Genomic DNA, 52,639 nt, shown 5'->3' with positions numbered 1-52,639 from the left:
GCCGCAACGGACCCCCGCTCCCTCGAGGAGCGGGCCTATCAGAGCCTTCGCCGGGCGCTGGTCGAGGGGTCCTTCGCCCCTGGCCAGAAGCTCTCCATCCGCAAGATCGCCTCGGCGCTGGGGACCAGCCCCATGCCGGCCCGCACCGCGCTGCGCCGGCTGACCGCCGAGCAGGCGATCGACCTGCTGCCTTCCGGCACCGCCATCGTCCCGCGCCTGACCCGCGCCGCCTTCGCCGAGCTGGGCGCCATCCGGGCCGAGCTGGAGCCGCTCGCGGTGCGGCTGGCGACGCCCCGCCTGGATGCGGCGATGCGGCAGCGCCTGGGGCGCATCTATGCGGATGGGATGGTGGCGCGCCGAGCCAACCAGGCGGATGTGGTGTTGCAGGCGGACCGCGAATTCCTCTTCACCCTCTACCGCGCCGCCGCTGCGCCCATGCTGCTCGGCCTGATCGAGGCGCTGTGGCTGCGCCGCGGTCCGCTGTTCCGGGAGGCCCGCTGGGTGATCCTCGGCCGCGTCCCCATGGCGAACCGCCATGCGCAGATCCTGGAGGCGCTGGATGCCGGCGATGCGCGCCGCGCCGCGGAGGCGCTGTGCGAGGAGATCGAGAGCACCACCGCCTATCTCCTGGAGACCATGCGCTTCGTGGACGATCCCGGCGCCGAGGATGGGCTCGGCGCCCTCAGGCCGCTGACCCGGGTGCGGCGCCGCCCGGCACGGGCCGAGGCCCCGGCGCCTGAGGGCCTGCCGGAACGACGCGCCGGGGCTATCATCGGTGAAACACCAGGCGGGGGACGGCGATGAGCGATGTGTCATGGGGGAAGATGCGGCGCCGGGCGATCGGGGCGCTGGCCGCCCTGCTGCTGTCCGGCGTGGCGGCCACCGCGCAGGAGGCCTATCCCGCCCGCCCCGTCCAGCTCATTGTGCCCTATCCGCCGGGCGGCAATACCGATCTGATGGCGCGCGCCCTGCAACCGGCCCTCGCCAAGGCGCTGGGCCAGACCGTGGTGATCGTCAATCGCGGCGGCGCCTCCGGCACGATCGGGGATGCCGAGATCGCCCGCGCCCGGCCCGATGGCTACACGATCGGCCTGTCGCCCAACACGCCGCTGACGGCGCAGCCGCATCTCGTGCCGCTGAGCTACTCGCTCGACAGCTTCCGCTTCCTCTGCCTCGTCTATGACAACCCGCAGGTGCTGATCCTCGGGCGCGGCACGCCCTTCCAGGACCTGGCCGGGATGGTGCGCTTCGGCCGCACGGGCAAGGAGGCGCTGGTCTATGGCTCGCCCGGCCAGGGCAGCACCCAGCACATCCTGATCGCCCGGCTGCTGCGCCAGGCGGGGGTGGAGGCGCTGCATGTCCCCTTCACCGGCGCGGCGCCCATGGCCCAGGCGGCGCTGGGCGGCCAGATCATGGCCTTCGTCGAAAGCCCCTCCATCCCCGTCTCCACCGGCCTGCCGGTGGCCGGCACCTTCACCGCCGGGCGCATCGCCGCCCTGCCGGAGGTGCCGACGGTGACCGAGGCGGGCTTCCCCATCATCGGCAGCTCCGCCGGCGGCTTGGTCGCGCCGGCCGGGCTGCCGGATGCGGTGGCCGCGGTGATCCAGCGCGCCTGCGCCGAGGCGGTGGGCAGCGAGAGCTTCCAGACCGCGGCGGCCCGGCTGAACTCCGTGCCGAGCTACGCCGAGGGCCCGGAATTCCAGCAGCGCTTCGCGGCGGAAAGCGCCGGCAACCGCCAGGTGCTGGAAGATCTCGGCATGGCGCGGGACTAAAGGCCCATCAATCCAGCTGGATATTCGCCTTGCGGATCACCTCGCCCCAGCGGGCGATTTCCGCATTGATGTAGGTGGCGAATTGCTCCGGCGTGTCGCCGACCGGCCGGGCGCCCTGCTCCTCGATCTTCGCGCGCACCCCGGGGTCGCGGACGATCGCCTGCAATTCCTGCGACAGGCGCTGGATGATCTCCCGCGGCATGCGGGACGGCGCCTGGATGCCGAACCAGGCGGTGGCGTCCAGCCCCGGATAGCCGGCCTCGCGCGTCGTCGGCACATCGGGCACCGCCGGGCTGCGCTCGGCCGTCGTCACCGCCAGGGCGCGGAGCCGCCCGTCGCGGATGTGGCCGAGCGAGGAGGGCAGGTTGTCCACCGCCAGGTCGACCCGGCCGGCGATCACCTCGGTCAGCATCGGGCCCGAGCCGCGGAAGGGGACGTGAACCAGGTCGATGCCCGCCACCTGCTTCAGCAGCTCCCCGGTGAGGTGCAGGCTGGTGCCGTTGCCCGAGCTGGCGATGGTCAGCCCCTCCCGCCGCTGCTTGGCCAGCGCCACCGCCTCCTGCAGGGTGCCGACCGGCAGCTGCGGGGCGGCGACGATCACATTCGGCACCGCCGCGATGTTCGAGACCGCGGCCAGATCCTCCGGCTTGTAGGGCATGGAGGTGCGGTACAGCCCGTAATTGATCGCGGCCGTCCCGATCGTCGTCATCAGCAGCGTGTGGTTGTCGGTCGATTTCGCCACCGCCTCGGCGCCGATATTGCCGCCCGCCCCCGGGCGGTTCTCCACCACCACGGACTGGCCGAGCCGCGCGGTCAGCGGCTCCACCAGCAGCCGGGCGACGATGTCGGTGGTGCCGGCGGCGCTGAAGGGCACGATGATCCGCACCGGCCGGTTCGGCCAGCCGGCCTGGGCGGCGGCGCGGCGGCCGGGCAGCAGGGCGGCGGTGGCAAGGCCGGCGCCGAGTGCGGCGCGACGTGTGATGGCAGGCATGGTCTTCCCCAGTGCTGATTGTGCAGTGCTGATTTTGCCCGCCCTTCTAGCGGCGGGGGCTTTGCCGGTCGAACCGGCTTGGCCTGCAACGCGCATCGCGCTTGGATGGCGCCCGAGAACAACACAGGAGGAAACCGCATGGCTGCCCAGGTCCCCATCGCCGGCAATCGCTTCGCCATCATCGGCGGCGCCAGCCTGGTCGGCTCCGCCACCGCCGGCGAGCTGCTGGACCACGGCGCCGCCGAGGTCGTGCTGTTCGATAATTTCGCCTTCGGCTCGGATGCCGCCATTGCCCATCTGAAGGACCATCCGCGCCTGAAGCTGGTGCGCGGCGACGTGATGCGGATGGCCGACCTGCTCCGCGCCACCGAGGGCCTGGCCGGCGTGCTCCAGCTCGCGGCCTATATGACCCTGTCGATGGACCGCGACCCCTGGGCCGGGCTCGATGTGAATATCCGCGGCGTCCAGAACGTGCTGGAGGCCTGCCGCGCCAACCGGGTGAGGAAGGTCGTCTTTGCCTCCTCCAACGCCACCTATGGCTATGGCCCCGGCGTCGCCGGGGAGCTGGTGGAGGATACGCCCTTCCATTCCGCCGGCGCCCCGCCGGCCGCCATCCTCTACGGCGCCAGCAAGATCATCGGCGAACAGCTCTGCCGCGACGCCTTCCGCAAATGGGGCCAGGACTATGTCGTCCTGCGCTATTCCACCGTCTATGGCGAGCGCCAGCACTACCGCGCCGCCAATGCCCTCTACATCATCGAGACCATCGACCGCATCAGGCGCGGCGAGGCGCCGCAGGTCTTCGGCGACGGGTCCGAGACCAAGCATTTCGTCTATGTCGGCGACCTGGCGCGGGCCAACCGCATGGCCTTCGAGAGCGCGGCGACGGATGTGGCGGTGAATACCTCCGGCCCCGCCCCGACCACCACGCTGGAGCTCGTCCAGCTCGTCACCGAGCTGCTGGGCGGCGGCCCCGCGCCGGAATTCATCGGGGCCGAGCCGGGCAAGGTCCGCCTCACTTCCGGCGGCGCCTTCCGCATCGCGCATGAGAAGGCGAAGTCGGCCATCGGCTGGGCGCCCGAGGTCGATATGCGCGAAGGGCTGCGCCGCCTCATCGCCTGGCGCGACAGCAATGAGGGGCGTGGGACATGACCATCCGCCGCCGCGCCTTTCTCGGCACCGCCCTGGCGACACCGGCGATCCTCCCCGCCCTGGCCCAGACCGCGCGCTACCCGGAGCGGCCGATCGAGATCATCGTCGGCTTCACCGCCGGCGGCGGCACCGATCTCGATGCCCGCAGCTATGGCCGGGCGCTGGAGCAGCGGCTGGGCGGCACCGTCGTCATCACCAATCGCCCCGGAGCGGGCGGGGAGCTGGCGCTCGGCGCCGTCGCCCGCGCCAAGCCGGATGGCCATACCCTCGGCACCACCAACTATCCGGGCCTGCTGACCCTGCCGATCGAGCGGCCGGCGCAATTCCGCATGGACGACTTCGCCCCCATCGCCAATCTGGTGACGGACCCGAGCGCCATCACCGCCCAGGCCGAGGGGCCCTTCCGCAGGCTGCAGGACGTGATCGACCGGGCCAGGGCGGCGCCCGAGAGCCTCACCTATGCCTCGCCCGGGATCGGCACCGACGACCATCTGCAGCTGGTGCTGCTGCAGAATGCCGCCGGCATCCGGCTGAATCATGTGGTCTTCCAGGGCGACCCGCAGCTCCGGACCGCGGTGCTCGGCAGGCAGGTGGATCTGATGGGGCTCAATCTCGGCGCGGTCATGGCCGCGCCGCAGGGCTTCCGCATCCTCGCCCAGGCCGGCGCCACGCGCAGCCGCTTCGGCCCGGACATCCCGACCCTGCGGGAGCTCGGCTACCCGGTCGAGATGGCCTCCGAACGCGGCATCGTCGCCCCGGCCGGCACGCCGCCCGCCATCCTCGCCCGGCTGCGCGAGGCGACGGCGGAGATCGCCCGCGATGCGGAATTCGTCCGCACCCTGGAAAGCCGCTTCACCGAACCGGCCTATGAGCCGGGCGAGGCCTGGTTCACCCGGCTGCGCGCGCAGGAGGCAGACTATCGCGGACTATGGCAGCGCAGCCCCTGGGTGCAGCGGGGCTAGGGGCGCGGAAGGAGGGGCATCCGACGCAGCGCGTCCGATCCTCTCGCGCTCTCCCACCAGGGGCCGAAGGGCCCTGAAACCCGCGAGTTGAACAGGGGCATTCCTGAAGCGTCCGTGCCTTGGGTTGCCGGCCGCGGCCTGCTTCCTGCATGCAAAGCGTCTCGGATCCGTCTCCATCCGCCGCAGTCACGCCGCTGCCGAACCGTGTCACCATCGGGGCAGCGGCCGGGACGCAGCGCATTCCGGCAGGCGAAGTGGTCCGCAACAGCGAAGGATACCGATGATGCCATTCGTGACGACCCAGGACGGCGTCGAGATCTTCTACAAGGACTGGGGCCCGAAGGACGCGCGGCCGATCGTCTTCCATCATGGCTGGCCGCTCTCCTCGGATGACTGGGATGCGCAGCTGCTGTTCTTCGTGGCGAAGGGCTATCGCGTCGTGGCGCATGACCGCCGCGGCCATGGCCGCTCGGCGCAGGTCTCGGACGGGCACGACATGGACCATTACGCGGCGGATGCGGCGGCCGTCGCGCGGCATCTCGACCTGCGGAACGCGGTCCATATCGGCCATTCGACCGGCGGCGGCGAGGTCGCCCGCTATGTCGCCCGCTTCGGCGAGCCCGATGGCCGCGTCGCCAAATGCGTGCTGGTCAGCGCCGTGCCGCCGCTGATGCTGAAGACCGCGGCCAATCCGGGCGGCCTGCCGATCGAGGTCTTCGACGGCTTCCGCGCCGCGCTGGCGGCCAACCGGGCGCAGTTCTTCCTCGATGTCCCGACCGGGCCCTTCTATGGCTTCAACCGGCCCGGCGCGAAGGCCGACCAGGGCGTGATCCAGAATTGGTGGCGCCAGGGCATGATGGGCAGCGCCAAGGCGCATTACGACGGCATCAAGGCCTTCTCCGAGACCGACCAGACCGAGGACCTGAAGGCGATCGGCGTGCCGACCCTGGTCCTGCACGGGGAGGACGACCAGATCGTCCCGATCGATGCCAGCGCGCGGCTGTCGATCAAGCTGCTGCGGAATGGCCGGCTCAAGACCTATCCGGGCCATAGCCACGGCATGCTGACCGTGAACGCCGGGATCCTGAACGCCGATCTCCTCGCCTTCGTGCAGGAATGAGCGCGGCAGCGAGCCCGGAGCCGGATTACGACCGGCTGCTCCGCGCCAATCTCGAACGGGTCTTCAACGAACGGGATGCGGCGAAGCGGGCCGCGGCGCTGGAGGAGCTCTTCACCGCCGAGCCGACCCTCTACGAGCCGACCGGCATCGTCACGGGCCGCGCGGCCATTGCGGCGGTGGCGGGCAAGCTGCTGGAGCAATTCGGGCCGGACTTCGCCTTCCGGCCCGAGGGCCCGGCCACCGGGCATCACGGGCTCGGCGTGCTGCGCTGGCAGGGCGGCCCGGCCGGCGGGCCGGCCATGGTCACCGGCGCCGATGCGGCGGAGGTGGTGGAGGGGCGGATCGCGCGCCTCTGGGTCCTGCTCGACTCGCCGGCGCGGTGAAGGACGGGGGCGGCGCGGCCCGCCCCCAAATCACCCCCGCGCCGACCATACCCCCGGCCGCACCGAGAGCGCGGTGATCAGCCCATAGGCGCTGATGCCGAGCGCGACGGCGACGAACTGCCCCTGCAGGCCGAAGCCCATCACATCGGAGAGCAGCCAGCCGCCGCCCACCGCCAGCCCGATGCGCGACAGCGCCGCCAGCACCGGCCCCGCCATCCGCCCCGCGCCCATGCTGGCGAAATACAGCGCCATGCCGACGCCGAAGCCCGGCAGCGCGAAGCCGATCACCGCCAGCGCCTGGGTCGCGATCGCCACCACCGCCGGATCCTGGCTGAAGGCCGCGGCGGTGAAGCCCGGCGCTGCCGAGACGAAGACGCCCACCACCAGCGTCACGCCGAGCGCCATCCAGGCCCCCGCCCAGGCCGTCCGCCGCGCCGTGACCCAGTCCCCCGCGCCGACCGAGCGCCCGACCAGCGCCGTCAGCGCCGAGCCGACGCCGAAGGCCAGCGGCACCATCAGGAATTCGATCCGCGCCGAGACGCCATAGGCCGCGACCGCCGTCGCCCCATAGGCCGCGACCCGGGCGGTGACGAGGATGGTGGCGAGGTTCGCCACCGTCGCCATCGCGCAGGCCACCAGCCCGACCGAGAGGATGCGGGCAAACAGCGCCCCCTGCAGCCGCACCCGGAGGCTCGGCCGGAACCCCGCCCCGCCGGTCAGCACCACCGCCGCCATGCCGAGGCTCGCCGCCGTCATCGTCGCCGCGAAGGCCATCCCCGCGCCGGCGAGGCCAAGCTCCAGCCATTCCATCAGCACCCAGGCCAGTGGCGGGTAGAAGACCCAGCCCAGCAGCAGCACGCGGGAGGCCAGCGCATGCCGCCCCCCGCCGCGCAGCACGGAGGCCAGCGTATTCGCCATCCAGGCCGGCACCGCCCCCGCACCGAACAGCCAGGCGCAATAGGGCGCGGCCGCCTCCGCCGCCTCCGCCCCGCCGATGGCGCCGAGGATGGTCCGCGGGAAGCCGGCCAGCAGCAGCGCGAACAGCAGCCCGAAGCCCAGCGCGATCACCAGCGCATGCGCGACCAGGGTCGAGGCTTCCTCCCGCTTCCCCGCACCCAGCGTCCGGGCGATGGCGGAGACGACGCCGCCGCCCATGGCGCCGGTCGACATCTGCTGCATCAGCAGGGCGAAGGGCAGCACCACCGCCCAGCCGGCCAGGGCCGCCGTGCCCTGCCGCGCCGCCAGCCAGGGCTCCACCAACTGCGCCGCTGCCTGGAGGGCCGCAACCGCCGTGGTCGGCGCCGCGAGCGCCCAGACGCGCCGCAGCAGCACCCCCTGCGAGGGGGGCGCCAAGGCCATCGTGCCGTCAGCCATGGTCGGCTTCCTCCTCGAAGCGCGCCCGGATGGCGCGGCTGGCGCCCGGGCCGGGCAGCACGCGGATATCCTCGAGCGTCAGCGGCGCGCCGCTGGAGGCGAGCAGCGGCGGGCTGCGCACCGGCAGGCCCGTCGCCCGCTCCTCCAGCGCCACCGGCGATCCCTCCGGCCCCACCACCCAGCGATCGGCCCAGGCCTTGAGCGTGAGGAAAATCGGGAAGACATCCCGCCCCTTCTCGGTCAGCCGGTATTCATGCCGCGCCCCGCCGGCCGGCACCCGTTCCAGCAGCCCGTGCTCGGTCAGGTCGCGCAGCCGGGCCGAGAGGATGTTCGGCGCGATGCCGAGATTGCGTTCAAATTCGTCGAAGCGGGTGGTGCCGTAGAAGCACTCCCGCAGCACCAGCATCGCCCAGCGTTCCCCGAGCACGGCCATGGCGCGGGCGATCGGACAGCGCATCTGGGTGAAATCGACACGGCCCATGCGGTGCGGCTCCGGCTGACTTGCATGATGCAAGCATTCCGGCTTGCGTCCTGCAAGCTGATTATACCGGCCGGTTCTGAGGGCTTTCGGAGACCGGAAGCTGGGTCGCCAGCCGGCGGCGCGGGGGACGGGGCGGCAGAGGCGGCGGCAAGGGCAGCGACTCGCAGCAGAGTCCGAGTCGCTCCAGCGTCCGGCGCGGGTCCGGCCGGTCCGGCAGCGTCGCCCAGGCGGCAGCGATCAGCAGGCCCACCACCAGCGGCTCGAAGGCGGAACCGGTGCGGCAGAGCGGCAGGGCCCAGACGCCCTTCAGCGGCCAGGCCAGCCGCAAGCCGCCCGGCGTCAGCAGATCGGCGCCCAGATGGCTGAGATAGCCGGCCACCACCGGCGCCGCCCAGCGCGCCGGCACCGCCCCATAGCGCAACAGCCACCAGCACCCCACCACCGCCAGCACGGAATGGGTCACGCCCCGATGCCCGAACACGGCGGCGAGGATGTCGGAGATGGGCCGCAGCCGCTGCCCGACCCAGGATTTCGGATGGTCGATATCCGGCAGCAGCCCGCCCAGCGCCGCCAGCGCCATCGCCCCGGGTTCCAGTGGCGCCTGGCCGAGATGCGGCGCAAGCGCCACCCAGGCCGCGATGCCGAGCGCTACGTGAGAGCCCGCCATCATGGCGCGCGAAGTCCTTGCCGGTAGTTCTTGGGGTAAGAACGCAAGATTCCCCGTCAAGCAGCGGAAAGTCCAGCATTTTCCACCAAATATTGACGCCGGGGTCGGTTTGTGAACACAATTTGCGTACACAAAGGATCGCACCCATGGCCGAACCGAAGCCGGACCGGTCGCCGCCCCGCCGAGTGGGCGTGCGCGAATTCCGGGCGAATCTGGGCGATGTCCTGCGCCAGGCCCGGCAGGGCCAGTCCTTTCTCGTCACCTCCCGCGACGAGGTCGTGGCCGAGATCCACCCGCCCTCGCGCCCGGCCCAGCGCCGCCGTGAACCGGGGGCCCTGCGCGGCCGGATTCGCATGGCGCCCGATTTCGACACGCTCCCGCCCGAGCTGCTGGCCGCCATGGAGGGCGAGGAGGGGTGAAGCTCCTGCTCGATACGCATGCCCTGCTCTGGTGGCTGGCGGATGATGCCCAGCTCGGGCCGCGGGCACGGGACCTGGTCGCGGATCCCGGCAATGCCGTGCTGGTGAGCACGGCCTCGCTCTGGGAGATCGCCGTGAAGCGGCGAATCGGCAAGCTGGAGGCCGATCTCGGGGAGATCATGGCCGCCCTGGACGATGAGGGCTTCACCCGCCTCGATATCGGTGCGGCGCATCTCCTGGCGCTCACGGGCTTGCCCATGCTGCCGGAGCACCGCGACCCCTTCGACCATCTGCTGATCGCCCAGGCGATCGCGGAAGACGCGACCTTCGTCTCCGAGGACCGGCATACGCCGCGCTACCCGGTGCGGTCCGTGACCTGCTCGGGTTAGTGGACCGCCAGGGCCCTCACAACCCCCGCAACACCCCGAGGAACCGCTCCGCCGCGACCTCCGGCGCCCAGGGCCGCCACGGCTCCTCGCCATACTCCGCCGCCAGCGGATCCTCCGCCATCACCGCCGCGCGGATGCCGAGCGTCCCGCGCACCTCCTCCCGCGTCCAGCCGGCGACATGCACCGCCTCCGCCGCGGCCAGGGCGATGTCGCAGGCCTTGTGGGCGCGGCGTTCCTCCGGCGTCCAGGCCGGCAGGCCGTAGCGCAGCGCGACCACCGCCTGCAGCCTTTCCTGCAACTCGGCGAAGCCGGCGCCGAGGAAGGGCTTCAGGGGCGAGATGCAGTCGAAATTGATCAGGCCTTCCTCGGCATCATGCAGCAGCTCCCGCCGTGCCTGGTCGGGCGTCAGCTGTGGCCGGGACCGTGCCCGGCGCAGCGCCAGCACCGCCAGGGAATGCTGCGCGACGGAGAGCGGCGCGCCCGGCCAGACCGAATGCCCGCCCCAGCGGAAGGTGCGCGACAGGCCGATCGCCAGGTCTTCCTCGGTCCAGTCGAAGGGCGTCGGCGACAGCAGGTCCAGCCGCCGGCCGGAGGGCAGGCGGATCCAGGCGCGTGGTGGTGGCGCCATTCAGAAGCGCGGCTCGGTCAGGTCGAAATCCTGCATCACCGCCAGATCCTCGGAGAACCAGGCGGCGATCCCGGCCCGCCGCTGCCCCAGGTATTCGGGCCGCCCCGCCGCATCCAGCCGCATGGTCAAATCATGGCCCGGGATCAGCAGCGTCCCCGGCACCGCCCGCCACAGCGCCCAGATGCGCTCGAGGCTGGCGCGGCTCTGGGCCGCATCCATCGTCATGTCGGTCGCCATGGAGAGCAGCTCGGCCCGGTTCTTCGCTGCATCGCCGCTGAACAGCAGCGGCGCTGCCCCGCCCTCCAGCCCGAAGACCAGGCAGCCCGGCGTATGGCCGGGGCAGAGATGCGCAGTGAAGCCGTCGAGGAAGCGCTCGCCATCCTCCAGCAGATGCAGCCGCGGATGCCGCAGCAGGTCCTGCACATAGAGCTCGGGCAGCGGGTTGAAGCCGGGCGGCACGTCGCGCGCCCAGTCCATCTCCACCCGTCCGATCCAGACCGCGGCATTCGGGAACAGCGTGTAGTTCACCGCATGGTCCCAATGCGCATGGGTCAGGACCACATCCGTCACCTCCCCTGGCGCGACCCCGGCGGCGGCGAGCTGCCGGCCGAATTCCGGCCGCACCGCGAAGGCGCCGACATCGATCAGGATGGTCCGGCCGCCGCCGCGCAGCAGGGCGATGGTGCTCCAGCCCAGGCCCCCATGGCAGAGCGATTTCCCCGGATAGCCCTGGATCAGCACATCGACCTGGTACATGGCGCCCTCCCGCGGCCGAGCCTCCGACCCCTGGCCCCCCGCGTCAATCGTCACGGATCGCGGCGGATAGGTATTGTTTTCCGCGCGTTTTCAACCGAAAATAGACGAATGGCAGGACGCTGGCGCGTCCCTGGTGTCCTGGGTGTCTCGCAGCATGATCCGATGGGTGGCAGGGGGCTGTGCGGCGGCGATGGTGGCCACCCCTGCCCTGGCCGGCCCATGGCCCCAGGATGCGGGCCATGGCCAGGTCATCACCCAGATCGCCCCCTATACCTCCGAGGTCCGCGGCGTCGATGACCGTGGCCGGCCGACCGGCACCGGCACGCTCTACCGGCTGGATGGCGGGCCTTATTGGGAACATGGGCTGGCGCCGCGCTGGACGGTCGGCCTCGTCCCCCGGCTGCAGGCCGCCTGGCTGCGCGACAAGACCACGCACCAGACCTATACCAGCCAGGGCCTCGCCGAGCTCGGCGGCTTCCTCCGCTACCAGCTCCATCAGGGCCGGCTCGACACCCTCTCGGTCCAGGCCATCGCCTACACGCCAGGCGTCGCGCATGAGACCCGCAACCTCCGCATCGCGGAGCCGAATGCGAGTGTCGGCCTCGCCGCCTCCTACGGGATCGGCATCCCCCTGCCGCGGGGGATGAGCGCCTTCGCCAGCCTCGATGCCGGCTACCGCTTCCGCTTCGGCACCGCCGCCGACGAACTCCGCATCGATGGCACCATCGGCATCCGGCCCATCCCGCGCTGGATGCTGCTGGCGCAGAGCTTCTCCACCATCGGCATGCGCAATGGCGGGCCGGGCGGCACCGACTACTCGGTGAACAAGGTGCAGTTCTCGATCGTCCACGACCTCACCGAACGGCACGCCATCCAGATCGGCTATATGCGGGAGATCGATGGGCGTCGCGTCTCGCTCGGCCAGGCGGTGCTCGGCAGCTTCTGGTACCGCTATTGAACCAGCAGCCGCCGCAGCTTGCGCACCGCGCTGTCGGGCGTGGTGAAGACCGGGCGCCCCGTCGCCTCGGCCACCAGCGGGGCGGCGCGGGCCAGGCTGAACTGCGCCAGCGCCACCACCGCGCAATCGCGCAGCCGCCCTGCCGCCTCGGCCGCCAGCCGGTCATGCGCCGCGCCATCCCCGGCATCCAGCGCCGCCAGGGCGCCCTCGGCATGGCAGGGCAGGATCTCCACATCGCCGGGGAATTCCGGCGGCATGGTCTCGAGCGTCGGGGCGAAGGTGGCGACCAGCCCGATCCGCGGCCGCCCGCCGGGCGAGAGGCGTCGCGCCTCCGCCACCGCCTCCTCGATCATCGCCTCGTTCGGCTTCAGCACGGGCATCGGCGCCTGCTCGGCCGCCACCGCCTCGATGCAGGGGCCAAAGGCCGAACAGGTGAAGAGGATGCCGCCCACCCCCGTCCCCACCGCATAGCGCGACAGGGTCAGGAAGCGCTCCGTCATCGCCGACGTCAGCGCGCCATCGCGGGCCAGATCGGCCGAGAGGCTGTCATCCAGCAGGTTCATCAGCCGCGCCTCGGGCCAGGCCCGGGCGAAGGCGGCCTCGATCGGCGGCGGGGAGTGCCGCAGCGCATGGATCAGGGCGATCCGCATCGTTTAGCTCCGCACGCAGCGCCGCAGCGCCGAGGGGAATTCGTTGCAGCCGGGGAAGGCGATCTCGTCCGGCCCGCGCCGTTCCACCCGCAACATGTTCGGGTTGTCGCCGCAGCCGAAGCCGATATCGGGCGGCATCCGCGCGCCGAGCGGCCCGGCCAGCGGCGCCATCGGCACGAAGCGGAATTCGAGGCCGTTCGGCTGCAGGGCCACCGTCTCGATCGTCCGCTGGCGATAGGCGGTGTCCAGCGCGCTCGCCCGCAGGACCAGGTCGCGGGTGAAGATCACCGTCGGGCTGCCGAAGCAGGCCGGGCTGTCCCAGTCATTCGGCGGATACTGCCCGCCGGTCCAGGCGCCGAAGACCCATTCATGCGGCGGCCCCGGCCGCGGCTGCGCCCGGAGGATGGCCGGCGCCGCCAATGCCGCCGCCGTGGTGATGAGCAGGGCCCGACGCCGCATCCGCAATTCTCCATCCACCGGAATCCAGCCCGCTTGTAGCGCCCTTCCCGGCCGAAGCCCAAGGGGCCGGCCCCAGACGGACTTTTCCCCTATGACGACCGCCGCCATCCGCCTGCTGCCGGGCGACCCCGCCCCCTGGTTCCACGCCCCGGGTGCGGGCAATCCGCGCTACGCCTTCTCCTCGGTCGCCGGCCGCTATGTGCTGCTCGCCTTCCCCGGCGCCGCGCCGGGGGTTGCCGCCACGGCCCATGCCGCGCTGCTCGCCGCCCGGGAGGAGGGGCTGCTCGACGACAGCCGCGCCGCCGGCTTCATCATCGCGCCCCCTGGCGCCGAGGCCGGGCCCGATGCCCTGCCCGGCCTCCGCACCCTGCTCGACCGGGATGGCGCCATCGCCCGCGGCTATGGCGCCGGGGAGCCGCTGGCCCTCTTGCTCGACCCCTTGCTGCGCGTCCTCGCCACCGCGCCGCTGGCCCGGCTGCCGGCGCTGCTCGACCTGCTGCGCCGGCTGCCGCCGCCCGCCCGCCATGCCGGGCCGGAGACGCCCGCCCCGGTGCTGCTGCTGCCCCGCATCCTGGAGCCGGACTTCTGCGCCCGCCTGGTGGACCTCTATGAGGCCGAGGGCGGCCAGGAGAGCGGCTTTATGGTGGAGCGCGACGGCAAGACCATCGGCACCACCGATCCAGGCCACAAGCGCCGGCGCGACCTGCTGCTGGAGGATCCGGAGATCCAGGCCGCGCTCCGCGCCCGCCTCCAGCGCCGGCTGCTGCCCGAGATCCGCAAGGCCTTCCAGTTCCGGGCGACGCGGATCGAACGCTACATCGTCGCCTGCTACGACGCTGCCGAGGGCGGGCATTTCCGCGCCCATCGCGACAACACCACCGCCGGCACCGCGCATCGCCGCTTCGCCGTCACCATCAACCTGAACGAGGAATTCGAGGGCGGCGCGCTCTGGTTCCCCGAATTCGGCCCTCGCCGCTACCGCCCGCCGATGGGCGGCGCGGTGGTCTTCTCCTGCTCGCTGCTGCATGAGGCGACGCCGGTGACCCGCGGGCGGCGTTACGCCACCCTGCCCTTCCTGTACGACGAGGCGGGGGCGGCGCTGCGTGAGGCGAATCTGAAGCATCTTGCGGCAGGCTGACGGCCGATCTCGGAAGGGGGCTAGGCTGCGCGCCCCTCCGCCCCAATCCGGTCCAGCCGCGCCACCATCTCCTCCGGCAGCGTGAGCTCGGCCGCGGCCAGGTTCTCCCGCAGATGCGCGACGGAGGAGGTGCCGGGGATCAGCAGGATATTGGGCGAGCGGCGCAGCAGCCAGGCGAGCGCCACCTGCATCGGCGTGGCGCCCAGCCGTTCCGCCACCCCGGACAGGGTGGAGGATTGCAGCGGGCTGAAGCCGCCAAGCGGGAAGAACGGGACATAGGCGATGCCGTCGCGGGCGAGCTCGTCGATCAGCGCATCGTCGCCGCGATGCGCCAGGTTGTACTGGTTCTGCACGCATGCGATCGCACAGATCCGGCGGCCTTCGGCGACCTGCGCCGGCGTGACATTGCTGAGGCCGATATGGCGGATCAGGCCCTGCCGCTGCAGCTCGGCCAGCACGGTGAGCGGCGCCTCGATTGATCCCTCCGCCGGTCCATGCACGTCGAACATGATGCGCAGATTGACCACCTCCAGCACCCCGAGGCCGAGGTTGCGCAGGTTGTCATGCACCGCCCCGGTCAGCTCCTCGCGCGAGAAGGCCGGGAGCCAGGCGCCCTTGTCGTCCCGCCGGGCGCCGATCTTGGTGACGAGGGTGAGGTTGCCGGGATAGGGCGCCAGCGCCTCCCGGATGAGCTGGTTGGTGACGTGCGGGCCGTAGAAGTCGCTGGTGTCGATGTGGTCCACGCCCTGGGCGATCGCCTCGCGCAGCACGGCCAGCGCCGCCTCGCGGTCCCCGGGCGGCCCGAAGACGCCGGGCCCGGCGAGCTGCATGGCGCCGTAGCCCAGCCGCGTCACGCGGCGGCTGCCGAGCGGATAGGTCCCGGCCTGGTCGATGCTGGTCATGATGCTTCTCCTTCGTGGCCCCTCCCAGTTACGTCCTGGCGGCCTGCGCGATAACCGGCCACAATCCGCACGCCCTGTGCGAAATGGCGAACAATGCAGGCCGATCTCGGCGACCTTCAGGCCTTCCTCGCCGTGGCGCGCGCCGGCGGCTTCCGCGAGGGCGCCCGCCTGGCCGGCACCAGCCCCTCGGGCCTGAGCGAGGCGGTGCGCCGGCTGGAGGCGAGGCTCGGCGTCAGGCTGCTCCATCGCACCACCCGCAGCGTATTGCCGACCGAGGCGGGCGCGCGGCTGCTGGACCGGCTCGGCCCGGCGCTCGGCGAGGTGGAGGCCGCGATGGATGTGGTCAACCTCTTCCGCGACCGGCCGGCGGGCACGCTCCGGCTCAATGTCCCGGTCAGCGCGGCGCGGCTGGTGCTGCCGCGCATCGTGCCGCCCTTCCTCGCGGCCTATCCCGACATCCAGCTGGAGATCATCGCCGAGGACAGCTTCGTCGATGTGCTGGCCGCCGGCTGCGATGCCGGCATCCGCTATGACGAGCGGCTGGAGGGCGACATGATCGCGGTGCCGATCGGGCCGCGCGTCCAGCGCTTCGCCACGGCCGCCGCCCCGGCCTATCTGCGCCACCATGGCCAGCCGCAGCATCCCCGCGATCTGCTCGGCCATGCCTGCCTGCGCGGTCGCTTCGCCAGCGGTGCCATGATCGTCTGGGAGTTCGAGCGGGAGGGCGAGGTGGTGCGCGTCAATCCCACGGGGCCATTGCTGGTCAGCGTGGGCGCGGCGACCGACCTTGCCGTCGATGCCGCGATCGCGGGCACCGGGATCATCACCCTGTTCGAGGATTGGCTGCGCCCGTATCTCGACAGCGGCGCGCTGGAGCCGGTCCTCGAGCCCTGGTGGCAGTCCTTCTCCGGGCCGTTCCTCTACTATCCCGGGCGCCGGCTGGTGCCGGCCCCGCTTCGCGCCTTCATCGACTTCATCAAGGCCACGGCCGGATAGCCACTTCCGTCCCCCCGCTGCGCCTAGCCGCCCCGCCCCCGCCCCGCTACGCTCCCCCCAATCGGGGGAAACGGCGCATGCCCAAGATCACGCGACGCAGCCTGGCCGCGCTCGGCCTGGCGGGCTTGCCAGGCGCGGCCATCGGCCAGGGCGCTTGGCCCGGCGACAGGCCGATCAGCTTCATCATCCCCTTCCCGCCCGGCGGTGGCACCGATGTGATGGCCCGCGCCATGGTGCCCCATCTGGAACGCCACCTGCCCGGCGCGCGCTTCGTCCCGCTGAACCGCCCCGGCGCCGGGGCCGAGGTCGGCTATACCGCGCTCGCCGCCGCGCCGCCGGATGGCCTCACCCTCGGCGTCGTCATCGTCCCGAGCCTGCAGACCATCACCATCGAACGCACGCCGCGCTACCGGCTGGGGGACTTCGCCTTCCTCGGCAGCGTCGTCGATGATCCCGGCGGCTTCTTCGTCGCGCCCGACAGCCCCTTGCAGAGCCTCGCCGATCTCGCCGCCCATGCGCGGGCCAATCCGGACAAGGTCGCGGTCGGCACCGCCGGCATCGGGTCGGACGACCACCTGCTGATGATCGGGTTCGAAAGCCTGCTCGGCACCCGCCTGGTGCATGTGCCCTTCGCCGGCCAGGCGCCGACCGTCGCCGCGCTGCTGGGTAGGCACATCACCGTCGCGGCGATGAATATCGGCGAGAGCCTGGAGCTGGTGAAGCAGGGCCAGGCGCGCCCGCTGGCCCAGGCCGCGCCGAGCCGCACTGGCCTGGCCCCCGATATCCCGACCTTCCGCGAGCAGGGCTTCGCGCTGGAAGGCGGCGTGGTGCGCGGGCTGGCGGTGCCGGCCGCGACGCCCGCGCCGATCCGTGCCCGGCTGGAGGCCGCGCTGCTCGCCACCATGGACGACCCGGCCTGGCAGGCGGATGCGGCCCGGCTCTACCAGCCGCTGCGCCGCATGGACGGCGCTGGCTTCACCACCCTGGTGCAGGAGGAAGCCGAGCGGCTGAAGCGCCTCTGGCACGACCGGCCCTGGAAGGACTGACCCATGGCACGCCGACTGATCGACCTGACGACGCCCGTGACCACCGGCCATTTCCGCTGGCCGGTCGAGCGCCGGCTGCTGAAATCCCATGCCGAGGGCGCCGGGCAGGGCACCTGGGCCGGCTGGAATGTCCATGGCTTCACCCATATGGACAGCCCGCGCCATGTGGATCCCGAGGGCTTCACGACCGATTCCATCAGCCTCGACATGACGGTGGGCGAGGCCGCGATCCTCGACCTCTCGGACGTGCCGGAGAACACGGCCATTACGGGGGAGCGGATCGCCGCTGCCGGGGCGCATCTCCGCCGTGGCGACATCGCCATCCTGAAGACGCGCTGGGACGAGCGGGCCGATATCGCCACCCCGGATTTCTGGGCCCGCGCCCCCTGGATGACGGCGGAGGCGGCGATCTGGCTGCGCGAGGCCGGCATCAAGGCGGTGGGCTTCGACTTCCCGCAGGATTACTGCATCCGCTTTTTCCTGACCGGCGAGGCACGGCCGCCGCTGCCCGAGCATGTCACGCATTTCCACCTGCTGAAGCAGGGCGTGATCATGTTCGAATACCTGCGCAACACCGGCGCGCTGCGGGCGCCGCGCAGCCTGGTGGTGGCCGTGCCGGTGAAGCTGCCGGACAGCGACGGCGCCCCGGCCCGGGTCATCGCCATCGAGGAGGATGCGGCATGAGGCTCGCCGGAGACGTCGCCCTGGTGACCGGCGGCGGCGCCGGCATCGGCGAGGCCATCGCCCATCGCCTGGCCCGCGACGGCGCCGCCGTGCTGGTCGCCGACCTGCTGCCGGACCGGGCTGAGCGCGTGGCGGCCGAGATCGCGGCGGCCGGGCTGCGCGCCGCCCCATTCGCGCTCGACGTGGCCGAGGAGGACCAGGCCGCCGCCGCGGTGGCGGAGGCCGAGGCGCGCTTCGGCCCGCTGCGGCTTGCCATCTGCAATGCCGGCATCACCGACCGCGTCCCCGCGCTCGAGATGTCGCGAGTGGCCTTCGAGCGGGTGATCCGCACCAATCTCACCGGCTGCTTCGTCACCGCCCAGGCCGCGGCGCGGGCGATGGTGCGGAATGGCGGGGCCGAGGGCGGGGGAGGCCGCATCGTCACCACCTCCTCCGTCTCCGGCCAATTCGCCGGCACCGGGCGGGTGGCCTATGGCGCGAGCAAGGCCGGCATCATCAACCTGACCCAGGTGCTGGCGATGGAGCTGGCGCCGCACGGGATCCTGGTGAATTGCGTGGCCCCCGGCCCGACCCAGGTCGCCCGCACCGCGCATGGCCCGCGGCAGCGCGCGGCCTTCCTGAACCACATGGCGATGGATCGCTACGCGACGCCGGAGGAAGTGGCCGCTGCAGTGGCCTTCCTCTGCTCGGCGGATGCCGGCTTCGTCACCGGCCATGTGCTGAACGTCGATGGCGGCTTCGCCGCCGCCGGCGTGCTCTACGATCCCGCCGACGGGCCGTAGCTGGACCGCTTTCATCTGCGCTGCGCGCAGGTGAAAGCGGTCCAGCTTGTTGTTTGGTCGCATTTTCCGAGTCGTCCGGCGGACAGGCCGGACTTGAAAATACTCTATTCGCGCGCGGCGCGGGCCTCCTCGAAGATGGCGACCAGCGCATCGCGCATCGCCTCCGGCGAGAAGTGGTCCGCGACATAGCCTGTCTGCGCCGCCGCGCGCGACAGCCAGAGCGCGTCATCGGTCATCAGCCGGACCGCGGCGGCGGCCAGCTCCTCCGGCGTCCCGGCGATGTCGCAGATCTCGGCCAGGCCCGGCAGGCCCTGCGCGCCGACCGGGGTGGTCACCACCGGCACGCCGCGATGCATCGCCTCCACCACCTTGAGCTTCACCCCCGCCCCGATGCGGAGCGGGCAGAGCGCCACGCGGGCCTCCGCATAAGCCGCTGCCAGCTCCTCATCGGAGACGAAGCCCCGGACTTCGACCCCGTCGCCGGCCAGCCCCAGCACCGCCGGCGTCGGGTTGGAGCCGATGATGGTGAGCCGGGCGGCGGGCAGGCGCTGGCGGACCAGCGGCATGATCTCCCGCGTCAGCCAGAGCGCGGCATCCTCGTTCGGCGTATGCCGGAAGCCGCCGACGAAGACGATGCCGCCCGCCGGCGCGGTGGCCGGGGCCGGCCGTCGCGGCAGGGCATAGGCGGGCACGGCATGGGCGCGCACGCCCGGCTCCATCGCCCGCACCCGGGCCGCCTCCTCCTCGGAGGGGTAGAGGGCGACATCCACCAGGCGCCAGATGCGGCGCTCCTGCGCCTCCATCTCCGCGATGCGATCCCGCTGCGCCGGGGCGTCGGCGCCGGGCTCCAGCATCATTCGCGCGAAATGCAGGTCATGGCCGTAGAAGACGATCGGCGCCCGGCAATGGGCGCGGAGCTTGCCCAGGATCGGCACCGCCACGCTCGGGCGGGAGAGCAGGATCTCATCCACCTCGCCGCCATTGGCCGCGAGCCAGGCGTCCAGGCTGGCGGTCCAGGGGCCGTGGATCACCTCGATGCCGCGCTGCTCCAGCAGCTCGGCATAGCCCGGCGTGCGGTGCAGGTTGGCGGGGAGAAATTTCACGACGCGGCCGGCCGCCAGCAGCGCATCCATGAAGGCGAGCATGGTGCGCGACCCGGCATCGCGATCGGGCTCCGGCAGGTAGTGGTCCACCACCAGCATCACGCGGCGGTGCAGCGCATGGTCGCGCGCGCGCATCACCCGCTCGCCGTGTGGCAGCGCCTCGCGCTCCAGCACCTCGCGCCAGCGCTCGAACAGCTTCCGCGTGTTGGCGACCTGATGCGCCTTGACGCCGGATTGGGTGTCGGTGCCGTGCGAGATGCCTTCGTAATGCACCACGACGGATTGCGGCTGGTAGAGAACCTTCCAGCCCGCCCGGCGCAGGCGGAAGGCAAGGTCGCTATCCTCGCAATAGGCCGGCAGGAAGGCCTCGTCGAAGCCGCCCATCTCCGCCCAGCGCACCCGCGGCAGCATGATCGCCGCGCCGGAGATGTAGTCGGCTTCCCGAACATAGTTGTATTGCGGCTTCCGCGGGTCGTCGCCGTTGCCGTAATTCCAGGCCGAGCCGTCGCGCCAGATGATGCCGCCCGCTTCCTGCAGCCGGCCATCGGGATAGACCAGCTTCGACCCCACCATGCCGGCATCCGGCCGCGCCTCGAGCAGCCGCAGCAGCGCCTCGATCGCGCCGGGCAGCAGTTCGGTATCGTTGTTGAGGAAGAAGAGGAACTCGCCCCGCGCCTGCTTCGCGGCCTCGTTGCAGCTGCGGAGGAAGCCGAGATTGGAGGGCCAGCGCAGCAGGCGCAGCCCCTCGACCTGCGCCAGCGTCTCCACTGCCGGATCGCCGGAGGCGTCATCCACCACGATCACCTCGACCGGCACCGCCGGCGCCGCGGCGGTGATGGAGCGGAGGCAGCGCAGGGTGAAATCCACCTGGCCATAGGTCGGGATGATCACGCTGACCCGCGGCGGGCCGTCCAGCCGCGGCAGGTGGATCTCCGCGGGCTGCGGCACCGGCTCCGGCTCAGCGGGCAGGCTCAGCGCGGCGCGCAGATCCTCCCCGGCCACGGCCGCCCTGGCTTCCAGCGCGGCACGGCGGTCGCGCAGCCGGCGCGTCAGCTGGCCGGTGACGGTCCAGTGGGCAACCCGGATGGCACGGCCGCCGAAGCGCGCCAGGCCGGGGAAGCGGCGGCCGAGCACACGCAGCGGCCCCATCGCGCGCCACAGCGTGCTGGTGCGGATCCGCTCGATATGCGCCATCAGCTCCGCCGCCTCGCGCCGCGTCTCGGCGGTCATGGCCTCGGAACGGGCAAGGCTCTCCGCCGCCTCGCGCCGTGCCTCGGCCAGTGCGGCTTCAGATCGGGCGCGCTGCTCCTCAACTAAAGTGCGCTGCTCCTCTACCATCTGGCGGGCGAGCGTTTCGCGCCGCTCGGCCTCCTGCCAGGCCGCCTCCATATCGGCGCGCGCGCGCTGGGCGGTGGCCAGGGCCCCCGGCGCGGCCAGCAGATGGTCGAGCGAGACGTTATGGGCAAACAGGCTCGACCCGACCGCCGGCAGCGGCGCGTCCGACGCCACGGCGACAAGGTAGAAGGCCCGCGACAGGCCGGGTTGTGCCTCGATCAGGTCGCCGTTGCGGCTGTCATAGGTCCGCCAGCCGCCCCATGCCCCATCCAGCGGCGCGAGCACCGATCCCATCACCGCGCGCTGCGCCAGGATGCCGTGATGGGCGAAGCGCCGGCCGAGAATCTCGGTGAATTCCGGAACCGTCAGTTCCAGCACATGGTAGCGGTTGGCCGGCTGGCCGGGCGCCGAATAGACATGCCGGTCGGGCGTGGAGATCAGCAGGAGGCCGCCCGGCCGCAGCACGCGCCGGATCTCGTCGAAGAAGGCCTCCTGGTCCTGCAGGTGCTCGAGCGTTTCGAAGCTCACCACCGCATCCACGCAGGCATCGGGCAGCGGCATGCGCGTCGCATCGCCCTGCAGGAAGCGCAGGTTCGGCAGCGCATAGGCCGCCTGCGCATGACGGACCGAGGCAGCGTCGATCTCGACACCGACCACGCTGCGCGCGGCGCCGGCGAGCAGCGCCGAGCCATAGCCCTCGCCCGAGGCGACATCGAGGACATCGCGTCCCGCGACGAGATCGCGCGCCAGGCAGTAGCGGTGGTAATGCTCGAAGGCGATCTGCCCGCCGATATCGGATGTCATCCGCTCGCCGGTGAAGCCCAGGGCGGTGGCGGGCCTGGGCACGGTGAACTGCCCGTTCCGGGTCGGGCCCATCGGGGTCGCCGCGGTTCCGCCTTCACTCCCGGCCTGCGAGCCTGCGCGATCCTCTGCCAAAGCCACCCCAATTCCGGCGAACGCCGTTCGCTTCCGACAATCCGCATCAAGCATAGGTTGCGCGGCCTGTCATCAGGCCATGCCTGGCCAACGGCCTGGCAAGCCCTTGGGGTCGTTTCAGCCGATGCCCGCTCCCGGCCCTTCAATAATCCCCGTGCGGCCGTTTCTTCCATAGCGTGGAATGCTCGTCCGAGGCGTCCGGCGGCGATCCCTCATCGGCACGGCCATTCGAGAAGTAATAGAGTGCGATCGAGCGGCGCCAGAGGTCGGGCGGTCCCTGGATCGGCTCGGGCTGGCCGTGAAACGAGGTGCTTGTCGTTGAAAACAGGACAGTCCGGTTGAACACCGGCAGAACCCGCTCCGCGCATGCGCGCATGTCCTGATCCCAAAGCTCCAGCCAGCCCGCATTGGCCTCGGTCCAGTCCTCGTTGAGATAGACGAGGAGGTTGAGGCGCCGGTCGAGCTTGAAGAAAGGATGCTTGTTGTAGTCGGCATGAACTGCGAGCGTCCCGCCGGTTCGGGTCGCGTGCAAGCCGCCGCCGAACATGTAGGGATCACCGATGAGCCCCCACATATCGGTCACGGATTGGAGCTTCTGCAGGAAGGCGGGGCCATTCAGTTCCGCGAACAGCCTGCGGGTCTGTGGCCCGAAGCGGGTCTTCCAGGTGGTGCCGATCTTGTCCCGGACGACCTCGCCATCATTGTGGTGCTCGACCTCCTGCTCCGGTCCCGGCCATTCGGTGAGAACGCGGCGCAGAATCTCAGGATTGAACAATCCGTCGATGACGAGATGCGGGAATGGCTGGGCCGACCGGTAACCGCCATAGGACTCGAACCGTGCCAGCCCCTCGGGATCGAATATCGGTACATCCTCGCCTGACGCGCCCTGCGGCGCCGGCATGCCTCTGCGGAAGAGTTTGAGCATCACCGACCTCCTTCGGGCCTGAGAGCGCGCTGTTGCATGGGCTCGGTCCTGGCCTTCATCGGGTTGCCAGGAGGACGAAGTTGCCGGCGAGTTCGCGGCCGACGATACCGTATTGCGCAGAGCCGATGAAGACCATGCTGGCATGCGAAAAGCCTGCCTCCCGGCACAGGTCCAGCAGATCCCAGCCCGGGACCTGGAACACCAGGGAACCGCCCTCCGGGTCCACCGGATTGCCATGATATTCGGGCTTTGCAAGGTGTTCGATGCCGGAAGGCGTCAGGCGCGCCCGGATCTCGGTTCTTTCAGCTCCGAAATTGAAGGGGCATGTGCCGATGAGTTTGCCGCCGGGGGCAAGGATGCGCAGTGTGTCGCGCAAGCCAGCGACGAGATCGGGGATATGCTCCAGTACTTCATTCGTCAGCACGAAGTCGAAGCTGCCATCGGGGAAGGGGCTGTGCATGATGTCCACGGCCGGCACGGGCCATAGCGACTTCGCCGCTGCTTCATCAGGCGCGTATTCAGAACCAACCAGGCGCGGATAGCGGCTGCGCATCAGCAGGGCGAAAGGCGTCATCGCTTCGTGGAGATAGAGTCGGCTGTTCCAGATGTCGTGCGCACCTTCGTGCCAGGAGAGGGCCAGCAGCACGGCGCGGAGCCGCGCATTGGTCCCGCGCGCGACAAGCCCTTCCCGTGGGTCGTCCGTTGTCAGCGACACCTCGTTCGATCCGGCCCTGCCGAAGAGCGGAACGTCGATACCGTCGCTCAGCGCTTTGCTGACCATATCCGCCCCGGCCTGCGGAGAGATCTCGGCCGCATGCGCTTCCGCCCATCCGCGCCATTCAGCAAGGGAGCCGAGATGCGCCACGAGTTCAGAGCCTCCCGGCTGCCCGGTGCTGTTCCTGGCCGGCCCTGGCAAGGCGGGCGATGGCAAGGTGGGCGATGGGACCGGGGCTCGTTCCCCGCGCAGGAGCCTTGCGACTTGGCGCAGCGGCGCAGTGACGCGCCAGGACGTGCTTCGGAGAACGGCATCAAGCATCTCCTCCTCCGCTGTCCGTATGTCGGCCATGGTCACCTCCCGCTTCCGGCGCCGCAGGAGCTTGGTTGCCGTGATGGCGATGGCGTCATCGAACCGGCTGATGCAGACGGCAGCGAAACCGGCTGCGTGCAGGATCTGCCAGATATCCGCGCCGAAATCCGTGTGGACCCGCATGTCCTCGGTCTTATGCGCCGGATCGCCGTGATAGAGCGGCGTCAGATCGGCCCGGCTTACCGATAATCTGGTGGCTAGGGCCGGCACCGTGAAGCAGAGCGCGCCGTCCGCGGTCAGGACCCGGGCGCATTCCATCAGTGCGCGGCCCGGATCCGGCACATGCTCCAGCGTATCGGAATGAATCACGAGGTCGAAGCTGTGGTCGGCAAAAGGTATCGCCTGCATATCGACTTCGGGATAGGCGCCGAAGCGATGTCCCGGCATGCGACGAAGCTCGGGCGAGAGCGACCCTGCCTCGTTCACTTCCAGCAAGCGGATTGGACGAGCCAGATCGCTGACCACGAACTCCCGCAATGTTCCTGTCCAGCCACACTCCGCCATCACTGCGTCGGCCAGCGCGAGGGAGCGCAGGTTGCCGCCGCAGCCACGGCATGTTCTTCCTTGCTGCAGGTCCACGAGCCTGTGCTCGGCCGGCGTCAGCCCCCATCCCTCGACCTGCTCCGGGGGCAGGATCGCACGGTCGAAATAATCCGTGCTGCCGCAGACGGCGCAGGGGGGAGTAGGCGCCATACCGTTATCTCCTTCTGTCAGCCCGGCAACGCCGCGGGGGTCGCCGCGGCCCGGGCTTGTGGCGCGGGCAATGCCCGACGCCGACAATGACGCTGCCCCGTTTGGTAAGGCAGACGAGCCTGGAAATTCGCCTCGGTCCAGCGTCCGTGGTCGTTTCTCCCGGTCATGTCGGCATTCAAGTCCGGCGGCGGCACAATATCAGCTTTCGGCTGCTTCGCTAACTCCGGTGCAACAGGCTTTTCCCAAACCGCACCGCATGCCTCAGCGGCATCGTCATCCTCCAGGATGTGCTCGACAGCACGGCCGCAAGCTGGGTCTCCGCCTGCCTTCGGCGTTCCTGCTGGTTATGCTGACCTGCTTCGCAATGCCGCAATTCACCCACCGCCCAGCTCGCCACCTCCGCCTCGATATAGCAGCGCGCGCCCTCCAGCCCGGCGGCGAGCAGCAGGTGGCCGAAGCGCGCCGAGTCCAGCAAGGCGCGGTTCTCCGGAAGCATGGTCCATAGCCTATGGAACAAAGCCGCCTTGTCCTCAGGCGGCGGCCGCCGGGCATATTCCGCGAGGAAAGCCCAGTCGCGCCCGGGCAGGGCATGCAGGGTGAAGCCCGCCTCGGCAAAGACCGGCCGCAGCCCCTCGACGGAGTAGCTGGCGATATGGCCGCGCTTGTAGGGATCGAGGTAGCCGGGATCGTCCCGCAGCACGAAATCCGGCTGGGCGGAGTTGAAATACCAGAGCGCATCCGGCGCCGAAACCGCGGCGAGTTCCGCCAGCATCCCGCGCAGCACGGGCGGCGCCAGGTGCTCGATCACCTCGATGCAGGTGCCGCCGTCGAATGTGCCGTCGAGGTCGCGGAGGAAGCCGATCCGGTAGTTCGGGTGGCGCGCGCGGTATTCGGCCGGCGGCGGGAAGGGCTCGATCCCCCAGAAGGTATCGGCGATCTCGGGCAGCAGCTCCGTGGCGCTGTCCAGCAGCGTCCCGGCGCCGCAGCTGACATCGAGGAAGCGGCGCACCGGCCGCCTGGCATAATAGAACACCTCCGCCAGGCGGATCAGCGATGCGCCATGGCCGCGCTCGCGCGCCGCCTTCAGCTCCTCGGCCCAGTAATCCTCGTCATAGATGCGGGCTTCCCCCGCCATGCTGCGTTCGAGGAAGCCGCGCTCGGCGAGGATCGAGCCGCAGGCGGTGCAGCGCAGATAGCCGATGCCGTCGATCTCGCGCAGCGGCTGCAAGGCGCCCTTGCCGCAAACCGTGCAAGGTTCAGGATCGGGCATCGTCTTGGTCCTCCCGCCTGTCCCGCAGCTCCATCGGCAGCGCCGCGACGATCGCCGCCGCCTCCCGCAGCGCGCCGTCCGGCAGCACCAGCGTGCCGGGCGGTGCGGCCGCCGCTTCCTCCGGCGCATCGGTCAGCAGGATGCGCGTGCCGATGCCCGCCGCCTGCGCCGCCTGCATGTCGGAGGCCTTGTCCCCCACCATGACCGATCGCGCTGGATCGAGCCCATGCGCCGCGCTGGCATCGAGGATCATCCCCGGCCCCGGCTTGCGGCGCGGGCAGTCGCGGCGATAGGCGCCAATGCCCGCGGCCGGGTGGTGCGGGCAATGCTCGACGCCCGTGATGGCGATGCCCCGCTCGGCGAAGCGGGCGAGCATCCACTCCGTCAGCACCCCGAAATCCGCCTCGGTGTAGAGGCCGCGGCCGATGCCGGCCTGGTTGGTCACCACCACCAGCGCCATGCCGCGCGCCTGCGCCGCGGAGCAGAGATCGAAGATGCCGTCACGGAAGGCGAAATCCGCGATGCGGTGGGTATAGCCGGCATCGTGGTTGATGACGCCGTCGCGGTCGAGGAAGAGGGCGGGCCGCCCGCTCATGCCGCCGCCCAGGCGGGAATCAGCGCCTGCGCGCGGGCGAAATCCTCCGGCGTCCCGATATCGAGGAACTCCGCCTCCGTCCGGTGCGCGCGGAGGTCGAGCCCCCCGGGCCGCGCCAGCACCTCGGTCTCCAGGCTGAAGGAGGCCGGCATGGGGCGGCGCTCCGGCAGGTCGCGGCGGGCGAGGTAGAGGCCGGCATTCACCAGCCCCGGGCCGGAGGGACCCTTCTCCTCGAGGCCGAGGATGCGGTTGCCCTCGACCCGCACCGTGCCGTAGCGGGCGCGGTCCGGCACCGGCCGGACGGCGAGGACGAGATCGGCCCCCGGCGCCTCCTCCGCCAGCGGCGCGAGCGGCGCGCCGAGCCAGGTATCGCCGTTCAGGACGAAAACGCGCTCCCCCTCCGCCAGGCGCAGCGCGTTGTAGAGCGCGCCGCCGGTGCCGAGCGGCGCTTCCTCCCGCACATAGGCCAGCGCCATGCCGGCATGGGTCGTGCCCAGCGCATCCTGCACCAGATCGCCGAGATAGCCGGTGGCAAGGATGGTGCGCGCCACGCCCTGCCGCGCCAGCCCATCCAGCAGCCAGGCGAGGAAAGGCCGGCCGGCGACCGGGGCGAGCGGCTTCGGCACGTCGCGCACCACGGCGCGCAGGCGCGTCCCGAGCCCGCCGGCCAGCACGATCGCCTCGGCCGGGATCATGCAGGCGGGCGGGGGAAGATCGCGGCCTCGATCATGGCGCAGATCGTGTGGCCAAGAACCTCATGCCCTTCCTGGATGCGCGGCGTGCTGTCGGAGGGGATGCGGATGCAGATGTCGCAGAGCTCCGCCATGCGTCCGCCGGCCTGGCCGGTGAAGCCGATGGTGGCGAGGCCCCGCTCCCGCGCCGCTTGCAGCGCGGCGACGACATTGGGCGAGTTGCCGGAGGTCGAGATCGCCAGCAGCGCATCGCCCGCGACGCCCAGCGCCTCCACCTGCCGGGCGAAGACCCGGTCATAGCCGTAGTCGTTGCCGATCGCGGTGAGGATCGAGCTGTCCGTGGTCAGCGCGATCGCCGGCAGGCCGGGACGGTCGTAATGGAAGCGGGAGACGAGCTCGCCCGCCCAGTGCTGCGCATCGGCCGCGCTGCCGCCATTGCCGCAGATCAGGATCTTCCGCCCCGCCCGCAGCGCGGCGATGCAGGCGCGCGCGGCGGCGGCGGCGGCCTCGCACAGCGCCTCATCGGCCGCGACCGCGTCCAGCAGCCGCGCCGTCACGCGGACGGCCGCCTGGACCTCACTCATCTCCGCCATGCCGTCGCTCCTTCCGCCGTGTAGCGCACCGTTTCGGTCCTGTAGCCGCGTTCGTTCAGCGCCGCCATGACGGCGCGCCGGCGTTCCAGCGGGGCAAGGAACATGATGAAGCCGCCGCCCCCCGCGCCCGAGACCTTGCCGGCGGTGGCGCCGGCCCCGCGCGCCGCCTGCAGCGCATCCTCGATCTGGGGATTGCTGATGCCGCTGGCCATGTCGCGCTTGCTGGACCAGCCCGCATCCAGCGTGCGCGAGACCTCCGCCAGGTCGCCCTTCAGCAGCGCCTGCTTCATCGCCACCGCGGAGTCCTTCAGCGCATGCATCGCCTGGATCGAGCGGCTGGCACCCTGTTCCACATTGCGCGACTGCTCGGCGATGATGGTCGCGCTTTCGCGGCTGACGCCGGTGAAGCAGAGGATGGTCTGCGCCTCCAGCTCGCTGATCACCTCGCGCTTGATGCGCAGCGGATTGACGATGACGTTGTCGCGGCCGTGGAATTCCATGAAGTTGAAGCCGCCGAAGGCCGCCGCATACTGGTCCTGCCGCCCGCCCGCCAGGCGCAGATCCTCGCGCTCGATCCGGTAGGCCAGCTGCGCCAGGTCGTATTCGCCGAGCGGCAGGCCGAACAGCTCCGTCATCGCCTGGAGCACCGCCACGACCAGCGTGGAGGAGGAGCCGAGCCCCGATCCCGCCGGCGCCTCGGAGAAGGTCGAGATGCGCATCGACACGGCGCGGCCGCCGAGGAAGTCGCGCGTGACGCGGTTGTAGATGGCCTTGTGCAGGTCGAGCGTGCCGTCGATCGGCAGCGCCTCCCCGCAGGGCAGGCGCTGGTGACGGCCGAGATCATGGCTCTCGACCTCCACCCTCCCATCCTCGGTCAGGCCGAGGGAGGCATAGATGTATCGATCAATGGTCGCATTCATCACCGCCCCGCCATGCAGCTCGGCATAGGGGGAGACATCGGTGCCGCCGCCGGCGAGGCCGAGGCGCAGCGGCGCGCGGGCCCGGACCTGCGGGCACCGGCGCGCGGCGAAGTCGGAGCTCATGCGACGGGTCCCGGTTCGCGTCCTGAGGCTCCGGCCGGCATCACCCCGGGCTTCGCCTGCGGCGGGACGAAGGGGGGGTTCGATACCCCCTCCCATAGAGAGTTCAGCTTATGCATGAAGGTTCCGGGCGGTACCTCGAACGAGGCCACGTTATTGTCAGCAGCCTAGTCCGATATCGTCACTCCGCCTGTCAAGGGGCGGGTGCCCCTACCCCCGCGGCAGCTCCTGCTCGACCAGCGCGGCGAAATAGCTGGCGCCGATCGGCAGCAGGTCGTCGTTGAAGTCGTAGCGCGGATGGTGGACCGGCACGCCGCCCCGGCCATCGGCGCCCTTCTGCCCCATGAAGAGGAAGGCGCCCGGCCGTTCCAGCAGCATGAAGGAGAAATCCTCGCCGCCCATCACCGGCGGCAGGTCGCGATGCACCCGGGCCTCGCCCAGGACGCGGGCGGCGGCCGCCGCGGCGCGGTCGGTCTCGGCGGCATGGTTCACCGTCGGCGGGTAGCGGCGGGTATAGGTCACCACCGCCTCGGCATCCTGGGCGCGGGCGGTGTTCTCGGCGACCTGGGCGATCAGCCGCTCCATCTGGTCGCGCACCTCGGGCAGCAGGGTGCGCACCGTGCCGCGCAGCTCCGCCACTTCGGGGATGACATTGCCGGCGCTGCCGGCATGGAATTGCGTGATGCTGAGCACCGCATTCTTCAGCGGGTCGATCCGCCGCGCCACCACCGCCTGCAGCCCGACCAGGATCTGCGCGCCCACCATCACCGGGTCGATCGCCAGATGCGGCTTCGCCGCATGCCCGCCATAGCCCCGCACCGTGATGGCGATCCCGTCGGAGGCCGCCATGATCGGCCCCGCCACTGCCGAGCATTCGCCGAGCGGCAGGTCCGGCGCGTTATGGATGCCGTAGACGGAATCGCAGGGGAAGCGGTCGAACAGCCCCTCCTCCACCATCACCCGGCCGCCGCCGCCGCCTTCTTCGGCCGGCTGGAAGATGAAGTTCACCGTGCCGGTGAAATTCCGCGTCTCCGCGAGGTATTTGGCGGCGCCGAGCAGCGTCGCGGTATGCCCGTCATGCCCGCAGGCATGCATCCGCCCCGGCGTCTCCGAGGCATGCGGCAGGCCGGTCTCCTCCTGCATCGCCAGGCAGTCCATATCGGCCCGGAGGCCGATGCTCGGCCCGCTGCCATTCCGCAGCACGCCCACGAGGCCGGTGGTGGCGAGGCCGCGATGCACCTCGATCCCCCATTCGGCCAGCTTCGCCGCCACGACATCGCTGGTCCGCCGCTCCTCGAAGCCGAGCTCCGGATGGCGGTGGAAATCCTGCCGCCAGGCGGTCATCTCGGCGGCGAAATCGGCGATGCGGTTGATGACGGGCATGGGGCGGCTCCTGCGGCGTGTCCGGCGCACCTAAAGCGGCCGGGGCAGGGCTTGTCGAGAGTGGTGTTGGAGGGGCGCTGCCCCTCCAAGCCTCCCCGCCAGAGGCCGGAGGGCCTCTGGACAACGCGAGTTCGGGGGGTGGCGCATCCGGGATGCGGGGGTCAGCCGCGGCGTGCGGCCTCGATCGCGGCGACGTCGATCTTCCGCATGCCCATCATCGCGTCGAAGGCACGCTTCGCTTCGTCACCGCCGGCCGCCAGCGCATCGGTCAGGACGCGCGGCGTGATCTGCCAGGAAAGCCCCCAGCGGTCCTTGCACCAGCCGCAGGCGCTTTCCTGCCCGCCATTTCCGACGATGGCATCCCAGTAGCGGTCCGTCTCCGCCTGATCCTCGGTGGCGATCTGGAAGGAGAAGGCTTCGCTGTGGCGGAAGGCGGGACCGCCGTTCAGGCCGAGGCAGGGGATGCCGGCGACGGTGAATTCCACCGTCAGCACATCGCCCGCCTTGCCGGACGGGTAGTCGCTGGGGGCGCGGTGCACGGCCCCGACCCGGCTATCGGGGAAGGTCCCGGCATAGAAGCGCGCCGCTGCCTCCGCGTCGCGGTCGTACCAGAGGCAGATCGTGTTCTTCGCCATTGCGTTTCCTCCTCGCTTGAAAGGGGATCGTCCAGCCCTTTGCGCCGGCCTCAGCCGGCCTGCCGCGACCGCTCCACATGCCGGGCGAAATTATCGAGGATCGCCTGCCAGCCAGCCCGCTGCTGGTCTTCCGTGTGCGTCGTTTCGGCGTCGAAGGTCACGCGCAGCGTGACGCCCTCGGGCGCCTGCATGAACTCCACCCGCGCCTTGCGGTCGCCGAAGGCGTATTCGATCAGTTCCTGGGGAAGGACCTTCGTGTAGGTCCCGGCGAAGTCGAAGCCCATGCTGCCATCCTTCGCCTCCATCCGCGACGAGAAGGCACCGCCCGGACGCAGATCGACCGAGGCCTGCGTGGTGTGCCAGTCATCCGATGCCGCGTTCCAGCGGATGATATCCGCGGGTGTCGTATAGGCACGCCAGACTTCGGTGATCGGTGCGCCGACACGCGTTTCAACCGTGATCTGCATGGGACCTCTCCGGAGTGCAGGGAAGGCGGAACAGGAGTTCGATGTAGCGGCGCAGATGGGCGACGCTGTCCGCGGCAATGGCGGCATCACCCGTCGCCTTCGCCAGGATGAATGCGCCCTGCAACACGGCCTGGGTATGCAGGGCGAGGCTTCGCGCCGACCAGTCGGCGCGGATGCCATGGCGCTCCATCGCAGCGTCGATATCGGCTTCGAGTGTTGCCGCGTGGCCGCCGATGCTGGCCTCGCAGGCCGCGCGGATGCGCGGGTGGGTGTCATGGGTTTCCTGCACCATCGTGCCGACGAGGCAGGTGAATTCCGGCACGCTCCCCTGCAGGATGGCCGCGCGAAAATCGACATAGCCGAGCACCCGGTCGAGCGGATCGGCGTGCCGGTGATAGGGCGCGGCCTCGAAGAATGCGCCGGTTGTGTCCGACCAGTATGCCGCCGCCGCGGTCGCGAGCGCTTCCTTATCCTTGAAGTGATGGAAGAAGGATCCCTTGGCGACGCCGGCCTTGGCGCAGAGGTCGTCAACGGTCGTCGCCGCGTAGCCCTTCGACCGGATCAGCATGACCGCGGCATCCAGCAGCTTTCGCCGGGCTGCCGCCATGGGTCGGTTCGGCTGGGTTTCGGATGGCATGGGGCCTTATACCGACCAGTCGGTATAAGATCAATGGTAACGAGCAGCGCCAGGCGGGCGCGGGTTGCCTTGCCGCCTCGCCCTGGGCGAGGCGCGCCTGCGCCGGCGGACAATCCGCTGCGGGTCGAACCAGTGGTCCGGGCGCAAGCGTGCCGCTGCGGGCGCAGGACTTGCCTTGTCGGTGAGTTCTTGTTATGTTCTGTTCCCGCAACCGGAGCCCGCCCCCATGCTCCTCCGCCGCCGCAGGCGCCGACGCGCCGACCCCATCCCCGCCGGCATCATTCCCAAGGACTTCGTGGTCCGGCACGACCTGCTGCGCCGGCTCTGCCTCGACCCGATCACCGGACTGACGCCGCCCCGGCCCTGGGCGCCGATGACCGACAGCGAATGGGCCGCGCTGGAGCCGGTGCTCGCCAGCATGGGCTGCGGCCTGCACGACCGGGGCCGGCCGCTCGACTGCACCCCACGCGAGCGCCTGGATGCCATCTTCCGCTGGGCCACCACCAAGCACCGCGGTGGACGCGCCCCCTGGCGCCTGCTGCCGGAGGAGTTCGGCAAGCCGGATACCGTCAGCCGGAGCTACCGTCGCTGGGCCAAGCAGGGGCTCTGGGCCCGGCTGCTGGTCGAACTCGCCCTCAAGCGCGAGGCGCTGGCCAGCCTCGCCCACCGCCTCTGCTGCGCCTTCCGTCGCGCCATCCGCATCATGGGGAGCCTGCGCTCGATCGTGCTGGCGAGGCGCCTGAAGCTCTTCTCCGCCCTGCCCGCGCCCTCGCAATACCTCCCCGATCCGGATTTGTCCGAAATCTACCGTCCCATCCATCTGGCCTTCGCCGACTCCATGCTGAAGCGCCTCTGGTTCCCGCCCGCACGCCTCTTCCGCCTGCTCAAGGCGATGCACCGCATCGCCGGCGGCCGCGCCCGCATCCCACGCTGGATGGAACCGGCGTGATGCGGCGCCCCATTTCCCTTCCGGGCCCTGACGCGGCTTTGCCGCGGCAGGCTTGCGACCCCGCCGGCCGCAGGGCGTCTCCGGGGCCCCCGCGGCACCGCGCAGCGGTGTCGTGGGGAATGCCCGCGTGATCCCCGCTGGCCGGACCCGCCCCCAGGCCCCATCTTCCGGGGCAACAGGATGGGAGGACACCGGGTGACATTCCTTGTCGGCAACGGCAGCGGCTTTTCCGGCGACCGGGTGGATGCCCCCATCCCCGTCGTCCGCAGCCTCGTCGCCAGCGGCCTCCCCGCCGCCCTCTTCTTCGAGACGCTGGGCGAACGCACCGTCGCCCTCGCCCAGCTCGAACGCCGCCGCGACCCCGAGGCGGGCTATGAGCCGATGCTGGAGCGGCTGCTGGAACCCATCCTCGCCGACTGCCACCGGCATCGCATCCCGATCCTCGGCAATTTCGGCGCCGCCAACCCGCCCGCCGCGGCGCGCCTCATCGCCCGCCTGGCGCGGCGCCTCGGCCTGCCCAACCTCCGCATCGCGGTGGTCGAGGGCGATGACGTCATGGGCCAGATCGCCCTCGACCAGCTGCCGGTGCATGAGGCCGATGGCAGCCTCGATATGCGCCATGCCCGGCTGGTCGCCGCCAATGCCTATATCGGGGCGGAGCCGCTGGCCGCCGCGCTCGCCGCCGGCGCCGATGTGGTGGTGGCCGGCCGCACCTCGGACCCCGCGCTCGCCATCGCGCCGCTCATGAACCATTTCGGCTGGGCGGCGGATGATTGGGAGCGGCTGGCGATCGGCGCCGCCTGCGGCCATCTCCTCGAATGCGGCAGCCAGGTCACCGGCGGCGTCTTCTGGGACCCAGGCTTCAAGGACATCCCCGACCCCGCCAATATCGGCTTCCCCATCGCCGAGGTGACGGCGGAAGGCGGCCTCGTCATCACCAAGCCCGCGGATACCGGCGGCCTGGTCGATTTCCGCACGGTGAAGGAGCAGCTGCTGTACGAGCTGCACGACCCCGCCCGCTACATCACGCCCGATGTGGTGCTCGACATCACCGGCTGCCACCTCGAACAGCTCGGCCCCGACCGCGTGGCGGTGCACGGCTTGCGCGGCCATCCGCGGCCGGAGACGCTGAAGGTCACCGCCTGCTTCGAGGGAAGCTGGCTCGGCGAGGGGGAGGTCTCGGTCGCCGGCCCCAATGCCCTGGCCCGCGCCCGCGCCACCGCCGACGTGCTGCACCGCCGGCTCGAGATGCGCGGCCTGCCGGTGCGCGCCCGGCTCGACCTCATCGGCCTCGCCAGCGTGCTCGACAGCGATGCGGGCACGCTCTGGCGCGGCTATGAGGGACCCGAGCCGCCCGAGCTCCGCATCCGCCTCGCCGCCGAAGGCGCCGACCGCGACGCGGTGGACCAGGCGGCGCGGGAGGTGCTGGCGCTGCTCTGCTGCGGCACGGCCGGGACGGGGGGCGCCCGCTGGCGCGTCACGCCCCGCATCCTGACGCGGAGTTACCTGGTCCTGCGCGAGAGGGTGCCGACCCGCTTCACCCTCCGCACCGCCGAGGAGATGGCGGCATGAGCGCGATGAAGGACGTCCCCCTGCACGCCATCGCCCATGCCCGGGCCGGGGACAAGGGCAACCGCGCCAACATCTCCCTCATCCCCTACGACCCGGCGCATTACGCGCTGCTGGCCGAGCAGGTGACGGAGGCGCGGGTGCTGGAGCTCTTCGCCCATCGCGGCGCGACCCGCTGCACGCGCTATGACCTGCCGCTGCTGCAGGCCTTCAACTTCGTCATCGACGACGTGCTGGAAGGCGGGGTCAACGGCAGCCTCAACCTCGACGGCCATGGCAAGACCGCCTCCTTCCGGCTGCTCTCCCTCATGGTGAGGGTTCCCGCATGACCTATTTCATGTTCGCCACCGGCATTGAGAACAGCAACCCGACCATCGAGGGTGGGCGCGTCCGCCGCGACCAGATGGAGGAATGCGGCCACTATGCGCGGTGGAAGGAAGACCTCGCCCTGGTGGCGGAGACGGGCTGCGGCTTCCTCCGCATCGGCCCGCCCATTCACCGCACCCTGCTCGGCCCCGGCCGGCATGACTGGGACTATGCCGACCAGGTCTTCGCGGAGATGCGGCGGCTGAAGATCGTGCCCATCGTCGATCTCTGCCATTTCGGCCTGCCGGACTGGCTGGGGGATTTCCAGAACCCCGACTTCCCCGCCGCCTTCGCGGAGTATGCGCGGGCCTTCGCCGAGCGCTTCCCCTGGGTGCAGCTCTACACCCCCGTCAACGAGATGTACATCACCGCCATCTTCTCCGCCCGCTATGGCTGGTGGAACGAGCAGTTGCGGAGCGACCGCGGCTTCGTCACCGCGCTCAAGCACATCGTCCGCGCCAATGTCCTGGCGATGGAGGCGATCCTCGAGGTGCGGCCGGATGCGCTCTTCATCCAGAGCGAGAGCTCGGAATACTACCACGCCGACAGCCCCGCCGCGATCGGCCCGGCCGAGGTGATGAATGCCGAGCGCTTCCTCTCCCTCGACCTCAACTACGGCATCCGCGTCTCCTCGGAGATGTATGACTACCTGCTCGACAACGGCATGACGCGGGAGGAATACCGCTTCTTCATGAGCCATCGGCTGAAGCGCTGGTGCATCATGGGCAACGACTACTACGTGACGAACGAGCATCTGGTCTCGCCCGACGGTCGGACCCGCGCCTCGGGCGAGGTCTTCGGCTATGCCACCATCACCCGGCAGTATTACGACCGCTACCGGATGCCGGTGATGCATACCGAGACCAACCTGCAGGAAGGCCCGCGTGGGGACGAGGCGGTGCAATGGCTCTGGAAGCAATGGGCCAATGTGCTGCGCGTCAGGAACGACGGCGTGCCGGTGGTGGGCTTCACCTGGTTCTCATTGATCGATCAGGTGGATTGGGACACGGCGCTGCGCGAGAGGAACGGCCGGCAGAACCCGCTCGGCCTCTATGACCTCGACCGCAAGGTCAGGAAGGTTGGCCTCGCCTACCGGAAGCTCATCTCCGACTGGCGGGACGTGCTGCCGGCGCAGAGCCTCTGCCTCCAGGTCCCGGTGCATATGCTGCGGGACCCGGATGGCTGGCCCGAGGGCGAGGGGCGGGAGTGCTAGCCGCCAGCCACCCCTTGCGTGTTGACATAGAGCGAGAAGAGCGACTGCGCGGCGGACATGAAGAGCCGGTTCCGGTGCCGCCCGCCGAAGCAGAGATTGGCGCAGCGTTCCGGCAGGTGGATATGGCCGATCGGGACGCCTGCGCTGCTGAAGACGCGGACGCCGTCGAGCTGCGGCGTCATCCCCCAGCCGCACCAGAGATTGCCATCGATATCGACACGGAAGCCGTCCGGCGTCTCGTCCGGCGCGCAGGCGATGAAGGTGCGGCGTTTGCGCAGCGTCGCGCCGTCCACGTCATAGGCCAGGATGTTGCGCGGCGAGCTGCGGCTCTCGATGATGTAGAGCAGGCTTTCATCGGGGCTGAAGGCCAGGCCGTTCGGGTGGTCGATGTCGTCGGCGACGCAGGTGATGGCGCCGGTCTGGCCGTCCACGCGGTAGACGTTGGTATGCGGCAGCTCGGCCTGGATCTTGATGCCCTCATAGAAGGCATAGGTGCCGAAGGGCGGATCGGTGAACCAGACCGATCCATCGGACTTCACCACCACGTCGTTGGGGCTGTTGAGCCGCTTGCCCTGGTAGCTGTCGGCCAGCACGGTCGTGCTGCCGTCATATTCGAAGCGCACCACGCGCCGCCCGGCATGCTCGCAGGCGATGATGCGGCCCTCGCGGTCGCGGGTATGGCCATTGGCATTGTTGGAGGGCTTCTGCCACTCGCTCACCGTGCCTGTCGCTTCGTCCCACTTCAGGACGCGGTTGTTCGGGATGTCGGACCAGAGCAGGCAGCGCATATCGCCGAGCCAGACCGGCCCCTCGCCCCAGCGGGACCCGGTCCAGAGCCGCTCCACCGCCGAGAGGGCGAGGTGGTATTTCTTGAAGGCGGGGTCGAGGGCGACAATGGACGGGTCCGGGTAGCGTTCGCTCGGCTGCCAGCGATCGGTCATGGCGGTTCCTTCCCCCTGGTTGCGGCGCGATCCTGCCCACCGCCCCCGCCGAGGTCCAGCCCTCCCCGCTCCTCAGCCCGGATCGGGCTGCGCCCTCAGCGCCCGCTGCTGAACCCGGATCTTGTGTTTCACCAGGTCGCGGATGCTGACGATCCCGGCCAGCTCGGTCCCGTCCATCACCGGCAGGTGGCGGAAATAGCCGGCATCCATGATCTCCATCGCCTGGTCGACGGAGGTCTGCATGGTCACCGTCGTCACCTGGCGGGTCATCAGGTCGCTCGCGGTCTGCTCCAGCGCCCGGACGCCGTGGCGGGCCAGGGCCTTCACCACGTCGCGTTCGCTGACGATGCCGACCAGCCCGCCGTGGTCGGCCAGCACCACCAACGCGCCGATCCGGCGGGAGGCGATGACGGAGGCGATCTCGGCGATTCCGGCCTCGGGCGAGACGGAGACGACATTGCGGCCCTTCTCGCGGATCACGGCGGCGATGGACATGATGCAGGCCCTCCCTGGCGTGTTCTTCTCCCGCCGGGAAGCCTAGCATGACGGGGCCGGGACGCGGCATGCTGTGTGCATGGACAGCTTGCCCTTCACGCCGCCCCCGAGCGGGGCCGAGGCCGTGCCCGACAGCCATGGGCTGAACCTCTTCCGTGCCGATCCGTGGCTGGCGCCGCTGCTCGGCCTCTATCTGCCGTCCGACCTGCTGGCGCATCTGGCGCCGCATCTGGACCGGATGGGGGCGCTGGCCGGCGGGCGGCTGGATGTCCTGGCCGGCGAGGCGGACCGCAATCCGCCCGAGCTGCTGCACCGCAACCGCCGCGGCGAGGATGCGCAGCGGATCGACTACCACCCGGCGTACCGCGAGCTGGAACGGGTGGCCTTCGCCGAGTTCGGGCTGGCCGCCATGTCGCACCGGCCCGGCGTGCTGGGCTGGCCGGCGCCGATGCCGCCGGCGGCCAAGTATGCGCTGAGCTATCTCTTCGTGCAGGCGGAATTCGGCCTGTGCTGCCCGCTCTCGATGACCGATGCGCTGGCCCGGACGCTCCGCCGCTTCGGCGACCCGGCGCTGGTGGCGCGCTACCTGCCGGGGCTGACCGCGACCGATCTCGATGCGCTGCGCCAGGGCGCGATGTTCATGACCGAGCAGGGCGCCGGCTCCGACATCGCGGCAACCGCAGTGCTGGCCGAGCCGCAGGCAGATGGAACCTGGGCGCTGACCGGCGACAAGTGGTTCTGCAGCAATGCCGATGCAGGGATGGCGCTGGTGCTGGCGCGGCGTCGCGGCGGGCCGGCGGGGCTCCGGGGCGTCTCGCTCTTCCTCCTGCCGCGGGAGAGGCCGGATGGCTCGCCCAACGCCTATCGGATCGTGCGTCTGAAGGACAAGCTCGGCACCCGTTCCATGGCCTCGGGCGAGATCCGGCTGGAAGGGGCGACGGCCTTCCTGGTCGGCGAGCCGGAGGCGGGCTTCAAGCAGATGGCCGATATGGTCAATGCCTCCCGCCTCTCGAACGGGATGCGGGCGGCGGGGCTGATGCGGCGCGCGGTGACCGAGGCGGTCTTCGTCGCCCGCCATCGCATCGCCTTCGGCCGGACGCTGATCGAGATGCCGCTGATGCGCCGCCAGCTGATGAAGCTGGTCCTGCCGATGGAGCAGGCGCGCAGCATGGTCTTCCAGGCGGCCGAGGCGCTGCGGCGCAGCGATGCCGGGGAGGCGGGCGCCTATGCCCTGCTGCGCATCCTGACGCCGCTGCTGAAATTCCGCGCCTGCCGCGACGCCCGCCGCGTCACGGGCGATGCGATGGAGGTGCGTGGCGGCTGCGGCTATATCGAGGAATGGCCGGATGCGCGGCTGCTGCGCGACTCCCATCTCGGCAGCATCTGGGAGGGGACGAGCAATATCGTCGCCCTCGACGTGCTGCGGGCGGCGCAGCGCGAAGGCTCGCTGCCGGTGCTGCGGGCGCATGTGCATGGGCTGCTCGGCAATGGCGCGGCCCTGCCGGAGGCGCTGCCGGCCTTCGACCGTGCCGCTGCCCTGGCGGCACGCGCGCAGGAGAACCCGGCCCTCGCGCGGCAGGCGGCGAGCGCGCTCTATCACCTGACCTCGGCGGCGGCGATGGCCTGGGAAGCGGAGCGGCTCGGCGATCCCGACCGGCTGGCCCTCGCCCGGCTGGTGCTGGCGCACCGGGTGCTGCCGCGCGACCCGCTGGAGGATACGGATGCCGCCGTGCCGGATGCGCTGCTGGCTCGGGCGCTGGCGCCATGATGCTGGCCGATCTGCTGCTGGCGGCGCGGCGGGACGGGCGGCAGGTCGCCGCCCTGCCGCCGCATCTGGTGCCGACCGATGCCGATGCCGCCTATGCCGTGGCGGCCGAGGTGGCGGCGCGGCTCGGCTGGGCGCCGCTCGGTTGGAAAGTCGCCGGCACCAATGACGTGATGCGCGCCCGGCTCCGCATGCCGGAGCCGATCTTCGGCCGCAGCTTCGGCCCCCTGCTCGCCAGCCCGGTGCGGCTGGACCATGCGGCGCTGCTGGACCCGATCGTCGAGGCGGAATTCTTCTTCCGCCTCGCCAGGGACCTGCCGCCCCGCGCCACGCCCTGGACCGAGGCGGAGGTCGCGGCGGCGGTCGATGCCGTGCATGCCGGGGTGGAGGTGGCGGAATGCCGCTTCCCCACCGCCGCCCTGCCGCCCTTCACCGCGATCCTGGCCGATGGCAGCGGCAATGGCCGCTATGTGCTGGGACCGGCCATCCCCGACTGGCGCGACGGCCTGGCCGCCATGCCCGTGGTGGTGGCGGTGGACGGCACCCCGCGCCGGCATGGCAGCGGGGCGGAGGTGATGGGCGACCCGCTGCGGTCGCTGGTCTGGCTGGCGAACCGGCTGCCGCGCGCCGGCACCCATCTGCGGGCTGGGGAATGGGTCAGCACCGGCACCGCCACCGGCATGCTGGCCCCCCCGCGCGGCGCGCGGGTCACCGCCTGCTTCGGCAGCCTGCCGGAGATCATCATGGATTTCGACTGATGGCGGAGGCCGAGACCGCCCTCTCGCCCCGTGCCGCGGCGACGCGGCAGCGCATCCTCGACGCGGCGCTGGTGGAATTCGCTGAGAAGGGGCTGGCCGGGGCACGGGTCGATGAGATCGCGCTGCGGGCGGGCGCCAACAAGCGGATGCTCTACGCCCATTTCGGCAGCAAGGAAGACCTCTGGCTGGTGGTGCTGGAAGGCGCCTATGCCGTCAAGCGGGCCGAGGAGCGGGCGCTGCGGGTGGAGGCGCTGCCGCCGCCCGAGGCGATGCGGCGGCTGGTGGAATTCAACCTGCGCTACACCGCGGCCCACCCCGAATTCGTCGCGCTGCTGAACCAGGAGAATATCCACCGCGCCGCCTATCTGCGGCGGTCGGCCCAGGTGCCGGCCCTGTATTCGCCGCTGCTGGAACAGATCAGCACGGTGCTGGCGCGCGGGGCGGAGGCGGGGATCTTCCGGCGCGATGTCGATCCGATGCAGCTCTATGTCACCATCGTGGCGCTCGGGCATTTCTTCGTCGCCAATATCCATACTCTCTCGACCGTGCTCGGCGCCGGGCTGGAGAGCGAGGCGGCGCTGGCGGCGCGGGAGGCACATGCGGTGGAGGTCGTGCTCGGCTATCTGCGGCCTTGACTCCAGCATGGGGTAACCGGATGGTTACCTGACGGTCCAGGGAGGGTTCGGGAGATGGCGGAACGCCGCATCGGCATCATCATGAACGGCGTCACCGGCCGGATGGGGACGAACCAGCACCTCATCCGCTCCATCGCCGCCATCCGCGCCGATGGCGGGGTGCGGCTGGCGAATGGCGACCGGCTGGTGCCCGACCCGGTCCTGGTCGGCCGCAACCGGGAGAAGCTGGAGGCACTGGCGCGCGCCCATGGCGTCACGCGGGTCTCGACCGACCTCGCTGCCTGCCTCGCCGATCCGAAGGATGAGCTGTTCTTCGATGCCGCGACGACGCAGCTGCGCGCCGGGCTGATCGAGCGCGCCATCGCCTCGGGCAAGCACATCTATGTGGAGAAGCCGACCGCCGACAACCTGGAAGACGCGCTGCGCGTGGCGCGGCTGGCGAAGCAGGCCGGCATCAAGCATGGCGTGGTGCAGGACAAGCTCTTCCTGCCCGGGCTGCGCAAGCTGAAGATGGTGATCGACAGCGGCTTCCTCGGCCGCATCTGCAGCGTGAAGGGCGAGTTCGGCTACTGGGTCTTCGAAGGCGACCTGCAGCCGGCGCAGCGGCCGAGCTGGAACTACAAGGCGGCCGAGGGCGGCGGCATCATCCTCGATATGCTCTGCCACTGGCGCTACGTGCTCGACAATCTCTTCGGCGAGGTCGAGGCGGTCTCCTGCCTCGGCGCGACGCATATTCCGGAGCGGATCGGCGAGGACGGCAAGCCCTACAAGGCCGATGTGGACGATGCCGCCTATGCCACCTTCCAGCTGCGCGGCGGCATCATTGCGCATATCAACAGCAGCTGGGTGACGCGCGTCCGGCGCGACGACCTCGCCACCTTCCAGGTGGATGGCACCCATGGCAGCGCCGTCGCTGGCCTGCAGAAATGCTGGACGCAGAGCCGGGTGAACACGCCGAAGCCGGTCTGGAACCCCGACATCCCGCAGCCGATCGACTTCTTCGCGGGCTGGCAGGAAGTGCCGAACACCCAGGACTACCCCAACGGCTTCCGCGCCCAGTGGGAGATGTTCCTGCGGTACATGGCGGGCGAGACGGCGAGCTTCCCCTGGGATCTCTCGGCCGGCGCCAAGGGCGTGCAACTGGCCGAAGCGGGGCTCCAGAGCTGGCGCGAGCGCCGCTGGATCGACCTGCCCACGCTGGAGGTATAGGACCATGACCAGCATCGACCTGCCGAACGGCCGCGCAATCGAGCGGTTCACGCTCAGCCCGCCGCGCAGCTTCCCGCGCGCGACGCCGCCCTTTCCGCGCATCGCCCTCGCCGCGGCGCATGTCGTCGCCGATCCGCGCGCCGAGCAGGATCCCTGGCTGGATGCAAAGGTGGACTGGGACCGCACCATCGCCTTCCGCCGGCATCTCTGGGCGCTCGGCCTTGGCGTCGCCGAGGCGATGGATACGGCGCAGCGCGGCATGGGGCTCGACTGGGCCGGCGCGCAGGAGCTGATCCGGCGCAGCCTGGATGCCATGCGGGACGTCCCCGGCGCGGTGATGGCGAGCGGGGCGGGGACCGACCACCTCGCGCCGGGGCCGGATGTCACGGTGGATGACGTGATCCGCGCCTATGAGGAACAGTGCGAAGCCATCGAGGCGATGGGCGGCCGCATCATCCTCATGGCCTCCCGCGCGCTGTCCAAGGCGGCGCGCGGCCCGGCCGATTACGAACGGGTCTATGGCCGCATCCTGTCGCAGCTGCGGGAGCCGGTGATCATCCACTGGCTGGGCGAGATGTTCGACCCGGCGCTGGAAGGCTATTGGGGCGCGGGCGACCACTATCGGGCGATGGAGACGGCGCTGGCGGTCATCGCCGCCCATGCCGACAAGGTGGATGGCGTGAAGATCAGCCTTCTCGACAAGGAGAAGGAGATTGCCATGCGCCGCCGCCTGCCGAAGGGCGTGCGGATGTACACCGGCGACGACTTCAACTATGCCGAGCTGATCGCGGGCGATGCCGAGGGCCATTCCGATGCGCTGCTCGGCATCTTCGACCCGATCGCGCCGGCGGTGGGCGGGGCGCTGGCGGCGCTTTCGGCCGGGGACCTCAAGGGCTTCCACGGCATCCTGGCGCCGACCGTGCCGCTCAGCCGGCACATCTTCCGGGCGCCGACCCGCTTCTACAAGACGGGCGTGGTCTTCATGGCCTGGCTGAACGGGCATCAGGACCATTTCACCATGGTCGGCGGCCAGCAATCGGCCCGCAGCATCGGCCACTTCGCCGAGCTGTTCCGGCTGGCCGATGCCGCCGGCCTGCTGCGCGACCCGGAGATGGCGGTGACGCGGATGCGCGGGCTGCTGGCCGTGCACGGCATCGCATGAGCAAGCCGGGCCCCCTCTCCCTCAACACCGTCACGGTGCGGGACCGCTGGAACCTCGCGCAATGCATCGAGGGCTGCGCGCGGCACGGCATCCCCGGCCTCTCGCCCTGGCGGGACAAGGTCGCCGAGATGGGCCTCGCCGCCGCGGCGCGGCGCATCCGCGAGGCCGGCTTGTTCGTCTCCGGCCTCTGCCGCGGCGGGATGTTCCCCGCCGCTGATGCGGCCGGGCGGCAGACGGCGATCGAGGACAATCTCCGCGCCATCGAGGAGGCGCATGCGCTGGGCGCCGCCTGCCTGGTGGTGCTGGGCGGCGGGCTGCCGCCCGGCTCGAAGGATCTGCCCGCCGCGCGGGCGATGTTCCATGACGGGCTGGCCGCGGTGCTGCCGGCGGCGCGGGCGGCGGGCGTGACGATCGCGCTGGAGCCGCTGCACCCGATGACCTGCGCCGATCGCAGCGTGCTGAGCACGCTCGGCCAGGCGCTCGACCTCGCCGAGGAATTCGGCGAAGGCGTCGGCATCGCGCTCGATGTCTATCATGTCTGGTGGGACCCGGAGCTGGCGCGGCAGGTGGCCCGCGCCCGCGGGCGGATCGCTGCCTTCCATGTCTGCGACTGGCTGGTGCCGACGAGCGATCTGGTCTTCGATCGCGGCATGATGGGCGACGGCGTCATCGACATCCCCGGCATCCGCGCCATGGCGGAGGCCGCCGGCTATGCCGGGCCCTGCGAGGTGGAGATCCTCTCCAGGCGCTGGTGGGCCGAGGATCCCGATCAGGTGCTGCGGCTGGCCAAGGAACGGCACGCCTCGGCATGCTAGGCGGGCGGCGCGGCCTGCTGCTGGGCGGCCTCGCCGCGCCGGTGCTCGCCCGGGCGCAGCGCTTCCCGGACCGGCCGCTCCGCCTGATTGTTCCCTTTGCGCCGGGCGGCGCCTCGGACCTCGTCGCCCGCATCCTGGCGGAGCCGATGGCCGAGGCGCTGGGCCAGCCGGTGGTGGTGGACAACCGGCCGGGCGCCGGCGGCAATCTCGGCGCGGAACTGGCGGCGCGGGCGGCACCGGATGGGCAGACCCTGCTGCTCGGCGCACCGGGGGCGCTGACGGTCAACCCGCATCTCTATCCCAGCCTGCCCTTCGACCCGCGGCGGGACTTCGCGCCCATCAGCCAGGTCTTCAGCACCGACCATGCGGTGGTGGTGCATCCCGGCATCCCGGCCGCAACGCTGCCCGACTTCATCGCCCTGCTGCGGGCGCGGCCGAGGCAGCTCGCCTATGCCTCGGCCGGGACCGGGGCGACGACGCATCTGTTCGGGGAGCTGTTCCGGATGCAGGCGGGGGTGGAGATCCTGCACATCCCCTATCGCGGCAGCGGGCCGGCCGTCGCGGATCTCGTCGCCGGCACTGTGCAGGCGATGTTCGACCAGCTCCCCTCCTCGATCGGCCATGTGCAGGCGGGGCGGCTCAGGGCATTGGCGACAACCGGCGCGCGGCGCAATGCGCTGCTGCCTGCGGTGCCGACCGCGGCCGAGGCCGGGATGCCGGACTACGGCGTCACATCCTGGAATGCGCTGCTGGTGCCGGCGGGGACGCCGGCGCCGGTGGTGGCGCGGCTGAATGCGGTGGTCGGGGCCGCGCTCGACCTACCGGCGGTGCGGCAGAGAATGGCTCCCCTTGGGGCCGAGCCGGCGGCGGGCACGCCGGAGGCGCTGGCCGCGCTGCTGGCCGCCGAGACGGAGCGTTGGGGCCGGGTGGTGCGGGAGGCGCGGATCACGGTGCAGTAGCCATCCGCTCCAGCACCGGCAGCAGATGCGGCTTCAGCCCCGGCCAGTTCTCGCTCATCGGGAAATGGCCGATGCCGGGCATGATCTCCAGCGTCGCGCCGGGGATGGCGGCGGCGGTGGCGCGGCTGTCCTCCGGCCGGCAGGAATAGTCGAACTCTCCGGTCAGCAGGGCGACGGGGCAGCGGGTGGTGTCGATCCGCGCCAGCTTCGGGCGCAGGTCGCCCTCCTCGGCGTAGAAATGCAGGTCGCCGCGGAAGATGCCGGGGCCGCCCTGCATATAGTGCCACAGTGTCTCCCATCGCGCTGGCTCGGGCGCCGAGGGCCCGACCAGGCCGGAGACCAGGGCGCCGCAGACCTCCCCGCCATGGATCTGCGGATGGTGCAGCACCGAGAGGTCGTAATAGCTGCCGGTGAAGGCGCTGCCCTGCAGGCCGATGACGCCGCGCCACCGGCCGGGATGCTCCGCCGCCAGGTCCAGCACGATCCGCCCGCCGATGGAGCAGCCCATGACGATCGGCCGGTCGAGGCCGAGCGCCTCGGCCATCCGGAGGACGAGGCCGGTATAGCCGGCGGTGGTCAGCCGGTACTCCTCCCGCTGCCAGCCCTGTGGCGGGCTCGACTTGCCGTGGCGCGGCATGTCGAAGGCGATGCAGCGGAAGCGGCGGGTGAGGTCGGCATCGTTCAGCAGGTCCCGCCATTGCCGCCCGTCGCTGCCGGCGGTGTGCAGCAGCAGCAGCGGGATGCCCTCGCCGGCTTCCTCGACATAGACGCGATGCGGCCGGCCCTCGATATCCATCCGGAAATAGCGCCCCGTGATCGGCTCCACCGTGACGGCACCATAGGGGGTGGCCGGTTCGGGGGCGGGGGCGGCGCGGCCGGCGAGCAGGGCGAAGAGCCCCTTGAACCACATCAGGTGGGCGAAGAAGCGGATGGTGTCGCCCTCGATCCGCAGGGCGCCCTGGCGGCGCAGCGCCAGCAGGTCATGCCAGCCGGGCAGGGGGGTGGGGGAGAGGAAGCGCTCGAACCCCTCCGCCCCGATCCGCAGCGCCAGGGTGAAGCGGGGCATGGGGAAGGGGCCGGGCCGCACCGCCAGGATCTGGCCGTCATGGATGCTCAGCAGCCAGGCGCGGTCACCGATCTCGAGCAGCAATTCCGCTTCCAACTGCCGGCCCCAGCGGGCGAGGTCGCTGGCTGCCACGCGGGCGGGCAGAGCTTGCATGGCTTGGTCCATTCTCGGTCCTCCCTGGTTCTTGCGGAGGAGCATGGACCAGGCCAGCGCGGGGGGCCATGGCGGCACTGTAAGCGGACGGTCATGCAACGACCGCCGCCTCGCCGCGTTGGCCTTGCATGTCCCGCTGGTTCTCCCGCGCCGCGCAATGGGCCTCCTGCCAGGCAGGCCGGTCCTGGGCCTTCATCCTCGCCTGCATCGTGGTGCTGGCCTGGGCGGTGACGGGCCCCCTCTTCGACTATTCCGACACCTGGCAGCTGGTCATCAACACCGGCACGACCATCGTCACCTTCCTGATGGTCTTCCTCATCCAGCATGCCCAGAACCGCGACACCCAGGCGATCCAGGTGAAGCTCGACGAGCTGATCCGGGCGACGCGCGGGGCGCATAACAGCCTGATCGCGCTGGAGGAGCAGGGAGAGGAGGCGCTGGCCGAGGCGCGGGAGGAGATGCGCGACGCGGTGGAGGAGGTGATCCCGGCCGCCCGCGCCGTGGTGCGGGAAGCGGCCAAGGCCCCCTGACCCCGCCACCCCGCCACGCTATATGAGGGGGACTTCAGGAGCCTCCCCGTGGTCGCCATCACCTCGCCTGCCTTCAAGGAGAATGCCGCCCGCGCCCTGGCCGATCCCGGCCTGCAGAAGGCGCTCGGCACTGCCAAGGGCGCCTTCCTCCAGCGCCGCGCCCAGGCCGTCGCCAACCTTCCGGAATTCGAACGGCTGCGGGAGATCGGGCGCGACATCAAGAACCACACCCTCGCCCATCTCGACTTCTACCTGGAGGCCTATGAGGCCAAGGTGAAGGCGGCCGGCGGGCAGGTGCACTGGTGCTCTTCGGCCGATGATGCCCGGGCCGCGGTGCTGGAGATCTGCCGCAAGGCCGGGGCGCGGACCGTCACCAAGGGCAAGTCGATGATCTCCGAGGAACTCGGGATCAATGCGCATCTGGAAGCGCATGGCATCCGCCCGGTGGAGACCGATCTCGGCGAATACATCCTCCAGCTCCGGCAGGAGCATCCGAGCCATATCATCGCCCCCGCCTTCCACCTGAACCGGGAGGATTGGGAGGCGGATTTCCGCCGGCTGCACACCGACCTGCCGGCCGACCGCGTCTTCGCCGAACGGCGCGACATCCTGGCCGAGGCGCGGACCAAGCTGCGGGAGAAATTCCTCCAGGCCGATGTCGGCATCACGGGCGCCAATTTCCTGATCGCCGAGACCGGCAGCAGCGTCATCGTCACGAATGAGGGCAATGGCGACCTGACCCAGACCCTGCCGCGGGTCCATATCGCGCTCGCCAGCATCGAGAAGGTCGTCCCCACGCTCGAGGACTGCACCAGCCTGCTGCGGCTGCTGGCGCGTTCGGCCACCGGCCAGGATTTCTCGGTCTACACCACCTTCTCCACCGGCGCCCGCCGCCCCGCCGACCTCGACGGGCCGGAGGAATATCATGTCGTCCTGATCGACAATGGCCGGTCCAACATGATCGGCACCGAGTTCCAGGAGATGCTGCGCTGCATCCGCTGCGCCGCCTGCATGAACCACTGCCCGGTCTATGGCGCGGTCGGCGGGCATGCCTATGGCTGGGTCTATCCCGGCCCGATGGGCTCGGTCCTGACGCCTTCCCTGGTCGGGATCGAGAAGACCGGGCTCCTCCCCAATGCCTCCACCTTCTGCGGCCGCTGCGAGAGCGTCTGCCCGGTGAAGATCCCGCTGCCGAAGATGATGCGCCACTGGCGCGAGCGGGAGTTCGAGCGGCATCTGACGCCGGCGGCGCAGCGGACCAATCTCGGTCTCTGGGCCTGGTTCGCGCGGCGGCCCTCGGCCTACCGGCTGGCGACGCGGGCGGCGATGGCGGCGCTCGGCCTGATCGGGCGTGGCAAGGGGGCCTTCCGCAGCCTGCCGCTGGCCGAGGGCTGGACGCGCGGGCGCGATCTGCCGGCACCGGAGCCGGGCGGCACCTTCATGGCGCGCTATGCGCGGGGGCAGCGCGGCCGATGACCAAGGACGCGATCCTCGGCGCGATCCGCCGCGGGCTGCGGCGCGGGGAGCTGCCGGCCGACCAGCAGGCGATGCTCGGCGGGCGGCTGGCGACGCATCCGCGCCACCTGATTCCGGCCCGGTCCCGCCTGCCACGGCCAGAGCAGGTCGCGCTCTTCATCCGCAATGTCGAGAAGGAATTCGGCACGGTGGAACGCGTGCCGGCGCCGGAGGCGGTGCCGGCGGCGCTGGCCGACTATCTCTCGGCGCAGAACCTGCCGGCGCGCGTCGTCATGGCGCCGCATCCCGAGCTTTCCGCCATCCCCTGGGCGGAGCGGCCGCTGCTCGGCTTCGAGCAGCGCCGGGCCCAGGCGACCGACCAAGTGAGCGTGCAGCACGGCTTCGCCGGCGTGGCGGAGACCGGGACCCTGGTCCTGCCCTCGGCGCCCGAGCGGCCGACCACGCTGAACCTGCTGGTCGAGACCGAGGTGGTGGTGCTGCGCGCCAGCCGCATCGCCGGCGCCTATGAGGAGGTCTGGGACCGGCTGCGCGGCGAGAGCCGGGATGCCGTCTCGGGTGGCTTCATGCCGCGCAACATCATGTTCGTCACCGGCCCCTCCCGCAGCGCCGATATCGAGCAGACGCTGGAGCTCGGCGCGCATGGGCCGCGGCGGCTGCATGTGATCCTGATCGATGACGACCCGGCGGCGCTGCCGATGGCCGATGTGGAGGCGCCGCCGCCGGTCGCGGTGCCTGGGGGGCCGGCCGCGCCGGGCGACTGATGCTGCGCCGACGCATCCTGAGCGAGGCGGATCGGCGGCTCTGGCAGGTCTATACCAACCTGGCGCAGGTGGCGCCGATGCCGGGCAAGGCGCTGCCGCCCCTGCCCCAGCCTTCCTCCCCTGGCGCCGCGCCCCCGGCGCCGGCCACCAGCCCGGCACCGCCACGGCCCGCCCCGGCGCGGGCCACGCCGGAATTGCAGGTCGGCGCCCCGCCGCCCGGGATCGATGCCCGGCGCTGGCGGGCGCTGCGCCGCGGCAAGACCCGGCCGGAACGGGTGCTCGACCTGCATGGCAGGCGGGCGCAGGAGGCGCATGCGGATGTCCGCCGCTTCCTGGTCCAGGCCCAGGCGGATGGGCTGCGCTGCGTCGCCATCGTCACCGGCAAAGGCTCCTCCACCGAGGGCGGCGTGCTGCGGCGGGAGCTGCCCTTCTGGCTGAACGCGGCGGAGCTGCGGCCGCTGGTGCTCGGCGCGGCGCATCCGCATGCCAGCAATCCGGGCGCCGTCCACCTGCTGCTGCGGCGGCGGGGGTGACTCCCTTCGGCCTCCGCCTGCGGGCCCTGCGGGAGGCGCATGGGGTCAGCCAGGCGGCGCTCGCGGCGGCGCTGCATGTCTCGCCGGCCTATCTCTCGGCGCTGGAGCATGGGCATCGCGGCCGGCCCTCGCCGGGGCTGATCCATCAGGTGAACGAGTATTTCGGCCTGATCTGGGACGATGCCGAGGAGATGGCGCGGCTCGCCCGCATCTCCCACCCCAGGGTGGTGGTGGATACCTCCGGGCTGAGCCCGGAGGCGACGGCGCTGGCCAACCGGCTGGCGCAGGAGATCGGACGGCTGCGGCCGGAGGCGATCGCGGCGCTGATGCGGGTGCTGGACGGAGGCTAGCCGAACCGGCGCCGCGGCCCCTCGGGCAGGCGGGCAAGGTGGGTCACCCGCCGGCGGCCATGGGTCTTCGCCGTCAGCACCGCGGCGGTGTGGCGGTTGTCATGCAGCGTCGCCAGGCCGAAGCCCTGGTTGTTCAGCAGCAGGAAATGGTCGGTGATCCGCGTCAGGTACCACCCCGCCGGCAGCCCGTCGCGCACCAGGCCGAGCAGGCTGGGCCGGCGCTCCGGCACCTCCACCGGCGCATGCGCCACGCCGAGCTGCTCGAGCGCCGCGAGGATGTCCCGCCAATAGGCCGTCACCACCGGGCCGCTGCCGGGATACCAGCTGGGCGCGATGCCGCGGAGCATGGTGCTGGCCGCCAGATAGGGCAGGCCGGAAGCGAGGGCGAGGGTCGCCGGCCCGCACCAGGGCACCAGCCCGGCATTCTCGGCCTGCAATTCCTCATGGCTGCGAAGCCCGGCCGGACGGTCGATGGTGGCGGTGCCGGCCAAGGGTCCGGCGGCATGGAGGCGCCCGTCCTGACGATCCTGCATCGCATGGTCCCGGAGCAGCCAGGGGCGGGATATCCCCCGGTGCTCACAGGATCGTGTTTCTTCACTTTGCCGTCAATATACGATTTGTCGGGAACCCTTGGCTAAGTGGCCAGCACTCCATGCTGGCGCAGGAAGCCAAGCAGCGGCAGCAGCGGCAGGCCGAGAATGGCGCTGTGCTCGCCCTCCACCCGGTCGAAGAGCTGCACCCCCGGCCCTTCCAGCCGATAGGCACCGACCGAGCCGAGCACCGCCTCGCCCTCAAGGGCGAGATAGGCGTCGAGGAAGGGTTCGGAGAATTCCCGCATGACGAGGCGCGGCCGGGCCAGGTGCTGCCAGATGCGGGCGCCGTTCCGCCAGCAGACCAGGGCGGTCATCAGCTCATGCGGCCGGCCGCGCAGGGTGAGGAGCTGGCGCCGGGCCGCGGCGAGATCCGGCGGCTTGTCGAACCAGGCACCGTCGCAGACCAGCATCTGGTCGGCACCGATCACCAGCGCCTCCCGGTGGCGGCGGGCGATGCGCTGGGCCTTGGCGTCAGCCAGGAGCATGGCGGCCTCGCCGGCGGGCAAGCCCTCGGCGCGGGCGCTCTCCTTGATCGCGGCCTCGTCCACCGCCGCGGCCTCGGCGGTGAAGGCGAGGCCCGCCGCGGCCAGCACCGCCCGTCGCGCGGCGGAGGCGGTGGCGAGGATCAGCGGCGGGTCCGGGCGCTGGATCATGCCGCATCCCCCCCGAGCACCTCGGCCGCCGGATCGGCCGGCACCTGGTCGGCCGCGGTGCCGCGCCGTGCGTGCCAGGCCTCCATCAGCTGGAGGACGGTTGCCGCCGTCTCCTCGATGCTGCGCCGGGTGACGTCGATCACCGGCCAGCCATGCTGGTTGCAGAGCCGGCGGGCGGCCAGGATCTCGGCCTTCACGCTGTCATGGTCGATATAGTCATTGGTGTCCTGGCGGACGCCATCGGCGCCGATCAGCCGCAGCCGGTGGCGGCGGATCTCGATCAGCGCATTGGTCTCGATGGTCAGGCCGACCACGGGGCAGGGGGCATCGGCGAGTTCGGGCGGCAGGGCGGCATTGGGGACGATGGGGACATTCGCCGCCTTGATGCCGCGATTGGCCAGGTAGAAGCAGGTCGGCGTCTTGCTGCTGCGGGACACGCCGACGAGGCAGACATCGGCCTCCGCGATGCCGGCCGTGCCCTGGCCGTCGTCATGCGCCAGCACGTAGTGCATGGCGTCGATCCGGCGGAAATAATCCGCATCCATCACATGCTGGGCCGCCCGCTTCTCCTTCGCCCGTGCCCCGAGCTGGCCCTGGAGCAGGTCCACCACCTGGTCGAGCACCGAGAGGCAGGGCACGCCGAGGCGCATGCAGGCCTCCTCCAGCGCCAGGCGGAGGCTGCGATCCACCAGGGTGAACAGGACCGGCCCCGGCTCATGGTTCAGCCCCTCCAGCACCCGGTCGAGCTGGAGTCGGGAGCGGATGAGGCTCCAGCGGTGATGCACTACATGGTGGTTCTCGAAGCGCGCCAGCGTCGCCCGGGCGATGGAATTCAGCGTCTCGCCGGTGCTGTCGGAGACCAGGTGCAGGTTGACGGATCGGTGGGGCATTCCGGGAGAATAGCGTGCCGCGCTGGGGATGGATGTGGAAAACACCAGCCCCGGCCGGACCCGCGGTGAGTCGGGGGGGCAAGTAGGGGCTCCTCCGGGACTCTGGACCGACTCCGCGACTGAGTCGGGCGAGTCCGGGACGACTCGGGATTCACGCCACGGAGTCAGGGGCCTTGCCGACTCAGGCGATGGTGGACAGTTCTGTGGATGGAATCCGGAGCGATTGCATCCACAGCATTCACAGGCCCTATCGCTACACCATCCTTTCAAGACTCCTGTTTTCTTGCGAGGGATAGGCCATGGAGAGAGACGCATGACCGGCCCGAGCGAGATCCCGACTCAGAAACCCCTGCTGCGCGTCCTGGCCGGGGAGACGGTCTGGCCGCCGCCGATGTGGCTGATGCGCCAGGCCGGTCGCTACCTGCCAGAATACCGGGAGGTGCGGGCCCAGGCCGGCGACTTCATCGCCCTCTGCACCGCGCCGGACCTGGCGGCCGAGGTCACCATCCAGCCGATCCGCCGCTATGGCATGGACGGCGCCATCCTCTTCTCCGACATCCTGATGGTGCCCTGGGCGATGGGGCAGAGCCTCCGCTTCGCCGAGGGCGAGGGGCCGATGCTGGAACCGCTGCGGGACGCCGCGGCGATCGCCCGGCTGGATCCGGGGCAATGCGTCGTCCGGGCCGCCCCCATCTTCG

58 protein-coding genes (2 of these 58 cut by a window edge) are annotated in these 52,639 nt (G+C 70.9%); 31 read left to right on the top strand and 27 right to left on the bottom strand.

What is annotated here, in order from left to right; translation table 11 throughout:
* Together JMJ55_RS20005 and JMJ55_RS20000 are read left to right on the top strand one after the other, a co-directional pair.
* Window positions 1-804: the 3' portion of a GntR family transcriptional regulator gene (locus JMJ55_RS20005; RefSeq protein WP_202827364.1), read on the top strand. 21 nt of this gene lie to the left of the window's left edge; only the last 804 of its 825 coding nucleotides appear in the window; its start codon lies beyond the left edge, outside the window; its stop codon occupies window positions 802-804.
* Window positions 801-1,772 (top strand): tripartite tricarboxylate transporter substrate binding protein, encoded by a 972-nt coding sequence (locus tag JMJ55_RS20000; protein ID WP_202827363.1) that lies wholly within the window; start codon window positions 801-803, stop codon window positions 1,770-1,772. The genes JMJ55_RS20005 and JMJ55_RS20000 overlap by 4 nt, the downstream gene beginning before the upstream one ends.
* A gap of 7 nt (window positions 1,773-1,779) precedes the next feature.
* On the opposite strand, the gene JMJ55_RS19995 is transcribed toward JMJ55_RS20000, so the two are convergent.
* Window positions 1,780-2,763, bottom strand: coding sequence for a Bug family tripartite tricarboxylate transporter substrate binding protein (locus tag JMJ55_RS19995; protein ID WP_202827362.1), 984 nt, complete (start codon window positions 2,761-2,763; stop codon window positions 1,780-1,782).
* Window positions 2,764-2,901: 138 nt separating this feature from the next.
* Between JMJ55_RS19995 and JMJ55_RS19990 the strand changes: the two genes are divergently transcribed.
* The 4 genes from JMJ55_RS19990 (at window position 2,902) to JMJ55_RS19975 (ending at window position 6,380) form a co-directional block, all read left to right on the top strand.
* On the top strand, window positions 2,902-3,915 hold the full coding sequence (locus tag JMJ55_RS19990; RefSeq protein WP_202827361.1) for an NAD-dependent epimerase/dehydratase family protein: 1,014 nt from the start codon (window positions 2,902-2,904) through the stop codon (window positions 3,913-3,915).
* Window positions 3,912-4,877, top strand: coding sequence for a tripartite tricarboxylate transporter substrate binding protein (locus JMJ55_RS19985; protein ID WP_202827360.1), 966 nt, complete (start codon window positions 3,912-3,914; stop codon window positions 4,875-4,877). The genes JMJ55_RS19990 and JMJ55_RS19985 overlap by 4 nt, the downstream gene beginning before the upstream one ends.
* Before the next feature lie 283 nt (window positions 4,878-5,160).
* A complete protein-coding gene (locus JMJ55_RS19980; protein ID WP_202827433.1) occupies window positions 5,161-5,997 on the top strand; it encodes an alpha/beta fold hydrolase in 837 nt (278 codons plus the stop codon).
* Window positions 5,994-6,380 (top strand): nuclear transport factor 2 family protein, encoded by a 387-nt coding sequence (locus tag JMJ55_RS19975; RefSeq protein WP_202827359.1) that lies wholly within the window; start codon window positions 5,994-5,996, stop codon window positions 6,378-6,380. The genes JMJ55_RS19980 and JMJ55_RS19975 overlap by 4 nt, the downstream gene beginning before the upstream one ends.
* A 30-nt stretch (window positions 6,381-6,410) precedes the next feature.
* On the opposite strand, the gene JMJ55_RS19970 is transcribed toward JMJ55_RS19975, so the two are convergent.
* From JMJ55_RS19970 to JMJ55_RS19960, 3 genes are all read right to left on the bottom strand, one after another.
* Window positions 6,411-7,754 (bottom strand): MATE family efflux transporter, encoded by a 1,344-nt coding sequence (locus JMJ55_RS19970; RefSeq protein ID WP_236033858.1) that lies wholly within the window; start codon window positions 7,752-7,754, stop codon window positions 6,411-6,413.
* Entirely contained in the window at window positions 7,747-8,235 is a 489-nt protein-coding gene (locus tag JMJ55_RS19965) for a winged helix-turn-helix transcriptional regulator (RefSeq protein ID WP_202827358.1), read from the bottom strand. Before JMJ55_RS19965 ends, JMJ55_RS19970 begins: the two co-directional genes overlap by 8 nt.
* Window positions 8,236-8,296: 61 nt before the next feature.
* Window positions 8,297-8,905, bottom strand: coding sequence for a metal-dependent hydrolase (locus JMJ55_RS19960; protein WP_202827357.1), 609 nt, complete (start codon window positions 8,903-8,905; stop codon window positions 8,297-8,299).
* 143 nt (window positions 8,906-9,048) lie between these two features.
* On the opposite strand from JMJ55_RS19960, the gene JMJ55_RS19955 reads away from it, so the two are divergent.
* On the top strand, window positions 9,049-9,321 hold the full coding sequence (locus JMJ55_RS19955; RefSeq protein ID WP_202827356.1) for a type II toxin-antitoxin system Phd/YefM family antitoxin: 273 nt from the start codon (window positions 9,049-9,051) through the stop codon (window positions 9,319-9,321).
* The gene (locus tag JMJ55_RS19950; RefSeq protein ID WP_202827355.1) at window positions 9,318-9,710 is read left to right on the top strand and encodes a type II toxin-antitoxin system VapC family toxin; all 393 of its coding nucleotides are present in this window, start codon (window positions 9,318-9,320) and stop codon (window positions 9,708-9,710) included. Before JMJ55_RS19955 ends, JMJ55_RS19950 begins: the two co-directional genes overlap by 4 nt.
* Before the next feature lie 16 nt (window positions 9,711-9,726).
* Here JMJ55_RS19950 and JMJ55_RS19945 read toward each other — a convergent pair whose 3' ends face one another.
* Together JMJ55_RS19945 and JMJ55_RS19940 are read right to left on the bottom strand one after the other, a co-directional pair.
* On the bottom strand, window positions 9,727-10,338 hold the full coding sequence (locus tag JMJ55_RS19945; RefSeq protein ID WP_202827354.1) for an HD family hydrolase: 612 nt from the start codon (window positions 10,336-10,338) through the stop codon (window positions 9,727-9,729).
* Window positions 10,339-11,094, bottom strand: coding sequence for an MBL fold metallo-hydrolase (locus JMJ55_RS19940; RefSeq protein ID WP_202827353.1), 756 nt, complete (start codon window positions 11,092-11,094; stop codon window positions 10,339-10,341).
* Window positions 11,095-11,248: 154 nt separating this feature from the next.
* Between JMJ55_RS19940 and JMJ55_RS19935 the strand changes: the two genes are divergently transcribed.
* Window positions 11,249-12,052 (top strand): hypothetical protein, encoded by an 804-nt coding sequence (locus tag JMJ55_RS19935; protein ID WP_202827352.1) that lies wholly within the window; start codon window positions 11,249-11,251, stop codon window positions 12,050-12,052.
* Here JMJ55_RS19935 and JMJ55_RS19930 read toward each other — a convergent pair.
* Window positions 12,046-12,702, bottom strand: a complete 657-nt coding sequence (locus JMJ55_RS19930; protein WP_202827351.1) for an arylsulfatase — start codon at window positions 12,700-12,702, stop codon at window positions 12,046-12,048. The genes JMJ55_RS19935 and JMJ55_RS19930 overlap by 7 nt on opposite strands.
* Before the next feature lie 3 nt (window positions 12,703-12,705).
* A complete protein-coding gene (locus JMJ55_RS19925; protein WP_202827350.1) occupies window positions 12,706-13,161 on the bottom strand; it encodes a hypothetical protein in 456 nt (151 codons plus the stop codon).
* 91 nt (window positions 13,162-13,252) lie between these two features.
* Between JMJ55_RS19925 and JMJ55_RS19920 the strand changes: the two genes are divergently transcribed.
* A complete protein-coding gene (locus JMJ55_RS19920; protein WP_202827349.1) occupies window positions 13,253-14,299 on the top strand; it encodes a 2OG-Fe(II) oxygenase in 1,047 nt (348 codons plus the stop codon).
* Window positions 14,300-14,319: 20 nt separating this feature from the next.
* Here the strand turns inward: JMJ55_RS19920 and JMJ55_RS19915 are convergent, their stop codons facing one another.
* A complete protein-coding gene (locus tag JMJ55_RS19915; protein WP_202827348.1) occupies window positions 14,320-15,201 on the bottom strand; it encodes an aldo/keto reductase family oxidoreductase in 882 nt (293 codons plus the stop codon).
* 93 nt (window positions 15,202-15,294) lie between these two features.
* Between JMJ55_RS19915 and JMJ55_RS19910 the strand changes: the two genes are divergently transcribed.
* The 4 genes from JMJ55_RS19910 to JMJ55_RS19895 all read left to right on the top strand — a co-directional run bounded on the left by JMJ55_RS19910 (window position 15,295) and on the right by JMJ55_RS19895 (window position 18,709).
* Complete coding sequence (locus tag JMJ55_RS19910) at window positions 15,295-16,197, top strand: LysR family transcriptional regulator (protein WP_202827347.1); 903 nt, start codon at window positions 15,295-15,297, stop codon at window positions 16,195-16,197.
* A 77-nt stretch (window positions 16,198-16,274) separates the two neighbouring features.
* Complete coding sequence (locus JMJ55_RS19905; protein WP_202827346.1) at window positions 16,275-17,243, top strand: Bug family tripartite tricarboxylate transporter substrate binding protein; 969 nt, start codon at window positions 16,275-16,277, stop codon at window positions 17,241-17,243.
* 3 nt (window positions 17,244-17,246) lie between these two features.
* Window positions 17,247-17,927, top strand: a complete 681-nt coding sequence (locus JMJ55_RS19900; protein WP_202827345.1) for a cyclase family protein — start codon at window positions 17,247-17,249, stop codon at window positions 17,925-17,927.
* Window positions 17,924-18,709: an SDR family NAD(P)-dependent oxidoreductase gene (locus JMJ55_RS19895; RefSeq protein WP_202827344.1), complete on the top strand. Its 786-nt coding sequence runs from the start codon at window positions 17,924-17,926 to the stop codon at window positions 18,707-18,709. The genes JMJ55_RS19900 and JMJ55_RS19895 overlap by 4 nt, the downstream gene beginning before the upstream one ends.
* A 104-nt stretch (window positions 18,710-18,813) precedes the next feature.
* Here JMJ55_RS19895 and JMJ55_RS19890 read toward each other — a convergent pair whose 3' ends face one another.
* The 12 genes from JMJ55_RS19890 to JMJ55_RS19835 all read right to left on the bottom strand — a co-directional run bounded on the left by JMJ55_RS19890 (window position 18,814) and on the right by JMJ55_RS19835 (window position 32,100).
* Entirely contained in the window at window positions 18,814-22,023 is a 3,210-nt protein-coding gene (locus JMJ55_RS19890; RefSeq protein WP_202827343.1) for a glycosyltransferase, read from the bottom strand.
* A gap of 202 nt (window positions 22,024-22,225) precedes the next feature.
* Window positions 22,226-23,008, bottom strand: a complete 783-nt coding sequence (locus JMJ55_RS19885; RefSeq protein ID WP_202827342.1) for a 2OG-Fe(II) oxygenase — start codon at window positions 23,006-23,008, stop codon at window positions 22,226-22,228.
* 55 nt (window positions 23,009-23,063) lie between these two features.
* Entirely contained in the window at window positions 23,064-24,788 is a 1,725-nt protein-coding gene (locus JMJ55_RS19880; RefSeq protein ID WP_202827341.1) for a class I SAM-dependent methyltransferase, read from the bottom strand.
* A gap of 217 nt (window positions 24,789-25,005) precedes the next feature.
* Window positions 25,006-26,058 (bottom strand): class I SAM-dependent methyltransferase, encoded by a 1,053-nt coding sequence (locus JMJ55_RS19875; RefSeq protein ID WP_202827340.1) that lies wholly within the window; start codon window positions 26,056-26,058, stop codon window positions 25,006-25,008.
* Window positions 26,045-26,653 carry a D-glycero-alpha-D-manno-heptose-1,7-bisphosphate 7-phosphatase gene (locus tag JMJ55_RS19870; RefSeq protein WP_202827339.1) on the bottom strand — a complete coding sequence of 203 codons (609 nt, stop codon included), beginning with the start codon at window positions 26,651-26,653 and terminating at the stop codon, window positions 26,045-26,047. The genes JMJ55_RS19875 and JMJ55_RS19870 overlap by 14 nt, the downstream gene beginning before the upstream one ends.
* Window positions 26,650-27,348 carry a nucleotidyltransferase family protein gene (locus JMJ55_RS19865; protein WP_202827338.1) on the bottom strand — a complete coding sequence of 233 codons (699 nt, stop codon included), beginning with the start codon at window positions 27,346-27,348 and terminating at the stop codon, window positions 26,650-26,652. The genes JMJ55_RS19870 and JMJ55_RS19865 overlap by 4 nt, the downstream gene beginning before the upstream one ends.
* Window positions 27,345-27,938: a D-sedoheptulose-7-phosphate isomerase gene (locus JMJ55_RS19860; protein WP_202827337.1), complete on the bottom strand. Its 594-nt coding sequence runs from the start codon at window positions 27,936-27,938 to the stop codon at window positions 27,345-27,347. The genes JMJ55_RS19865 and JMJ55_RS19860 overlap by 4 nt, the downstream gene beginning before the upstream one ends.
* Window positions 27,926-28,981 carry a GHMP family kinase ATP-binding protein gene (locus JMJ55_RS19855; RefSeq protein WP_202827336.1) on the bottom strand — a complete coding sequence of 352 codons (1,056 nt, stop codon included), beginning with the start codon at window positions 28,979-28,981 and terminating at the stop codon, window positions 27,926-27,928. Before JMJ55_RS19855 ends, JMJ55_RS19860 begins: the two co-directional genes overlap by 13 nt.
* Window positions 28,982-29,188: 207 nt before the next feature.
* Window positions 29,189-30,361, bottom strand: coding sequence for a M20 aminoacylase family protein (locus tag JMJ55_RS19850; RefSeq protein WP_202827335.1), 1,173 nt, complete (start codon window positions 30,359-30,361; stop codon window positions 29,189-29,191).
* 161 nt (window positions 30,362-30,522) lie between these two features.
* Window positions 30,523-30,996, bottom strand: a complete 474-nt coding sequence (locus JMJ55_RS19845; RefSeq protein ID WP_202827334.1) for a VOC family protein — start codon at window positions 30,994-30,996, stop codon at window positions 30,523-30,525.
* A gap of 50 nt (window positions 30,997-31,046) precedes the next feature.
* Window positions 31,047-31,463 carry an SRPBCC family protein gene (locus JMJ55_RS19840; protein ID WP_202827333.1) on the bottom strand — a complete coding sequence of 139 codons (417 nt, stop codon included), beginning with the start codon at window positions 31,461-31,463 and terminating at the stop codon, window positions 31,047-31,049.
* On the bottom strand, window positions 31,447-32,100 hold the full coding sequence (locus tag JMJ55_RS19835) for a TetR/AcrR family transcriptional regulator (protein WP_202827332.1): 654 nt from the start codon (window positions 32,098-32,100) through the stop codon (window positions 31,447-31,449). Before JMJ55_RS19835 ends, JMJ55_RS19840 begins: the two co-directional genes overlap by 17 nt.
* A gap of 226 nt (window positions 32,101-32,326) precedes the next feature.
* On the opposite strand from JMJ55_RS19835, the gene JMJ55_RS19830 reads away from it, so the two are divergent.
* From JMJ55_RS19830 to JMJ55_RS19815, 4 genes are all read left to right on the top strand, one after another.
* Window positions 32,327-33,049: a transposase gene (locus JMJ55_RS19830; RefSeq protein WP_328702707.1), complete on the top strand. Its 723-nt coding sequence runs from the start codon at window positions 32,327-32,329 to the stop codon at window positions 33,047-33,049.
* Between the two features lie 195 nt (window positions 33,050-33,244).
* The gene (locus tag JMJ55_RS19825) at window positions 33,245-34,621 is read left to right on the top strand and encodes an acyclic terpene utilization AtuA family protein (RefSeq protein ID WP_328702706.1); all 1,377 of its coding nucleotides are present in this window, start codon (window positions 33,245-33,247) and stop codon (window positions 34,619-34,621) included.
* Complete coding sequence (locus tag JMJ55_RS19820) at window positions 34,618-34,947, top strand: AtuA-related protein (RefSeq protein WP_328702705.1); 330 nt, start codon at window positions 34,618-34,620, stop codon at window positions 34,945-34,947. The genes JMJ55_RS19825 and JMJ55_RS19820 overlap by 4 nt, the downstream gene beginning before the upstream one ends.
* The gene (locus JMJ55_RS19815) at window positions 34,944-36,197 is read left to right on the top strand and encodes a family 1 glycosylhydrolase (protein WP_202827330.1); all 1,254 of its coding nucleotides are present in this window, start codon (window positions 34,944-34,946) and stop codon (window positions 36,195-36,197) included. Before JMJ55_RS19820 ends, JMJ55_RS19815 begins: the two co-directional genes overlap by 4 nt.
* Here JMJ55_RS19815 and JMJ55_RS19810 read toward each other — a convergent pair.
* Entirely contained in the window at window positions 36,194-37,138 is a 945-nt protein-coding gene (locus tag JMJ55_RS19810) for an SMP-30/gluconolactonase/LRE family protein (RefSeq protein ID WP_202827329.1), read from the bottom strand. The genes JMJ55_RS19815 and JMJ55_RS19810 overlap by 4 nt on opposite strands.
* Before the next feature lie 72 nt (window positions 37,139-37,210).
* Window positions 37,211-37,633: a CBS domain-containing protein gene (locus tag JMJ55_RS19805; RefSeq protein ID WP_202827328.1), complete on the bottom strand. Its 423-nt coding sequence runs from the start codon at window positions 37,631-37,633 to the stop codon at window positions 37,211-37,213.
* Window positions 37,634-37,712: 79 nt separating this feature from the next.
* Between JMJ55_RS19805 and JMJ55_RS19800 the strand changes: the two genes are divergently transcribed.
* From JMJ55_RS19800 to JMJ55_RS19770, 7 genes are read left to right on the top strand one after another with little or no spacing between them, the layout of a single operon-like run.
* Window positions 37,713-39,401 carry an acyl-CoA dehydrogenase family protein gene (locus tag JMJ55_RS19800; RefSeq protein ID WP_202827327.1) on the top strand — a complete coding sequence of 563 codons (1,689 nt, stop codon included), beginning with the start codon at window positions 37,713-37,715 and terminating at the stop codon, window positions 39,399-39,401.
* Complete coding sequence (locus tag JMJ55_RS19795; RefSeq protein WP_202827326.1) at window positions 39,398-40,156, top strand: 2-keto-4-pentenoate hydratase; 759 nt, start codon at window positions 39,398-39,400, stop codon at window positions 40,154-40,156. The genes JMJ55_RS19800 and JMJ55_RS19795 overlap by 4 nt, the downstream gene beginning before the upstream one ends.
* Complete coding sequence (locus tag JMJ55_RS19790; protein ID WP_202827325.1) at window positions 40,156-40,791, top strand: TetR/AcrR family transcriptional regulator; 636 nt, start codon at window positions 40,156-40,158, stop codon at window positions 40,789-40,791. The genes JMJ55_RS19795 and JMJ55_RS19790 overlap by 1 nt, the downstream gene beginning before the upstream one ends.
* A gap of 54 nt (window positions 40,792-40,845) precedes the next feature.
* On the top strand, window positions 40,846-42,000 hold the full coding sequence (locus JMJ55_RS19785; RefSeq protein ID WP_202827324.1) for a Gfo/Idh/MocA family protein: 1,155 nt from the start codon (window positions 40,846-40,848) through the stop codon (window positions 41,998-42,000).
* A gap of 4 nt (window positions 42,001-42,004) precedes the next feature.
* A complete protein-coding gene (locus JMJ55_RS19780; protein WP_202827323.1) occupies window positions 42,005-43,162 on the top strand; it encodes a dihydrodipicolinate synthase family protein in 1,158 nt (385 codons plus the stop codon).
* Entirely contained in the window at window positions 43,159-43,977 is an 819-nt protein-coding gene (locus JMJ55_RS19775; RefSeq protein ID WP_202827322.1) for a sugar phosphate isomerase/epimerase family protein, read from the top strand. The genes JMJ55_RS19780 and JMJ55_RS19775 overlap by 4 nt, the downstream gene beginning before the upstream one ends.
* Window positions 43,971-44,936: a Bug family tripartite tricarboxylate transporter substrate binding protein gene (locus tag JMJ55_RS19770; RefSeq protein WP_202827321.1), complete on the top strand. Its 966-nt coding sequence runs from the start codon at window positions 43,971-43,973 to the stop codon at window positions 44,934-44,936. The genes JMJ55_RS19775 and JMJ55_RS19770 overlap by 7 nt, the downstream gene beginning before the upstream one ends.
* Here the strand turns inward: JMJ55_RS19770 and JMJ55_RS19765 are convergent.
* Window positions 44,923-46,167 carry an alpha/beta fold hydrolase gene (locus tag JMJ55_RS19765; RefSeq protein WP_202827320.1) on the bottom strand — a complete coding sequence of 415 codons (1,245 nt, stop codon included), beginning with the start codon at window positions 46,165-46,167 and terminating at the stop codon, window positions 44,923-44,925. The two genes, JMJ55_RS19770 and JMJ55_RS19765, sit on opposite strands and share 14 nt — an antisense overlap.
* 116 nt (window positions 46,168-46,283) lie before the next feature.
* On the opposite strand from JMJ55_RS19765, the gene JMJ55_RS19760 reads away from it, so the two are divergent.
* The 5 genes from JMJ55_RS19760 to JMJ55_RS19740 are packed head-to-tail and all read left to right on the top strand — an operon-like array spanning window position 46,284 to window position 49,805.
* The gene (locus JMJ55_RS19760; RefSeq protein WP_202827319.1) at window positions 46,284-46,685 is read left to right on the top strand and encodes a low affinity iron permease family protein; all 402 of its coding nucleotides are present in this window, start codon (window positions 46,284-46,286) and stop codon (window positions 46,683-46,685) included.
* A 48-nt stretch (window positions 46,686-46,733) separates the two neighbouring features.
* Window positions 46,734-48,161 (top strand): LutB/LldF family L-lactate oxidation iron-sulfur protein, encoded by a 1,428-nt coding sequence (locus tag JMJ55_RS19755; RefSeq protein WP_202827318.1) that lies wholly within the window; start codon window positions 46,734-46,736, stop codon window positions 48,159-48,161.
* Window positions 48,158-48,922, top strand: a complete 765-nt coding sequence (locus tag JMJ55_RS19750) for a LutC/YkgG family protein (RefSeq protein WP_202827317.1) — start codon at window positions 48,158-48,160, stop codon at window positions 48,920-48,922. The genes JMJ55_RS19755 and JMJ55_RS19750 overlap by 4 nt, the downstream gene beginning before the upstream one ends.
* The gene (locus JMJ55_RS19745; protein WP_202827316.1) at window positions 48,922-49,455 is read left to right on the top strand and encodes a Smr/MutS family protein; all 534 of its coding nucleotides are present in this window, start codon (window positions 48,922-48,924) and stop codon (window positions 49,453-49,455) included. Before JMJ55_RS19750 ends, JMJ55_RS19745 begins: the two co-directional genes overlap by 1 nt.
* Complete coding sequence (locus tag JMJ55_RS19740; protein WP_202827315.1) at window positions 49,452-49,805, top strand: helix-turn-helix domain-containing protein; 354 nt, start codon at window positions 49,452-49,454, stop codon at window positions 49,803-49,805. Before JMJ55_RS19745 ends, JMJ55_RS19740 begins: the two co-directional genes overlap by 4 nt.
* On the opposite strand, the gene JMJ55_RS19735 is transcribed toward JMJ55_RS19740, so the two are convergent.
* The 3 genes from JMJ55_RS19735 to JMJ55_RS19725 all read right to left on the bottom strand — a co-directional run bounded on the left by JMJ55_RS19735 (window position 49,802) and on the right by JMJ55_RS19725 (window position 51,941).
* Entirely contained in the window at window positions 49,802-50,338 is a 537-nt protein-coding gene (locus JMJ55_RS19735) for a hypothetical protein (RefSeq protein WP_202827314.1), read from the bottom strand. The genes JMJ55_RS19740 and JMJ55_RS19735 overlap by 4 nt on opposite strands.
* Before the next feature lie 101 nt (window positions 50,339-50,439).
* Window positions 50,440-51,051, bottom strand: a complete 612-nt coding sequence (locus JMJ55_RS19730; RefSeq protein WP_202827313.1) for a Maf family protein — start codon at window positions 51,049-51,051, stop codon at window positions 50,440-50,442.
* Window positions 51,048-51,941, bottom strand: coding sequence for a pyruvate, water dikinase regulatory protein (locus JMJ55_RS19725; RefSeq protein ID WP_202827312.1), 894 nt, complete (start codon window positions 51,939-51,941; stop codon window positions 51,048-51,050). The genes JMJ55_RS19730 and JMJ55_RS19725 overlap by 4 nt, the downstream gene beginning before the upstream one ends.
* Window positions 51,942-52,254: 313 nt before the next feature.
* On the opposite strand from JMJ55_RS19725, the gene hemE reads away from it, so the two are divergent.
* A protein-coding gene (hemE, locus tag JMJ55_RS19720) for a uroporphyrinogen decarboxylase (protein ID WP_202827311.1) crosses the window boundary here: on the top strand, window positions 52,255-52,639 show its beginning. The gene runs 674 nt beyond the window's last position; the window shows 385 of its 1,059 coding nt (coding positions 1-385); its start codon is at window positions 52,255-52,257; the stop codon falls past the right edge of the window.

This window comes from Belnapia mucosa, assembly GCF_016775475.1.
Classification (GTDB): domain Bacteria; phylum Pseudomonadota; class Alphaproteobacteria; order Acetobacterales; family Acetobacteraceae; genus Belnapia; species Belnapia mucosa.
The sequence above is the reverse complement of the archived record's forward strand: the minus strand, read 5'-3'. Positions and strand labels throughout refer to the sequence as shown.

What these genes read in the sequence shown, in the direction of transcription:
- JMJ55_RS20000 (WP_202827363.1), top strand. Translation starts at nt 801, where the DNA reads ATGAGCGATGTGTCATGGGGGAAGATGCGGCGCCGGGCGATCGGGGCG.
- JMJ55_RS19995 (WP_202827362.1), bottom strand. Translation starts at nt 2,763, where the DNA reads ATGCCTGCCATCACACGTCGCGCCGCACTCGGCGCCGGCCTTGCCACC.
- JMJ55_RS19990 (WP_202827361.1), top strand. Translation starts at nt 2,902, where the DNA reads ATGGCTGCCCAGGTCCCCATCGCCGGCAATCGCTTCGCCATCATCGGC.
- JMJ55_RS19985 (WP_202827360.1), top strand. Translation starts at nt 3,912, where the DNA reads ATGACCATCCGCCGCCGCGCCTTTCTCGGCACCGCCCTGGCGACACCG.
- JMJ55_RS19980 (WP_202827433.1), top strand. Translation starts at nt 5,161, where the DNA reads ATGCCATTCGTGACGACCCAGGACGGCGTCGAGATCTTCTACAAGGAC.
- JMJ55_RS19975 (WP_202827359.1), top strand. Translation starts at nt 5,994, where the DNA reads ATGAGCGCGGCAGCGAGCCCGGAGCCGGATTACGACCGGCTGCTCCGC.
- JMJ55_RS19970 (WP_236033858.1), bottom strand. Translation starts at nt 7,754, where the DNA reads ATGGCTGACGGCACGATGGCCTTGGCGCCCCCCTCGCAGGGGGTGCTG.
- JMJ55_RS19965 (WP_202827358.1), bottom strand. Translation starts at nt 8,235, where the DNA reads ATGGGCCGTGTCGATTTCACCCAGATGCGCTGTCCGATCGCCCGCGCC.
- JMJ55_RS19960 (WP_202827357.1), bottom strand. Translation starts at nt 8,905, where the DNA reads ATGATGGCGGGCTCTCACGTAGCGCTCGGCATCGCGGCCTGGGTGGCG.
- JMJ55_RS19955 (WP_202827356.1), top strand. Translation starts at nt 9,049, where the DNA reads ATGGCCGAACCGAAGCCGGACCGGTCGCCGCCCCGCCGAGTGGGCGTG.
- JMJ55_RS19945 (WP_202827354.1), bottom strand. Translation starts at nt 10,338, where the DNA reads ATGGCGCCACCACCACGCGCCTGGATCCGCCTGCCCTCCGGCCGGCGG.
- JMJ55_RS19940 (WP_202827353.1), bottom strand. Translation starts at nt 11,094, where the DNA reads ATGTACCAGGTCGATGTGCTGATCCAGGGCTATCCGGGGAAATCGCTC.
- JMJ55_RS19935 (WP_202827352.1), top strand. Translation starts at nt 11,249, where the DNA reads ATGATCCGATGGGTGGCAGGGGGCTGTGCGGCGGCGATGGTGGCCACC.
- JMJ55_RS19930 (WP_202827351.1), bottom strand. Translation starts at nt 12,702, where the DNA reads ATGCGGATCGCCCTGATCCATGCGCTGCGGCACTCCCCGCCGCCGATC.
- JMJ55_RS19925 (WP_202827350.1), bottom strand. Translation starts at nt 13,161, where the DNA reads ATGCGGCGTCGGGCCCTGCTCATCACCACGGCGGCGGCATTGGCGGCG.
- JMJ55_RS19920 (WP_202827349.1), top strand. Translation starts at nt 13,253, where the DNA reads ATGACGACCGCCGCCATCCGCCTGCTGCCGGGCGACCCCGCCCCCTGG.
- JMJ55_RS19915 (WP_202827348.1), bottom strand. Translation starts at nt 15,201, where the DNA reads ATGACCAGCATCGACCAGGCCGGGACCTATCCGCTCGGCAGCCGCCGC.
- JMJ55_RS19910 (WP_202827347.1), top strand. Translation starts at nt 15,295, where the DNA reads ATGCAGGCCGATCTCGGCGACCTTCAGGCCTTCCTCGCCGTGGCGCGC.
- JMJ55_RS19905 (WP_202827346.1), top strand. Translation starts at nt 16,275, where the DNA reads ATGCCCAAGATCACGCGACGCAGCCTGGCCGCGCTCGGCCTGGCGGGC.
- JMJ55_RS19900 (WP_202827345.1), top strand. Translation starts at nt 17,247, where the DNA reads ATGGCACGCCGACTGATCGACCTGACGACGCCCGTGACCACCGGCCAT.
- JMJ55_RS19895 (WP_202827344.1), top strand. Translation starts at nt 17,924, where the DNA reads ATGAGGCTCGCCGGAGACGTCGCCCTGGTGACCGGCGGCGGCGCCGGC.
- JMJ55_RS19890 (WP_202827343.1), bottom strand. Translation starts at nt 22,023, where the DNA reads ATGGGCCCGACCCGGAACGGGCAGTTCACCGTGCCCAGGCCCGCCACC.
- JMJ55_RS19885 (WP_202827342.1), bottom strand. Translation starts at nt 23,008, where the DNA reads ATGCTCAAACTCTTCCGCAGAGGCATGCCGGCGCCGCAGGGCGCGTCA.
- JMJ55_RS19880 (WP_202827341.1), bottom strand. Translation starts at nt 24,788, where the DNA reads ATGGCGCCTACTCCCCCCTGCGCCGTCTGCGGCAGCACGGATTATTTC.
- JMJ55_RS19875 (WP_202827340.1), bottom strand. Translation starts at nt 26,058, where the DNA reads ATGCCCGATCCTGAACCTTGCACGGTTTGCGGCAAGGGCGCCTTGCAG.
- JMJ55_RS19870 (WP_202827339.1), bottom strand. Translation starts at nt 26,653, where the DNA reads ATGAGCGGGCGGCCCGCCCTCTTCCTCGACCGCGACGGCGTCATCAAC.
- JMJ55_RS19865 (WP_202827338.1), bottom strand. Translation starts at nt 27,348, where the DNA reads ATGATCCCGGCCGAGGCGATCGTGCTGGCCGGCGGGCTCGGGACGCGC.
- JMJ55_RS19860 (WP_202827337.1), bottom strand. Translation starts at nt 27,938, where the DNA reads ATGGCGGAGATGAGTGAGGTCCAGGCGGCCGTCCGCGTGACGGCGCGG.
- JMJ55_RS19855 (WP_202827336.1), bottom strand. Translation starts at nt 28,981, where the DNA reads ATGAGCTCCGACTTCGCCGCGCGCCGGTGCCCGCAGGTCCGGGCCCGC.
- JMJ55_RS19850 (WP_202827335.1), bottom strand. Translation starts at nt 30,361, where the DNA reads ATGCCCGTCATCAACCGCATCGCCGATTTCGCCGCCGAGATGACCGCC.
- JMJ55_RS19845 (WP_202827334.1), bottom strand. Translation starts at nt 30,996, where the DNA reads ATGGCGAAGAACACGATCTGCCTCTGGTACGACCGCGACGCGGAGGCA.
- JMJ55_RS19840 (WP_202827333.1), bottom strand. Translation starts at nt 31,463, where the DNA reads ATGCAGATCACGGTTGAAACGCGTGTCGGCGCACCGATCACCGAAGTC.
- JMJ55_RS19835 (WP_202827332.1), bottom strand. Translation starts at nt 32,100, where the DNA reads ATGCCATCCGAAACCCAGCCGAACCGACCCATGGCGGCAGCCCGGCGA.
- JMJ55_RS19830 (WP_328702707.1), top strand. Translation starts at nt 32,327, where the DNA reads ATGCTCCTCCGCCGCCGCAGGCGCCGACGCGCCGACCCCATCCCCGCC.
- JMJ55_RS19820 (WP_328702705.1), top strand. Translation starts at nt 34,618, where the DNA reads ATGAGCGCGATGAAGGACGTCCCCCTGCACGCCATCGCCCATGCCCGG.
- JMJ55_RS19815 (WP_202827330.1), top strand. Translation starts at nt 34,944, where the DNA reads ATGACCTATTTCATGTTCGCCACCGGCATTGAGAACAGCAACCCGACC.
- JMJ55_RS19810 (WP_202827329.1), bottom strand. Translation starts at nt 37,138, where the DNA reads ATGACCGATCGCTGGCAGCCGAGCGAACGCTACCCGGACCCGTCCATT.
- JMJ55_RS19805 (WP_202827328.1), bottom strand. Translation starts at nt 37,633, where the DNA reads ATGTCCATCGCCGCCGTGATCCGCGAGAAGGGCCGCAATGTCGTCTCC.
- JMJ55_RS19800 (WP_202827327.1), top strand. Translation starts at nt 37,713, where the DNA reads ATGGACAGCTTGCCCTTCACGCCGCCCCCGAGCGGGGCCGAGGCCGTG.
- JMJ55_RS19795 (WP_202827326.1), top strand. Translation starts at nt 39,398, where the DNA reads ATGATGCTGGCCGATCTGCTGCTGGCGGCGCGGCGGGACGGGCGGCAG.
- JMJ55_RS19790 (WP_202827325.1), top strand. Translation starts at nt 40,156, where the DNA reads ATGGCGGAGGCCGAGACCGCCCTCTCGCCCCGTGCCGCGGCGACGCGG.
- JMJ55_RS19785 (WP_202827324.1), top strand. Translation starts at nt 40,846, where the DNA reads ATGGCGGAACGCCGCATCGGCATCATCATGAACGGCGTCACCGGCCGG.
- JMJ55_RS19780 (WP_202827323.1), top strand. Translation starts at nt 42,005, where the DNA reads ATGACCAGCATCGACCTGCCGAACGGCCGCGCAATCGAGCGGTTCACG.
- JMJ55_RS19775 (WP_202827322.1), top strand. Translation starts at nt 43,159, where the DNA reads ATGAGCAAGCCGGGCCCCCTCTCCCTCAACACCGTCACGGTGCGGGAC.
- JMJ55_RS19770 (WP_202827321.1), top strand. Translation starts at nt 43,971, where the DNA reads ATGCTAGGCGGGCGGCGCGGCCTGCTGCTGGGCGGCCTCGCCGCGCCG.
- JMJ55_RS19765 (WP_202827320.1), bottom strand. Translation starts at nt 46,167, where the DNA reads ATGGACCAAGCCATGCAAGCTCTGCCCGCCCGCGTGGCAGCCAGCGAC.
- JMJ55_RS19760 (WP_202827319.1), top strand. Translation starts at nt 46,284, where the DNA reads ATGTCCCGCTGGTTCTCCCGCGCCGCGCAATGGGCCTCCTGCCAGGCA.
- JMJ55_RS19750 (WP_202827317.1), top strand. Translation starts at nt 48,158, where the DNA reads ATGACCAAGGACGCGATCCTCGGCGCGATCCGCCGCGGGCTGCGGCGC.
- JMJ55_RS19745 (WP_202827316.1), top strand. Translation starts at nt 48,922, where the DNA reads ATGCTGCGCCGACGCATCCTGAGCGAGGCGGATCGGCGGCTCTGGCAG.
- JMJ55_RS19735 (WP_202827314.1), bottom strand. Translation starts at nt 50,338, where the DNA reads ATGCAGGATCGTCAGGACGGGCGCCTCCATGCCGCCGGACCCTTGGCC.
- JMJ55_RS19730 (WP_202827313.1), bottom strand. Translation starts at nt 51,051, where the DNA reads ATGATCCAGCGCCCGGACCCGCCGCTGATCCTCGCCACCGCCTCCGCC.
- JMJ55_RS19725 (WP_202827312.1), bottom strand. Translation starts at nt 51,941, where the DNA reads ATGCCCCACCGATCCGTCAACCTGCACCTGGTCTCCGACAGCACCGGC.